This window comes from Emticicia sp. CRIBPO (assembly GCF_009905725.1).
In the GTDB taxonomy this organism is placed as follows: Bacteria; Bacteroidota; Bacteroidia; order Cytophagales; family Spirosomataceae; genus Leadbetterella.
Genome location: NZ_JAAAKV010000019.1, coordinates 1 through 50,968, shown reverse-complemented (window position 1 = coordinate 50,968; position 50,968 = coordinate 1). Strand labels below are relative to the sequence as shown.

At 44.0% G+C, this 50,968-nt stretch carries 43 protein-coding genes and 1 pseudogene; 21 read left to right on the top strand and 23 right to left on the bottom strand.

Features of this window, described 5'->3' with window-relative positions; all coding sequences use genetic code 11:
• The 3 genes and pseudogenes from GVN16_RS25485 to GVN16_RS25475 all read left to right on the top strand — a co-directional run.
• Positions 1 to 418, top strand: a pseudogene (locus GVN16_RS25485) (AMP nucleosidase); the annotation flags it as partial.
• Between the two features lie 319 nt (positions 419 to 737).
• Positions 738 to 1,004 carry a PqqD family protein gene (locus tag GVN16_RS25480; RefSeq protein ID WP_166566805.1) on the top strand — a complete coding sequence of 89 codons (267 nt, stop codon included), beginning with the start codon at positions 738 to 740 and terminating at the stop codon, positions 1,002 to 1,004.
• Positions 979 to 1,404 (top strand): lasso peptide biosynthesis B2 protein, encoded by a 426-nt coding sequence (locus GVN16_RS25475; RefSeq protein ID WP_166566804.1) that lies wholly within the window; start codon positions 979 to 981, stop codon positions 1,402 to 1,404. Before GVN16_RS25480 ends, GVN16_RS25475 begins: the two co-directional genes overlap by 26 nt.
• Before the next feature lie 46 nt (positions 1,405 to 1,450).
• On the opposite strand, the gene GVN16_RS25470 is transcribed toward GVN16_RS25475, so the two are convergent.
• From GVN16_RS25470 to GVN16_RS25455, 4 genes are all read right to left on the bottom strand, one after another.
• On the bottom strand, positions 1,451 to 2,794 hold the full coding sequence (locus tag GVN16_RS25470; RefSeq protein WP_166566803.1) for a tetratricopeptide repeat protein: 1,344 nt from the start codon (positions 2,792 to 2,794) through the stop codon (positions 1,451 to 1,453).
• A 167-nt stretch (positions 2,795 to 2,961) separates the two neighbouring features.
• The gene (locus tag GVN16_RS25465) at positions 2,962 to 3,840 is read right to left on the bottom strand and encodes a 1,4-dihydroxy-2-naphthoate polyprenyltransferase (protein WP_166566802.1); all 879 of its coding nucleotides are present in this window, start codon (positions 3,838 to 3,840) and stop codon (positions 2,962 to 2,964) included.
• Between the two features lie 86 nt (positions 3,841 to 3,926).
• On the bottom strand, positions 3,927 to 4,532 hold the full coding sequence (locus tag GVN16_RS25460) for a glutathione peroxidase (protein WP_229244368.1): 606 nt from the start codon (positions 4,530 to 4,532) through the stop codon (positions 3,927 to 3,929).
• Positions 4,533 to 4,621: 89 nt separating this feature from the next.
• On the bottom strand, positions 4,622 to 5,707 hold the full coding sequence (locus tag GVN16_RS25455) for an acyl-CoA desaturase (protein ID WP_166566801.1): 1,086 nt from the start codon (positions 5,705 to 5,707) through the stop codon (positions 4,622 to 4,624).
• A 379-nt stretch (positions 5,708 to 6,086) separates the two neighbouring features.
• Between GVN16_RS25455 and GVN16_RS25450 the strand changes: the two genes are divergently transcribed.
• From GVN16_RS25450 to GVN16_RS25405, 10 genes are all read left to right on the top strand, one after another.
• Positions 6,087 to 8,279: a S9 family peptidase gene (locus GVN16_RS25450; RefSeq protein ID WP_166566800.1), complete on the top strand. Its 2,193-nt coding sequence runs from the start codon at positions 6,087 to 6,089 to the stop codon at positions 8,277 to 8,279.
• A gap of 161 nt (positions 8,280 to 8,440) precedes the next feature.
• The gene (locus GVN16_RS25445; RefSeq protein WP_166566799.1) at positions 8,441 to 9,283 is read left to right on the top strand and encodes a hypothetical protein; all 843 of its coding nucleotides are present in this window, start codon (positions 8,441 to 8,443) and stop codon (positions 9,281 to 9,283) included.
• A complete protein-coding gene (locus GVN16_RS25440; RefSeq protein WP_166566798.1) occupies positions 9,258 to 11,294 on the top strand; it encodes a helix-hairpin-helix domain-containing protein in 2,037 nt (678 codons plus the stop codon). Before GVN16_RS25445 ends, GVN16_RS25440 begins: the two co-directional genes overlap by 26 nt.
• 40 nt (positions 11,295 to 11,334) lie before the next feature.
• Entirely contained in the window at positions 11,335 to 11,670 is a 336-nt protein-coding gene (locus GVN16_RS25435) for a HigA family addiction module antitoxin (protein WP_166566797.1), read from the top strand.
• A gap of 136 nt (positions 11,671 to 11,806) precedes the next feature.
• A complete protein-coding gene (locus GVN16_RS25430; RefSeq protein WP_166566796.1) occupies positions 11,807 to 15,061 on the top strand; it encodes a glycoside hydrolase family 3 N-terminal domain-containing protein in 3,255 nt (1,084 codons plus the stop codon).
• 76 nt (positions 15,062 to 15,137) lie between these two features.
• Positions 15,138 to 15,425, top strand: a complete 288-nt coding sequence (locus GVN16_RS25425) for a hypothetical protein (RefSeq protein WP_166566795.1) — start codon at positions 15,138 to 15,140, stop codon at positions 15,423 to 15,425.
• Positions 15,426 to 15,438: 13 nt separating this feature from the next.
• Positions 15,439 to 15,903, top strand: a complete 465-nt coding sequence (locus tag GVN16_RS25420) for an Lrp/AsnC family transcriptional regulator (protein ID WP_166566794.1) — start codon at positions 15,439 to 15,441, stop codon at positions 15,901 to 15,903.
• A gap of 4 nt (positions 15,904 to 15,907) precedes the next feature.
• Positions 15,908 to 16,069 (top strand): DUF5522 domain-containing protein, encoded by a 162-nt coding sequence (locus GVN16_RS25415; protein ID WP_166566793.1) that lies wholly within the window; start codon positions 15,908 to 15,910, stop codon positions 16,067 to 16,069.
• 98 nt (positions 16,070 to 16,167) lie between these two features.
• Positions 16,168 to 16,407, top strand: a complete 240-nt coding sequence (gene rpmB / locus GVN16_RS25410) for a 50S ribosomal protein L28 (protein ID WP_166566792.1) — start codon at positions 16,168 to 16,170, stop codon at positions 16,405 to 16,407.
• Between the two features lie 73 nt (positions 16,408 to 16,480).
• On the top strand, positions 16,481 to 17,296 hold the full coding sequence (locus tag GVN16_RS25405; protein WP_166566791.1) for a purine-nucleoside phosphorylase: 816 nt from the start codon (positions 16,481 to 16,483) through the stop codon (positions 17,294 to 17,296).
• On the opposite strand, the gene GVN16_RS25400 is transcribed toward GVN16_RS25405, so the two are convergent.
• Positions 17,293 to 20,085 carry a DNA gyrase/topoisomerase IV subunit A gene (locus GVN16_RS25400; RefSeq protein ID WP_166566790.1) on the bottom strand — a complete coding sequence of 931 codons (2,793 nt, stop codon included), beginning with the start codon at positions 20,083 to 20,085 and terminating at the stop codon, positions 17,293 to 17,295. The genes GVN16_RS25405 and GVN16_RS25400 overlap by 4 nt on opposite strands.
• A 494-nt stretch (positions 20,086 to 20,579) precedes the next feature.
• On the opposite strand from GVN16_RS25400, the gene pfkA reads away from it, so the two are divergent.
• Positions 20,580 to 21,554, top strand: a complete 975-nt coding sequence (gene pfkA / locus GVN16_RS25395; protein WP_166566789.1) for a 6-phosphofructokinase — start codon at positions 20,580 to 20,582, stop codon at positions 21,552 to 21,554.
• 56 nt (positions 21,555 to 21,610) lie between these two features.
• Here pfkA and GVN16_RS25390 read toward each other — a convergent pair whose 3' ends face one another.
• From GVN16_RS25390 to nudK, 4 genes are all read right to left on the bottom strand, one after another.
• The gene (locus GVN16_RS25390; protein WP_166566788.1) at positions 21,611 to 22,558 is read right to left on the bottom strand and encodes a hypothetical protein; all 948 of its coding nucleotides are present in this window, start codon (positions 22,556 to 22,558) and stop codon (positions 21,611 to 21,613) included.
• A gap of 54 nt (positions 22,559 to 22,612) precedes the next feature.
• Positions 22,613 to 24,082 carry an MBOAT family protein gene (locus GVN16_RS25385; protein ID WP_166566787.1) on the bottom strand — a complete coding sequence of 490 codons (1,470 nt, stop codon included), beginning with the start codon at positions 24,080 to 24,082 and terminating at the stop codon, positions 22,613 to 22,615.
• Positions 24,083 to 24,278: 196 nt separating this feature from the next.
• Positions 24,279 to 24,644, bottom strand: a complete 366-nt coding sequence (locus GVN16_RS25380; protein WP_166566786.1) for a DUF4406 domain-containing protein — start codon at positions 24,642 to 24,644, stop codon at positions 24,279 to 24,281.
• Positions 24,641 to 25,231 (bottom strand): GDP-mannose pyrophosphatase NudK, encoded by a 591-nt coding sequence (gene nudK, locus GVN16_RS25375; protein WP_166566785.1) that lies wholly within the window; start codon positions 25,229 to 25,231, stop codon positions 24,641 to 24,643. The genes GVN16_RS25380 and nudK overlap by 4 nt, the downstream gene beginning before the upstream one ends.
• Positions 25,232 to 25,277: 46 nt before the next feature.
• Here nudK and GVN16_RS25370 point away from each other — a divergent pair, with 46 nt between their 5' ends.
• Complete coding sequence (locus tag GVN16_RS25370) at positions 25,278 to 26,024, top strand: DeoR/GlpR family DNA-binding transcription regulator (RefSeq protein WP_166566784.1); 747 nt, start codon at positions 25,278 to 25,280, stop codon at positions 26,022 to 26,024.
• A 4-nt stretch (positions 26,025 to 26,028) separates the two neighbouring features.
• Here the strand turns inward: GVN16_RS25370 and GVN16_RS25365 are convergent, their stop codons facing one another.
• The 7 genes from GVN16_RS25365 to GVN16_RS25335 form a co-directional block, all read right to left on the bottom strand.
• Positions 26,029 to 26,481: a nuclear transport factor 2 family protein gene (locus tag GVN16_RS25365; protein WP_166566783.1), complete on the bottom strand. Its 453-nt coding sequence runs from the start codon at positions 26,479 to 26,481 to the stop codon at positions 26,029 to 26,031.
• A gap of 85 nt (positions 26,482 to 26,566) precedes the next feature.
• The gene (locus GVN16_RS25360) at positions 26,567 to 27,091 is read right to left on the bottom strand and encodes an NADPH-dependent FMN reductase (RefSeq protein ID WP_166566782.1); all 525 of its coding nucleotides are present in this window, start codon (positions 27,089 to 27,091) and stop codon (positions 26,567 to 26,569) included.
• Between the two features lie 85 nt (positions 27,092 to 27,176).
• A complete protein-coding gene (locus tag GVN16_RS25355) occupies positions 27,177 to 28,841 on the bottom strand; it encodes a glucoamylase family protein (protein WP_229244365.1) in 1,665 nt (554 codons plus the stop codon).
• Complete coding sequence (locus tag GVN16_RS25350) at positions 28,841 to 30,226, bottom strand: glucoamylase family protein (RefSeq protein WP_166566781.1); 1,386 nt, start codon at positions 30,224 to 30,226, stop codon at positions 28,841 to 28,843. The genes GVN16_RS25355 and GVN16_RS25350 overlap by 1 nt, the downstream gene beginning before the upstream one ends.
• 57 nt (positions 30,227 to 30,283) lie before the next feature.
• On the bottom strand, positions 30,284 to 31,114 hold the full coding sequence (locus GVN16_RS25345; protein ID WP_166566780.1) for a LamG domain-containing protein: 831 nt from the start codon (positions 31,112 to 31,114) through the stop codon (positions 30,284 to 30,286).
• A 40-nt stretch (positions 31,115 to 31,154) separates the two neighbouring features.
• A complete protein-coding gene (locus GVN16_RS25340; protein ID WP_166566779.1) occupies positions 31,155 to 32,618 on the bottom strand; it encodes a RagB/SusD family nutrient uptake outer membrane protein in 1,464 nt (487 codons plus the stop codon).
• A 45-nt stretch (positions 32,619 to 32,663) separates the two neighbouring features.
• Positions 32,664 to 35,693: a TonB-dependent receptor gene (locus tag GVN16_RS25335; protein WP_166566778.1), complete on the bottom strand. Its 3,030-nt coding sequence runs from the start codon at positions 35,691 to 35,693 to the stop codon at positions 32,664 to 32,666.
• A gap of 214 nt (positions 35,694 to 35,907) precedes the next feature.
• On the opposite strand from GVN16_RS25335, the gene GVN16_RS25330 reads away from it, so the two are divergent.
• Both GVN16_RS25330 and GVN16_RS25325 read left to right on the top strand, forming a co-directional pair.
• Positions 35,908 to 38,709, top strand: coding sequence for a two-component regulator propeller domain-containing protein (locus GVN16_RS25330; protein ID WP_166566777.1), 2,802 nt, complete (start codon positions 35,908 to 35,910; stop codon positions 38,707 to 38,709).
• A gap of 194 nt (positions 38,710 to 38,903) precedes the next feature.
• On the top strand, positions 38,904 to 40,331 hold the full coding sequence (locus tag GVN16_RS25325) for a TlpA family protein disulfide reductase (RefSeq protein ID WP_166566776.1): 1,428 nt from the start codon (positions 38,904 to 38,906) through the stop codon (positions 40,329 to 40,331).
• 120 nt (positions 40,332 to 40,451) lie between these two features.
• Here GVN16_RS25325 and GVN16_RS25320 read toward each other — a convergent pair whose 3' ends face one another.
• The 4 genes from GVN16_RS25320 to aroQ all read right to left on the bottom strand — a co-directional run bounded on the left by GVN16_RS25320 (position 40,452) and on the right by aroQ (position 44,860).
• A complete protein-coding gene (locus tag GVN16_RS25320; RefSeq protein WP_166566775.1) occupies positions 40,452 to 42,308 on the bottom strand; it encodes a hypothetical protein in 1,857 nt (618 codons plus the stop codon).
• A gap of 315 nt (positions 42,309 to 42,623) precedes the next feature.
• Positions 42,624 to 43,523 carry an alpha/beta hydrolase gene (locus tag GVN16_RS25315; RefSeq protein ID WP_166566774.1) on the bottom strand — a complete coding sequence of 300 codons (900 nt, stop codon included), beginning with the start codon at positions 43,521 to 43,523 and terminating at the stop codon, positions 42,624 to 42,626.
• Between the two features lie 227 nt (positions 43,524 to 43,750).
• Complete coding sequence (locus tag GVN16_RS25310; RefSeq protein ID WP_166566773.1) at positions 43,751 to 44,302, bottom strand: C40 family peptidase; 552 nt, start codon at positions 44,300 to 44,302, stop codon at positions 43,751 to 43,753.
• 141 nt (positions 44,303 to 44,443) lie between these two features.
• Positions 44,444 to 44,860 (bottom strand): type II 3-dehydroquinate dehydratase, encoded by a 417-nt coding sequence (aroQ, locus tag GVN16_RS25305; protein WP_166566772.1) that lies wholly within the window; start codon positions 44,858 to 44,860, stop codon positions 44,444 to 44,446.
• A gap of 117 nt (positions 44,861 to 44,977) precedes the next feature.
• Here aroQ and hemN point away from each other — a divergent pair, with 117 nt between their 5' ends.
• Positions 44,978 to 46,375 carry an oxygen-independent coproporphyrinogen III oxidase gene (hemN, locus tag GVN16_RS25300; RefSeq protein ID WP_166566771.1) on the top strand — a complete coding sequence of 466 codons (1,398 nt, stop codon included), beginning with the start codon at positions 44,978 to 44,980 and terminating at the stop codon, positions 46,373 to 46,375.
• Between the two features lie 62 nt (positions 46,376 to 46,437).
• On the opposite strand, the gene GVN16_RS25295 is transcribed toward hemN, so the two are convergent.
• Entirely contained in the window at positions 46,438 to 46,755 is a 318-nt protein-coding gene (locus tag GVN16_RS25295) for a hypothetical protein (RefSeq protein WP_166566770.1), read from the bottom strand.
• A 136-nt stretch (positions 46,756 to 46,891) separates the two neighbouring features.
• Between GVN16_RS25295 and GVN16_RS25290 the strand changes: the two genes are divergently transcribed.
• Together GVN16_RS25290 and GVN16_RS25285 are read left to right on the top strand one after the other, a co-directional pair.
• Positions 46,892 to 47,521: an ATP-binding cassette domain-containing protein gene (locus GVN16_RS25290; protein ID WP_166566769.1), complete on the top strand. Its 630-nt coding sequence runs from the start codon at positions 46,892 to 46,894 to the stop codon at positions 47,519 to 47,521.
• A complete protein-coding gene (locus tag GVN16_RS25285) occupies positions 47,518 to 48,621 on the top strand; it encodes a hypothetical protein (RefSeq protein WP_166566768.1) in 1,104 nt (367 codons plus the stop codon). Before GVN16_RS25290 ends, GVN16_RS25285 begins: the two co-directional genes overlap by 4 nt.
• 2 nt (positions 48,622 to 48,623) lie before the next feature.
• Here the strand turns inward: GVN16_RS25285 and GVN16_RS25280 are convergent, their stop codons facing one another.
• Positions 48,624 to 49,250 carry a porin family protein gene (locus GVN16_RS25280; RefSeq protein ID WP_166566767.1) on the bottom strand — a complete coding sequence of 209 codons (627 nt, stop codon included), beginning with the start codon at positions 49,248 to 49,250 and terminating at the stop codon, positions 48,624 to 48,626.
• Positions 49,251 to 49,352: 102 nt separating this feature from the next.
• On the opposite strand from GVN16_RS25280, the gene radA reads away from it, so the two are divergent.
• Positions 49,353 to 50,729, top strand: coding sequence for a DNA repair protein RadA (gene radA / locus GVN16_RS25275; RefSeq protein ID WP_166566766.1), 1,377 nt, complete (start codon positions 49,353 to 49,355; stop codon positions 50,727 to 50,729).
• Between the two features lie 116 nt (positions 50,730 to 50,845).
• Here radA and GVN16_RS26370 read toward each other — a convergent pair whose 3' ends face one another.
• Positions 50,846 to 50,959, bottom strand: coding sequence for a T9SS type A sorting domain-containing protein (locus GVN16_RS26370; protein ID WP_409013202.1), 114 nt, complete (start codon positions 50,957 to 50,959; stop codon positions 50,846 to 50,848).
• Positions 50,960 to 50,968 lie beyond the last annotated feature (9 nt).

The following is a 50,968-nucleotide window of genomic DNA, read 5'->3' as shown; positions in this document are numbered from 1 at the left end:
CCCCGAAATACCCGCCCTGCCGTCGTTCAGGCTTCAGAGGGCCGTTTCTGAGATGATCATCAAACATAAAATGGATTACTGGACCGGCACCGTCTATACCACCAACAGAAGGGTGTGGGAACATGACGAAACATTCAAGAACTATCTGAAAGAAATCAGGGCCCTGGGGGTAGACATGGAAACAGCCACCATATTTATCGTTGGGTTTATCAATTCAATACCACACGGAGCCCTGCTGCTTGTTTCTGACAACCCGATGCAGCCTGAAGGGGTTAAGACCGAGGAGAGTGACAGGAAGATCACGACAAATTTTGTCGAAAAACACCTTCAGATCGGTATAGAGTCATTAAACGAGCTGGCCAACTCAGGAGAATCGGTGAAACACCTTCGTTTTGAAGACCACAAACCTACCGCCTGATAATACAGCAGTGCCGGAGTAAGTCTCCGGGCAGAAATTGTAAGCCATTCATGCCTTTTGTCTACAGGCTATGAATAGCTTTACAATGTCCTGAGGCTTGTTTTTATGGAGTGAAAATCCCCTTTAGACGCAAAAAAATCAAAAAGTCACACAAAAAATACCTTTATTTTTTCTGGTAAAAATCTCCTGATTTATGCTGTTTCAGCTGAAATGTTTTTATCTATATTTGCGGAAAAATAAGGTAATTAACCATTCCGGCTGAAGCAAAATTGCTCATTTAATGGGTGTTAGGCCTATGCCGGATTAAGAAAACTAACGCATGTCACAGTACCGGCTTTCTCAAAACCATGTCTCTTCCAACCTCGAAGGGGAGAGTGTTATCCTCGACCACCAGGCAGGAACCTATTTCGGATTAAACAGCACGGGCACCGTCATCTGGGAATTGCTACAGAAGGCCCCTGCAGATTTTGAAACCCTGAAAAATGAAATCCTTTCAAAATATGCTATAGATGAACAAACCTGTTCAGCAGACCTGAAAAATATACTGACTGAGCTGATCAATGAAAAGCTTATTGAAGAGGTTTAAGAAATTCATAAAGCTGTCGCCCGCAGGGCAATGGCAAGTTCTCCGGGCATTTATGGTGACCGGTTTAATCAGTCTTGCACTCAGGCTCATGTCGTTTCAAAAGTTCAGGAACCTCTATGCCCGGGTGATCCATGTGGAAAAAGAGAAGGAATTTACCGGAGACAAGACTTTTCGGCTGGTTAAAAGCATCAGGCAGGTAAGTCCTGTCTTTTCTGCTTTATGTCTTCCGCAGGCTTTGACATTGAAATATTTTATGCGTCATGACAAATCAGCCGAACTGATCATCGGGGTGAAGACAGACGGCGGTTTTGAAGCCCATGCCTGGGTAGAAAAAGCCGGAAATATCCTGATCGGAGATCTGCCGGAGAAAGATTTCAAAGCCATATGGAAATGGAATTAAACAAAAAAAGCCATCCGGAGATGGCTTTTTGTATATCGTGCTGTTTTCAGTTACAGTATTCGCGAATGACGGTGTAGGCATTTGAATAGCCCAGTTCACCGGATTTGCTCAGGTCAAAACACCCGCCATTACCATCACCAAGTGCAATTTTGATCAACCCGCGAACATAATAAGCTTCTGCATACTTGTTATTGATCTTGATGGCGTTGCTCAGGTCAATGATCGCATCTCTTTGCAGTCCTTCAGAAGATCTTACAATACCTCTTGCAAAATGAGCCTCAGCATAGGTAGGGTTGAGGTCGATACACTTGTTAAGGTCAGCAATGGCATCCCTGGCACTGCCTGATTTGAAATTGGCCATGGCCCTGGCATAGTAAGCTTCAGAGCGTTCTTCTGAAAACTCGCTCACCTTGATTTTTTCCTGTACAGCTCCGCGAAGAGCATCCAGGGTATTCTTCGGCATAGACCCCAGGTAGGCTATTTTGCCACCATCAGCATTCAGATTATTCTGAGTGATGGCTTTGGTAAGGTCGTTTATGGCTGCTTTCTGGTTGTTTATTTTGCTGGTGACGAATCCGCGGCCATAATAAGCCTTGGCACTGGCCGGGTCCAGCTGAAGGGCTTTGTCGAAGTCTATTTTAGCTCCGTTAAACTCTTCCAGCTTAGCCTTGGCAAAGCCCCTGTAATAATATGATTCAGAATCCTGTGAATCCAGTTTAAGGGCTTCATCATAGTCAAGGATGGCATTGGTGAAATCTTCCACTTTAATTCTGCTCAAGCCCCTCCCTGCAAAGGTCTGGGCTCTTTTAGGGTTCAGTTCGATAGATTTGGTGTAATCCGTGATACTGCCTCTGTAGTCTTCAATTTTTGCTTTACAAAGCCCTCTCGAGAAAAACGCCTGGTATTTTTCAGAATCAGCCGGGTTGAGTTCGATCACCCTCGTAAAATCCTGGATGGCCCTGTTATAGTCGTTCAGCTTAGCCCTGGTAATCCCTCTCTGAAGAAACACATACGCATCGTCAGGGTTGATTTCGATGGCCCTGTTATAATCCTGCAAAGCTGCCTTGTAGTCTTCCTGCAAGCTCTTGGAAATACCCCTGTAAAGGAAAGACGATCCGTCTCTCGGACTCAGGTCAATGGTCTTGTCAAAATCAAGTATAGCACCGCGATGGTCTTTAAGAGCCTGTTTGGCCAGCCCTCTGTTAAAATAACTCTGAGGGTTATCAGGGTTCATGGTGATGGCCTGACTGAAGGAAGTTAAAGCTCCGATATAATCACCGGATTTGCTACGGGTAACGCCCAGGTCAAAATAATCAGCGGCGGTTTGTTGGGCATATATCTGTGGGGCTATGAAAACTAGGAACGAGAGAAGCGTAAAGGTTTTTTTCATAAAAATGGGTCTTTGAACTTTTTTTGATCATTCAAAAATAAACTATATGTTTCATTTTGAATAGATTTTTTTATTTTTTTAAAAGAATTCTATCTAATGGTATACCGATCTGACATGAAATCAGGAAATGATTGATTTTTAAGCAGGATTTTAGTTTTTAAGACCATTTATAAGATCCCTGACAAGCCGAAAAGGACAGCGAAAAGTAAAGTGGAAAGAGCCAGCTGCTTCAGCATAGGGTCAGGGTTTTCAAGCCTGGTAACCTTGACGCCGTTGAATACAAATAAAGGGAAAGTCAGCACATACCAGTAAGCATGGTCACCCGACACAACGTTATATGCCACTGCCGAAAACATGCCGCCAATGAGCAAAAGCCAGTGATAGGCGATCGCATTTTTCTTCCCGATTCTGCTCGGTACAGTTTTTTTGCCGGCTTTCGTATCCGACTCAATGTCCCTGATGTTGTTGACATTCAAAACGCCCGTTGCAAATAGTCCGCAGCTGAGTGCCGGCAGGATATTGACAGGATTGAAGGTCTTTGTAAAAAGGTAGTTGCTCCCTAAAACACCTACAAGTCCAAAAAAGATCAGTACGGAAACATCTCCCAAACCGGCATAGCCGTAAGGTTTCTTACCCGCAGTATAGGTGTAGGCTGCTACGATACAAAGAAGCCCGAGACCCAGGAAACCAAAGAACTCCTGTGAAGAAGCATTCCGGAAAGAAAAATAAAGCAATGAAATACCTGAAATGAGGGCTAGGGCACCGAACAGGAGAATGGCATTGAACATTTGCCCGGGAGTGATCAATCCGGCCTGAACGGCCCTGTCGGGGCCTTTCCTGTCGGCAGAGTCTGCCCCGTTCTGAGTGTCGCCATAGTCATTGGCAAAATTTGAAAGTACCTGCAAGAGAATGGTGGTGAGGCAGCAGAGACCAAATATCAGCCAGTCGGCTTTCCCGGCTTTCCATGACAGAAAACTACCTAAAAAAATACTGGACAAAGCCAGGGGCAGGGTACGGGGACGGGCGGCAGATAACCAGGGAGACATTCGGTATTGTTTTGATTCTGGGGCAAAAATAAAGAGTGAAATCTGATTTAGACTCCACTCTTCATAAAAATGTCTGATGTTTATTTTCAGATGCCTACAGCTGCTTTGAAATCTGCATCTTCAGGCTTGATTTTCGAAGCAAAGAAATGAGTCAGTTCACCTTTTTCATTTATCACATATTTGCAGAAATTCCAGGTAGGAGCTTTGTCGTTCCATCCGTTAAGGTCTTTGGTGCTCAGCCATTTGTATAAAGGGGCCTGGGCATCACCGGTTACGTCCACTTTATCGAACATCTGGAATGTAACGCCATAGTTTTTCTGACAGAAAGTAGCAATTTCTTCGTTAGTACCCGGTTCCTGGCTTCCGAAGTTGTTGGCCGGAAATCCTAAAACCACAATTTTATCACCGTATTTCTCATGGAATTTTTGCCAGTCGGCATACTGAGGGGTGTAACCACATTTGGAAGCCACGTTAAGGATAATTACTTTTTTGCCTTTGTATTTAGACAAATCAATCAGTTTACCATCCAGTGAATTCATTTTGAAATCATATAATGAACCCTTTGCTGCTACAGAAGCCGGCTTGATGTTAACTTCACTTTTGTCTGAAAATAATCCTTTGAGAATCTGGAAGTTCATAAATAATACGACGATTAAGAGGACTGACGCGATTGAAATGATTTTCTTTAACATAACTCTGAATATTTAATGTTTGTTTTAAGGCTAGTTTGAATATTAAACATAACAAAGAAAAATATTTTTTTGTTTAATAAATCCGAAAATTAATAAGATTCATTTCTGCCCAGGTTTTTCAGCATTCTGACATGCGAGACCAGGGCGTTGTTGAAGTTTCCTTTCGAGTTGTATTCCAGTCCGAATTCCCTGGCTGTTTCAGCTACAATCGGCGACAAATCTTTATAATAAACATGAGAAATGGTCGGAAACAGGTGATGTTCAATCTGGTAGTCAAGACCACCTACCATCCATGAGAACCAGCTGCCTGATCCTGAAAAATTGGAAGTGGTTTGTAACTGGTGAACAGCCCATGCGTTTTCGATAGTTCCCTGATCATCAGGAAGCGGCTGATGAGCCCCTTCAACCACGTGAGCCAGCTGGAAAATAGTACTCAGGATCAGACCGGCAGTACAGTGCATCAGCATAAAGCCTAAAAACCATTGTCCGAATGTAATATCCATTACAAAATACGGGATCACAAAGATAAATACGATATAAATAGTTTTCGTGATCAGCAATTTGAAGATTTCCTTTTTCGGGAACGGCTTCACGACGCCTGTTTTAGACATTTCGTTAAAGAGCCTGATTTCCTTAAAATCCTTCCACAGGAAAGAAAGGGTCATGAGACTATAAAGGAAAAAGGCATAAATGTGCTGAAAACGGTGAATCGCTTTTTTCTTGTCCTGGAAAGAAAGTCTCAGAAGGAATTTTCCGGTGATGTCTTCATCAACTTCATGAATGTTGGTATAAGTATGGTGCAGCTTATTGTGTTGTATCTCCCAGTTGTATACATTGCCCCCAAGAGCGTATAAGCTGCCTCCGAATATTTTATTGAAAAGATTGTTGTCAGAAAACGACCCGTGGATAGCGTCATGCATGACGGACATTCCCACACCGGCGACACCGAAACCCATCACAATGACGAGGATCAGGTTGACAGCAGGAGACAGACCTGCGGTGAGAATCGTTACATAGGGAATAAAATACAATGAAAGCATGAAAATGGCTTTGATCATGATTTTGTTTCCCCCGCATTTGGAAAGATTGTTTTCTTCGAAATAGTCTTCAACTTTAGATCTTAATGTAGAGAAAAATGCGGCCTGCTGTTTGTTTTGAAATTTTACCTTTTGCATAAATAAGAGAACTGATTATTTTATTTGGGTTTAGGGTTATATTGTTTTGAATTAAACGAGTTTATGTCCTTTTTTGTACAAAAATCCCCATTTATTTCTTGAAATCCTATTTTATGAATATTTTATGGAAATAGTCCAAATATTCTTCAAGGAATAATCCAAAATGCAAAATAAAATCCCGAAAACCACATAAATTGTGATACGGCAAAGATCATCAGGAAGGGAGGCTTTCCATGGAAAAATCATATTATCTTTCTATTAATTTACTGTGTCTTCTGCTTTAACCGGCATTTAGAATCTGAAAATATGGGGTTGATCTACTGAAACTCTGAAATTTCAATTTCATGGTGTAAATTGCAGGCAACTAAACTTTATTAAAATGCTAAAAACCTTTTACTTATTTCTCTTTGTTTCTTTGAGTGGTCTGGTGGCAACAGCTCAGCCCGGCAGAGGATCGAAGTGGACTGCCGACGGCAAAGGAATGTATTCCGTCGAGAGCAATTCCATAGTCAGAACCGACATTAAGTCTCAAACCAAGGAAACCTTCATTTCCGGTGAATCATTAAAGCCTTCCGGTGCTGATAAAGCATTGGTTATTAAAGATTTTTCCCTTTCTGCGGATGGAAATGCAGTCCTGATATTTACCAACACCAGGCAGGTGTGGAGATATGAAACCCGCGGCGATTACTGGATTCTTGACCTGAAAACCAAAGCCCTGAAACAGTTGGGTAAAAACCTTCCGGCATCGTCGTTGATGTTCGCCAAAATTTCACCGAACGGACTCAAAGCAGCTTATGTCAGTAAGAACAATGTCTATGTGGAAGACCTTAAGACAGGTGCCGTAAAAGTGCTGACCAGCACCAACGGGACCAAAAAACTGATCAACGGAACGTTTGACTGGGCTTATGAAGAAGAATTTGGCTGCAGAGACGGTTTCAGATGGAGTCCGGACAGCAAGAGCATTGCTTACTGGCAGATTGATGCCAATACGATCCGTGACTTTTACATGATCAATAATACAGACTCTATTTATTCATTTACAATTCCTGTGGAATATCCTAAAGTAGGCGAGTCGCCGTCTTCCTGCAAAGTGGGTGTGGTGGATATTGCTACTGCTAAAACCGTGTGGATGAAAGTGCCGGGGGATAACAGGCAACATTATATCCCGAGAATGGAATGGGCTGAAAATGCGAATGAACTGATATTGCAGCAACTGAACAGAAAACAAAACAGCAGTAAATTATTCTACGCCAACGCCAAAACTGGTGCCGCTACTGTTTTCTACGAAGAAACCGATAAAGCCTGGGTTGATATACGTTCAAGCTGGAACGGCGACAATCCGGCAGGTTGGGAGTGGCTTGAAGGCGGGAAATCCTTTTTGTGGATCAGTGAAAAAGATGGCTGGAGACATATCTATAAAGTATCAAGGGATGGAAAAAGCGAGGTATTGCTGACCAAAGGAGACTATGACGTCATCAGCCCGGACGGTGTCGATGAAGAGAGCGGGTATGTCTATTTTTCTGCTTCTCCGGCCAACGCTACCCAGAGGTACCTTTTCAGGGTGAAACTGGATGGTAAAGGAGAGCTTGAAAGAATGACCCCGGCTGCCCAGGAAGGCTCTCATAATTATACGCTCTCGCCTGATGCGAAATTTGCCAATCACACCTTCTCAAATTATTACACCAGCCCGATGAGAGAGTGGATCACACTTCCTGATCACAAGGCTATTAAAGAGCCGGAAAGTATTGCGAAGAAATTTGATCCTTCGAAGAAAGCCCAGTCGAATGTCGAGTTCTTCCAGGTAGTAACTGAAGACGGTGTAACCATGGACGGCTGGATGGCCAAACCTGCTAATTTTGATCCGAATAAGAAGTACCCGGTTTTATTTTCTGTCTATGCAGAGCCGGCGGGTCAGCAGGTGACTGACCGCTGGGGCATAGGTAAGAACGCTTTGTATGATGGTGATATGGCTAATGACGGGTACATTTACATGGCCATAGAAGGCCGTGGAGCACCCGCCCCGAAGGGAAGGGAATGGAGAAAGTCGATTTACAGGAAGATCGGGATCATCAACATCAGGGACCAGGCGATGGGATGTAAAAAAGTACTGGAGAAATACCCTTTTATTGATGCGTCACGCGTGGCTGTGCACGGATGGAGTGGTGGCGGTTCTACCACGCTCAATTTATTGTTTCAATATCCGGAGGTATATCAGACAGGTATATCGGTAGCAGCTGTGGCCAATCAGCTGAGTTATGACAACATCTACCAGGAAAGATACATGGGTATTCCGCAGGAAAACCTTGAGGATTTTGTGCAGGGTTCACCGATTACCCATGCTAAAAACCTGAAAGGGAATTTACTTTATATTCACGGTACCGGCGATGATAACGTGCATTATCAGAATGCCGAAATGCTCGTGAATGAATTGATCAAACACAATAAGCAGTTCCAGTTTATGGCTTATCCTAACCGCTCGCACGGTATCCGTGAGGGAGAAGGTACCCGAAAGCACCTGAACGGGTTGTTTACCAAATTCCTGAGGGATAATTGTCCTCCGGGTGGAAAATAAGACTTCGCTATTCTGATGATAAAAACAGCGTTCGGGCATTGACCGGTACGCTGTTTTTATTTAGAGGTGTGTTAAATCTGCCGTTTAATAAATACGTGCATACGTGTATTTGCTTTTTAAAATTCCTTTATTATTTTTGAGCAAAATTCACGTATACAACATTGAAACATCTGACACACTTTTGCCTGATTCTGCTTTGCAGTACCCGCCTTCTGGCTTCCGGAGAACCTTTCCCGATCGGGGCCCGGTCATGGGCAATGGCCAACACCCTGGTGGCGGTTTCGCATCCTCAGTCTTTTTTTAATAATCCTGCCGGTTTAGGGTTTATGAAAGGGAGTTATCTCAGCACGAGTTATTTTTCGAGATTTGAGATCAGCGGGCTCGGATATTACGGAGCCGCAGGGAGTTTTGAGTTCAGCGAATTCAACTTCGGGGTAGGGGCAGAAAAGTTTGGCGATAAGCTTTACCATGAAAGTAAGCTGGGGCTGGCTATCGCCAAGAACACCGGTAGGGTATCTTTGGGCTTAAAGTTTAATTATCTCAACTCGGGCGTGGCCCAGATTTCTTCCAGGAGCAGTTTTCTGGCCGAATTCGGCGTCATGGCTAAAGTACATCCCAAGGTCAGCATGGGTTTTCATGCTTACAATATTACTTCGGCTAAATTGTATGAATCACAGAAGATTCCTGTGTTATTAAGCCTAGGATTTGCTTTCCTGGTTTCTGAAAAAGTGTTTGTAGCCACACAGTCAGACTATTATGTGGGCTTAAAGCCCACATTCAGAGCAGGGCTTCAATATGAATTTTACAGGAATTTCTTTGCTGCTGCAGGTGTCAATCCTCAGATGAAAGCCTTTCATTTTGGTTTGGGCTGGCAATACCGGAAATTCAGCTTTGATTATGCCGCTTCCACCGACACGTATTTTGGTATGTCTAACCAGTTCACACTTTCTATGACCCTTAAATCCCCGCAAAAAGAGAATGAAAAGAATCTTTACACACAATAGACATGGCCTGATTTTTCTTTTTCTTGTTCTTCTCGCTATTGTTTCAAAGGCCCAGCAGGTCAGGAGACCGGAAATAAACCCTGACGAGTTTATTCAGCGACTGGTGCCTGCACAGCAGGAAGACGTGAACTATGAAGAGTTTTATGAGGCCCTTTTCCAGTTTTACCAGGAGCCCCTCGATCTGAACAATGCCACAGCAGATGAATTGAGGAGCCTGTTTCTGCTTTCCGAATTGCAGATCAACAACCTCATCAGGCACCGGGAGTCCACGGGCGATTTTCTGACTTTATATGAGCTACAGACAGTTGCAGGCTTTGACCTGGGCGTGATCAGGAGCATTTTGCCGTTTGTTGAGGTCAGAGATCATATCCGGAAAGAAGATTTTAAAGGTATCTGGAGAAATGCTGTGGAGAATTACCTGCTGATCAGGGCTGACCGGACCCTTGAATCTGCCAAAGGTTTTACGGATGAGAAATATGCAGGTTCCAGGACCCGGATTTATACCAGGTACCGCTTAAGCAAACCGAAGGATTACAGTCTTGGGTTTATTTCAGAAAAAGACCAGGGAGAGAAGAGTTTGCTGGATTATTACAGTTTTCATTTACAGGTCCAGAATAAAGGAATTCTGAAAAATCTGGTGCTGGGGGATTACCTGGTCCAGTTTGGGCAGGGCCTGGTCTTTTCAGCAGGATTTGCTGCCGGAAAAGGCGGTGAGCCGGTTTATACCACCCGGCGGAGCAACCTGGGCATCCGGCCTTATAATTCGCTGGTCGAAAACGGCAGCTTCAGAGGAGCCGCTGCTACTCTCAAAAGTGGAAAGACAGAATGGACGCTGATGTTTTCAAACCGGAAGAAAGATGCGAGTATAACCGAATTTGAAGATGACGGAGCCGCCGCCGTTTTCAGTTCTATGCTGATGTCGGGTTTACACAGAACTGAGACCGAAATTGCAAACAAGAACATTATTCATGAGCAGAATTACGGAGCAAATATGGTGTACAGGAGTCAGCGGACCCAGATAGGGCTCAGTCTTATTTACACCCACCTGGGCTCTGAATATGTCAAAAGGGATTTGCCCTATAACCGGTTTGAGTTTGCCGGAACGGCCAACCTGGTGGCCGGGTCAAACATTTCTTATTCCTGGCAGAATTTTAACTTTTTCGGTGAAATAGCCCGGTCCTCATCCGGCGGGATCGGTGCCACAGGCGGTTTTGTGGCTTCATTGCACCCGAAACTGGAATGGGCATTCAACCTGAGGTCTTATGATAAGGACTTTCATTCTTTTTACGGAGCGGCTTTCGGAGAGAACAGCCGTAACATTAATGAGAAGGGAATTTATAACGGCTTAAAATACACCCCGAAGAAGGGACTGGTACTGAGTGCTTTTTATGATAATTTCAGATTTCCATGGCTAAAATACCTGGTAGATGCTCCTTCGTCAGGGCATGATTATTTATTCAGAATCGGCTATCAGCCCAATAAAAAAGTGAATACTTATGCCCAGTATCATTTTGAGCAGAAACAGAAAAATCTGCCGGATAACCAGACCCATTCGGATGTTCCGGTCAATATTTACAGAGAAACCTGGATGTGCACCTATGAAAATGTCGTGAAGCGGACGCTGAAATTTCAGAGCAGGATACAATACAATACTTCCAGGTATGAAAATACTACGAAGTCTGGCGGTCTGGCTTTTATCCAGGATATAGAGAGTACTTTCCGGAGGATACAGCTTCGTTCCAGAATTGCATTTTTTAAGACGGATAGTTATGATTCAAGGGTATATGCCTATGAAAATGATGTGTTATACTCCGTTTCTTTTCCGGCTTACTACGGCAAAGGTATAAGGCTGTATCTGATCGGGAAGGTGGCCGTCAGCCGCCGGATTGATTTCTGGCTGAGGGTATCCCAAACCCGTGTTTCCGACCGTGAAAGCATCGGTTCAGGAACTGACGCCCTGAATAAACCTCAGAAGACTGATGTCAAAGTTCAGTTGAGGTATAAATTATAAAGAACATTAGAAATTATTTATCATTTAAATTAAACAGATTATGGCATTATTTGATACTGCCCATCCCGGAGAACTTATCCGGGAGACTATTGAGGGAATAAGAGAAGAAACCGGAGAGAAACTGACCATCGCAGAAGTGGCAGAAGGTTTGGGAACAACCCGGAAAATTTTGTCGGCAATCATCAATGGGAAACAAAGTCATACCCCTGAAATGGCCGTCAGACTTGAAAAAGCGTTTGCCAATACCACGGCAGAATTCTGGTTGAAAGTACAGGAAAACTATGATTTAGCTAAGGCTCGTAAGAAAGTAAATACCGACAAAATCCGTTCTTTCTGGGTTCCGTTGAGTCAGGGTCCCCAACCTGGTTTGCAGTAATTCCTATTGATATAAACTTGTTGCTAAAATGTTCATTGGCTTTGCCGATGGAGAGCTTTTTTGCAATAAATGCCCGCCTGCTTGTATTTTATCCCGATCATTTTACTAATTTCAAAGCTTCATTAAAAATCTTAAGATGAAAAAATCTGTATATCTTTTTTGTTTGTTCCTATTATGGGCTTCCGGCCAGGTATTTGCCCAGACCAAGCCCGAGTTTTTAACTAAAAATAACCGCAACTGGGTTGAGAATACCTTGAATTCGATGACCCTCGAGGAAAAAATCGGCCAGTTGCTGATGCCACGGGGAAATACCTCCGGTAAGGGATATGATCCCGAGAAATTATTAAAATGGGTAGAAGAATATAAAGTAGGAGGGATTGTGTTTTTTGCAGGACAACCTACCATACAATCTAAAATCATTAATAAACTGCAGGCAAAATCAAAGGTGCCGCTCCTGATCGGGATGGACCTGGAGTGGGGGCTGGCCATGAGACTGGACAGTACAGTCAGGTTTCCATACCAGATGAGCCTCGGGGCTATGCAGGGCAATGATGACCTGATCCGCCAGATGGGTGAAGAGATCGGTAAACAATGTAAGCGGATGGGTGTGCATGTGAATTATGCCCCGGTGGTAGACGTGAACAACAATCCCAATAACCCGGTAATCAACTTCAGGTCTTTCGGAGAAGATAAAACGCAGGTGGCTGCCAAAGCCCTGGCTTATATGAAAGGTATGCAAAGCCAGCGGATTCTGACTTCTGCCAAGCATTTTCCAGGTCACGGAGATACCGGAGTAGATTCACACTATGATCTGCCGGTCATCAGTCACAATAAAGAACATTTGAAAGGAACAGAGCTTTTTCCGTTTCAGGCACTGATTGATAACGGGATTTCGGGTATTATGACAGCTCATTTGAGCATTCCTGAGCTGGATTCCACTAAAAATCTGGCTTCTACACTTTCGCCCAAAATCGTTACGGATCTGCTGAGAAAAGAAATGAATTTTGAAGGACTGGTTTTTACGGATGCTATGGATATGCAGGGTGCGGTGAAGTATTTTCCGAACGGACAGGCCCTGGTAAAAGCCATCCTGGCCGGAAACGATATCCTGGAGACTTTCGAAGATGTGCCGCAGGCGGTGGCAGCGATCAAAGAAGCTGTCAATACCGGGCAACTGACCGTTGAGATATTGAATGAAAGAGTAAGGAAAATATTGATGGCTAAATCGTGGGTGGGTCTGGATAACTATTTCCCGGTCAAAATAGAAGGGCTGGTGGAAGATCTGAATACCATTCAGTCGGATTATCTCAACCGTGTTTTTGCTGAAAAAACATTGACTGTAATTAAGAATTCCGGGGAGGCTGTTCCTGTAAAAGACCTGACGCAAACCATTGCCGTGGTATCTGTTGATGCGGCAGCAACTACCCCTTTTCAGAACATGTCAGCCAATTATACGAAAGTCGATTTGCTGAGCATCCCTGTCAATGCCAACGACTCATTGCGGAACAAAGTCGTTGAAGCTGCCGGTAAGTCGGATCTTATCATCGTCGGATTACACCTGGCTAATATCCGTCCCGGAGCTAAATACGGCATTACGGACGCCAACCAAAAAGCACTGAAGGCTTTGACCGAAACAGGGAAAGCCATTGTCGTTATTTTCGGTAATCCTTATACTCTATCCAAACTCGAAGGGCTGGACAATGCCAAAGCGGTGATCCTGGCCAATCAACTTACCAATTATTCTGAAGAGGCTGCAGCCCAGGGTGTTTTCGGTGCCATCCCGATGGAAGGGCGTTTGCCGGTGACTGTCTCTGAAAAGTATCCGATCAACCTCGGGAGCGACACCAAATCAATCGGAAGGCTGGCTTACGGGATACCGGAAATGGTGGGTCTGGACAGTAAGGTGCTGAACGCCAGGATTGACTCGGTGATTAACCTCGGTATCAGGGAAAAAGCTTATCCTGGAGCGGTGATGGAAGTGGCCAAAGACGGCAGGGTGATTTACAGCAAAACATTCGGATTCCATACCTATGAGCAGGCTGATGCTGCAGGGGCTGTGGTTTCAGGTGATAAGAAATTTGAAACCGGTACCAAAGCCGATGTGATGGATGGCGGAAAGCAGGTTAGGACCAATTATGATGAAGGATTCAATAAAATCGTAAATACCGGTGCTTTTGCGACGGGTAAAGTGAAAGCAACCGATTTGTATGATTTTGCTTCGGTGACAAAGGTCAGCACCTCGCTTCTGGCGGTGATGCAGCTGATGAGTGAAAACAAATTCAGCCTGGATCAGACCTACGGCAATTATTATCCGCCGTTCAGAAACACCAATAAAGAAAAGCTGACCTTCAGGAATATGCTGACGCACCGTTCAGGTCTCAAAGCCTGGATACCTTTCTGGATGGATTGTATTGATACAGTGGCTACGCTTAAAAAAGCGATTCTCCTGAAACCTGAGCTGGAAAATGCTTTCATAAAGACGTATCGTAAAAAGACGGTTATTCACAAGATCTTTAATATGACCCCGAAATACAAGCTGGATTACCTGGCCTCTATTAAGAAGGATGATAAACTCTGGCTGAAGTGCCTCTCAACCCAGACCATCACCTGGAAACCCGGTATTTTTGCTTCTGCTCCTTCTGATAAGTACACCGTTCAGGTGGCGGATACCCTGTGGCTTGACAAGAACTATAAAGAGGTGATTTTCGGGCAGATAGCCAGTTCGGCCGTCAAACCTGAACAGGGGTATGTGTACAGCGATTTACATTATTATGCTTACCCGGATTTTGTGCCGCTGATTACCGGAACAGACTGGGAAACATATCTGAAAAAGACTTACCAGGCCATCGGGGCTCATACGCTCACTTATAACCCGAGAAGGTTCTATGGCCTGTCGGAAATAGTACCGACAGAGAAAGATACCTTGTTCAGGAAGACGCTCATTCACGGCAGGGTGCATGATGAAGGAGCCGGTTTGTTGAACGGCATTTCAGGCCACGCCGGATTGTTCGGAACAGCCAATGATCTGACCAAGCTGATGCAGATGTACCTGCAGAAAGGAAGTTTCGGAGGGCAGCAGTTTATCAAACCATCTGTGGTGGATGAATGCACTTCTTATCAGTTTGCCAAAGAAGGGAATCGCAGGGCGATTGCTTTTGATAAACTGGACTTTAATAAAAAGATCAGCAATGGTCCTCAGATGGCATCTCCTGAAAGCTACGGGCACTCGGGCTATACCGGAACATTTACCTGGATTGATCCTGCATATAACCTGGTGTACGTGTTTCTTTCCAACCGCGTTTACCCGACGCGTGATAATGTGAAGATCAGTACGCTCAATATTCGTACAGAAGTTGGAAATGAGATTTATAAGACGATAAAAGGGGAATAAGTTGGAGTAAGGAGAACGGAAAAAGGAGAATAATGTAGTTTGGTAATTTTATTATTTATCCCTAAATAAACAAATCATGATAAAAGAAATTCTTAAGTCTTTAGTTGCAGATGAGGGGTTGGGTCGTTATCGCTTCTCACATTTGATAAGAGGATTTGATTTAAGATATAAAATAGAGTCAAGACCATGGTACAAAACATTACCTTTCGAGACAATAGATGCTGCATATAAAGCTTATTTAAAGGGGGATATTATTGACAGAAAATGGTATAATAAATTTTGTAAGAAAGAATCTGATTCTCGACCATGTAATTTAGGTGTTCTTAAAGCTTTACTTGGGAGGCTTGATAAAAAAAATAATTAAAGATTATTTGCACATGGAAGACCTGGACGAACTGGACAAGAAAATTCTCGATGCCCTGCAGAAGAATGCGAGGGTAACCACCAAAGAGCTTTCTTTTGATCTGAAGCTGTCTCAGACGCCTATTTATGAAAGGATCAAGCGGCTGGAGCGTGACGGGTACATAGACAAATATGTCGCCCTGCTAAGCAAAAACAAGCTGGGCAAAAGCATGGTGTCGTTCTGCAGTGTTCAATTGAAAGAACATGCCAAGCCTTTTCTGCAGAAGTTTGAGAAAGAGGTGATGTCACTGTCTGAAGTGATTGAGTGTTATTATATAGCCGGCAATTTTGATTATTTGCTGAAGGTGGTGATTAAGGACATGGGAGAGTACCAGAATTTCCTGGTCAACAAGCTGGCTTCGCTCGATAATATTGTGAACGCACAGTCCATGTTTGTGATGACAGAGATCAAATGGTCGACAGAATTGCCTGTGGAATAAGCAGATGAAGAAAAAAAATAAAGAACCTGAAGAAATAAAAGAAGAACTTTTTTACTTCAACGAAGAGGGTTTGATGGTGTTTACGAGGGATTTTCACCTCAAAAGAGGGTATTGTTGTAAAAATGGTTGTTTACATTGCCCGTATGGTTATCAAAAAACTAAATAGAGTTTTGATAATTAATATTTATTTCGGATATTTGCAGCCCGATATAGGTGAATCGTTTCGTGAAAACGAATTTTGAAAAATATTAACAGTAAGCAATCATGTCAAAGGTTTGTCAAATAACAGGTAAAAGAACGAGAACAGGTAACAATGTTTCTCACGCTAACAATAAGACCAAGCGTAAATTTTATCCAAACATCAAGACCAAGAAATTCTTCCTTGAGTCTGAAGGTGTATGGGTTGAGCTTAAGGTTGCAACCAGTGCTATCAGAACGATCAATAAAAAAGGCCTTGAAGCTACTCTTGTTCAGGCAGCTCGTAAAGGTACTTTAGCTCTATAATAAGACTTTTTTTATTTTTAAGGATTGAATTAATGGTTATCTTTAACCGGAAAATTCAATCCTTTCTTTGTTTATGCTTCATCAGATAGAATCAGCTGTTTCTTTTCTTCAATCACGCATCGGAGACTTCAAACCACGTTTCGGGATCATTCTCGGCACAGGCCTGGGCAAGCTCGTCAGCGAAATCGAGGTTTTATATGAAATATCGTATGAAGACATTCCTCACTTTGTCAGATCGACCATAGAATCTCATTCCGGTAAGCTTATTTTCGGTTACCTTTCAGGCAAACCCGTCATGTGTATGCAGGGCAGGTTTCACTATTACGAGGGTTACAGCATGACCGAAGTCACTTTCCCGGTCAGGGTGATGAAAAGCCTGGGAGTAGAAAGGCTTTTTATTTCCAATGCTTCCGGCGGGATGAATCCTGCGTTCAGGGAAAGCGACCTGATGATTATCAATGACCATATTTCCTTGTTCCTGCCTGCCAATCCGCTGACAGGTGAAAACATCATGGGAGACCGTTTTCCGGATATGAGTGAGCCTTATGATCAGACAATGGTAAAAAGAGCCCTGGAAATAGCCTTGGAAAATAACCTGGGCGGAGTGCACCAAGGTGTGTATGTCAGTGTCAGCGGGCCGAACCTTGAAACAAAGGCAGAATACCGTTTGTTAAGAATGGTGGGAGCCGACGCGGTAGGCATGAGCACTGTTCCGGAAGTAATAGTGGCCCGTCAGATGGGTATGCCGGTTTTTGGTATATCTGTCATTACCGACATGTGTATTCCTGAAACTCTGCAGGTAGCAGAAATAAGCAGGATACTGGCCGCAGCCTATAAAGCTGAGCCTGGTATGACGCTCATCATCAAAGAATTGATCAGGGGGCTTTAAAATAAGCCCAGTTGGCCATCTTCATCCGGCCCTTTAGGTTTTTTTACCTTAGGTTTCGGAGTATTTTCTTCCTGGGGTTCCTCAGGTTTCGTCTCAATTTCACCTAAGTCAATCAACAGTTGCTCTTCCTGAGTTTCTTCTTCTGTCACTTCAGGCTCGTCATCGTCGGCAACCTCAATCTCTTCTGTTACTTCTTCCATAAATTCGGCTGCGTTGTCAACAACCTCTTCTCCTTCTCCTCCTTCTACGGCATCTGTGATCACAGTATCGTCGTCTTCATCCTCTTCTTCCGCTTCCTCAGGTTTTTCTGACGGCAGGACTTTGATTTCCACAATTTTTTCAAAAGTAAGCTTATTGCCCAGGGCCTTCCAGCCTTTTACTTCGATCATCTCATCTACTTTAAAGAGCTGCGAATCCACAGGCGATTTGCGGTCTTTTTTGAAATGTATCTGGATTCTCGGGTGGGCATCATATGAAACCATGAGTAACTCGGTCCTGTTGTGGTCGGTCAGGAACAGGAATTTCTTGTCCATGGTCGAGGTCTCAATCTTGAATCTTTTGATATGGTAGTTTCGCTGATCTCCATCATAATAGATGGCTGAGATCACCCCTTTTTCATTAAACTTGGCAATGATCTGAACCTGGCGGGGTTCGTAATGGTTGGTAAGCTCAAAATTGGTAAGCTCATATTCTCCGGTTTTATAGATCACCAGGATCTTGTCATCTGCTCCGAAATTGCCGAGGTAATCTCCGTGTTCGTCTTTGTTCAGGCGGCCCAGTACGGAAGTGTACCAGATGTTTACGCCGCCTAGGGTAGATTTTCCTGCCGTTTTGAAAGAGATTTTACGGACAGCATATTTGGTGACCAGGTTTCCCATCGCAGACCTGTTTTTGATCAGAAGGTCTGAGAAATCAAAGTCGAATTGTTTTTTCTTGGCTGTAGAGCTGGCTGTGAGGTTAATGGTCACCGTTTCAGCTTCTCCGTTTTCATTGGCTGTAAAGTACAATATTTTAGACCTCGGGGTGCCTTTGGTGATGTCGTATTCCTTGTCTCTCGTAACACCTGTTACCGCAAATCTTTTGGCGAAAGTCCTCCCGGTTTTGCCGTCGAGGTAAATGACGTTGTAGATTCTTCTTTCGTCGTTTTTCCGGAAAACAGAGCAATGGATGATGTTTTTACCTACGAAACCTTTTTCCTGGATTTTGCTGACGGTCACTTTACCGTCGGCCCTGAATACTATGATATCGTCAATGTCGGAGCACTCCATCACGAACTCGTCCTTCTTTAATCCATATCCCACAAATCCGCCTTCGCGGTCAACGTAAAGTTTCTGGTTGTTGGCAGCAACCACAGAGGCCTGCACTTCGCCGAACTGGACGATTTCGGTGCGTCTTTCTCTTCCTTTACCGTATTTCTTCAACAGGTCCTGGAAAAACTCAATGGTATAGCGTATAATATTGGCCAGGTTGTCTTCTACCTGTACGAGTTCTTCCTCCAGTTTTTTCATCAGTTCATCCGCTTTAAAAGCATCGAACTTTGAAATTCTTTTGATCCTGATTTCGGTCAGTCTCAGGATATCTTCACGGGTGATTTCCCTGTAAAAATCTGCTTTGTAAGGGTCAAGGCCCTTGTCAATGGTGTCAATAACCGCCTCGAAGGTTTCGCATTCTTCTATATCGCGGTAAATCCTGTTTTCAATAAAGATTTTTTCCAGTGAGCTGTAGAGCAATTTCTCCATCAGCTCCGACTTTCTGATTTCCAGCTCTCTTTTGAGCATGTGAACGGTCTGGTCGGCAGAAGTCTTCAGGATGTCGCTGACTCCGATAAAATGCGGTTTGTTATCAATGATGATAACGGCATTCGGTGAAACGGACAATTCGCAGCTCGTGAAAGCATAGAGGGCATCAATGGTAATGTCGGTTGAAGTGTTGGGAGCCAGGTGGATAAGGATTTCCACATCCTTGGCTGTATTGTCTTCTACCTTTTTAACTTTGATCTTCCCGCTGTCATTGGCTTTGATAATCGATTCGATCAGGGCCCCGGTGGTGGTGGAGAAAGGTATTTCAGAAATTTTCAGGGTCTTTTTGTCAACCTCGCTGATTTTCGCCCTGACTTTTACTTTTCCTCCGCGGTTTCCGTCGTTATAGTTGGTTACATCAATAGAGCCGCCGGTAAGAAAATCGGGATATAATATAAACTCTTCCTTTCTCAGGTATTTGATGGAAGCGTTACAGATTTCAATAAAATTATGGGGGAGGATCTTGGTGGATAAACCTACGGCAATACCTTCCACACCCATTTCCAGTACGAGCGGAAACTTGGCCGGTAAGGTAACCGGCTCTCTTTTACGGCCGTCATAGGACATCTGCCATTCGGTGATGTCTTCATTAAAAAGGACATCATTGGCAAACTTGGACAGCCTCGTCTCGATATACCTCGGAGCGGCAGCACTGTCTCCTGTCCTGATATCTCCCCAGTTTCCCTGGATGTCTAGCAGGAGTTCCTTCTGCCCTATGGTGACGATTGCATCGCCGATAGAGGCATCCCCGTGCGGGTGGTACTGCATGGTGGCCCCAATGACATTGGCGACTTTGTTAAACCTGCCGTCATCCATTTCTTTCAGGGCGTGAAGAAGTCTTCTCTGTACGGGTTTCAGTCCATCTTCAGAGGCAGGTACGGCTCTTTCAAGAATTACATAAGAAGCATATTCAAGAAAGTACTTCTCAAACATGTCATCAATAATATCATTTTGTTGGGTAGGGTCGTAATTACTGTTCTCTTCGCTCATTCGGAGTGCTGTTTTTTCAGGTCTTTGCAAAGATAATAAAAATGGGCAAAAAGGGAAAGCTAAAAAAATGAGCAAAAAAAGCGTTGAAGAGGGCTGTAAAACAAAAATACACCCGTGAAAGGGTGTATTTGAAAGGTAAATTTTTAACTCTGTTTAGTAATTTATTTCACTTGCTACTAGAGCGTTCAATTTCTTTGATGTGAGAGTGTTAGCAACGTAAATCCGGGGAATTAATAATCAAAATTTGTGCCAGAACGGGTCTTTCGGATTTTTATAAATTAAGAGATTAATTTTTTGTTAAAAAGGGGTTCAGAAAGGGGGCGTTTTAGAGGGTAAATCTTTGGTTTGTCAAAAAATATGTATTGATTTCAGCCTTATTTGCAAAATGATCTTTAAAAAGTGCTGCAAACAATGAAATTTAGTTTGCCAAAAGTGATAAAACTCCTTACTTTTGCCAAGTCAAAAATTTGACAAAAAATGATTTTATTGAAAGGATGAAAAAAATAGCAATTTTTACATCAGGGGGTGATGCCCCTGGTATGAATGCATGTATCAGAGCGGTGGTCAGAGGAGCAATTTACTATGGCATTGAGGTGTATGGTATAAGAAGAGGATATAACGGAATGATTTCGGGAGATATTATCCCTATGAATTCTCAGTCAGTAAGCAATATTGTACAAAGAGGCGGAACCATTCTGAAGTCGGCCCGCAGCAAGGAATTCATGACCCCGGAAGGTCGTAAGAAAGCTTACGAAAACCTGATGCAGCATGGTATCGAAGGTTTGGTAGCTATCGGAGGTAACGGAACATTTACAGGAGCTGAAGTATTTTGTAATGAGTACCAGATCCCGACGATCGGTTGTCCGGGTACCATCGATAATGATTTATACGGAACGGATTATACCATTGGTTTTGATACGGCGGTGAATACCTCACTAGAGGCGATTGACAAAATCAGGGATACGGCTGACTCTCATGACCGGGTATTCTTTATTGAAGTAATGGGAAGAGACTCAGGATATATCGCTATTCAGTCGGGTATCGGCGGAGGAGCGGAGATCGTCATGGTTCCTGAAACCCACACGCCCTTGAAAAAGGTGATTTCTACCCTGAAAGACGGTTGGAGCAGGTCTAAATCTTCTTCGATCGTAGTGGTAGCTGAAGGTGATGAAGAAGGTCATGCAGCCGAGATCGCTGAAAAGATCAAAGATCAGGTAGGAGATAAGCTGGATATCAGGGTAACTACCCTGGGTCACATCCAGAGGGGTGGCGGACCAACTGCCTATGACAGGATACTGGCCAGCAGACTGGGTCTCGGTGCGGTTGAAGGTCTGATGAAAGGATATAAAAATATGATGGCGGGTATTGTCAACAACGAGCTGGTGTATACTCCGTTTATCGATACAATCAAAAAACAAAAGCCTATTCATGATGACTTGCTGAGAATGGTTCACATTCTGAGTATCTGATCAGGTTCTTTTTTATCATGACATCTGTCTCCTGTCTGCAGGGGGCAGATGTTTTTTTATTTCGGGCCGGATTGCCTGGGCGTACTATAAATTTCCGACATGATCTGCCGGGCTACCACCGGCCTGAAGTGGGAATCTTCATAATAATTGCGATAGTCTTCTGTAAACTTATTGATGCCTGAGTAATCGGATACGTTCTCCTCTCCGAAAGTTCTTTTTATAAAATCCAGGTCTTTACGGCTGATTTTTACCTGGTTGTACAGTGGATTAATGATGATTTTGTATTGGGTCTTGTGCTTTTTTAAAATTGCCGCCATTTCAGTTAAAAATCTGGTCTGACTGGCTTTGATGGCTGGTGGGGAATAAGCCGGAATTTTAGCTCTTTTATAAAAAACAGACATTCTTTCAGGGGTATAGTATTTATTTTCCTTAATCAGTCTTTCGTTTTCGAAGAAATAGAACTCATTGGTAATCAAATCGTGGGTTCTGTATAATGTATACCTGTCTGAGAATTTTGATTCAATAAACGTCGCTATAAATTTGAGAGAAAACACCGCTTTCATGAAAGTAGCCTGGAAGTCAAGCCAGTTGCTGTAATCTACCAGTTGAGGCGAAATGATGAATAATGAACCCGGCTTGGATCTGTCATAGGAAAGAAGGCTGTTGTCCAGGACAATAATGGCATTTTTCATGATTACCCCTTTTTTATCAACGTACTGGAATTTTTTGTACATCCCGAACAAGGTTTCACCCGCAGCTACAAAATGGTAACAGCTGCTTTGCCTGGGGATGTGTTGTTTCCAGTCTGAAATTTCGAAAAATTCTGAACGGGAATTGCCGAATATAAAGGAATCGTATTTTTCAGTTTTATACCTGTTGTCAAAAATCGTAGTGCTGATGTAATCCCTGTTGAGCGGGTTTGGAAGCCTTGAGTGTGTCGGGTAGAATGCTTCGTAATGATACATAACCTTAAAAGGGTCCAGGATTAAATATAGCACTGCCATCAGGATAAATGGTATCAGAAAAAGCAGGACTGAACGTATAAATGTCTTCATAGCCTAAAACTGGAAATAAATAAATTGCTGATTCTTTGTGCTGAAATTGATAATCGCAAGAATGATCAGGTAATATAAAGCATAGCGGTAATACCATTTCCATTGTTTTGCCGCGAGAGCAAACGGATAAGGTTGTTTTCTGCCGGCCCATTCTGTCAGAATGAGCACGGAAACAGCTATAAAAATCACAGACAATTCAGACCAGTAGGCCCCGCGGGGAAGGGTGAGCGGGAAATAAGGCCTTGAAAACAATGAGCGGGAAAATATTTCCCCGAATATATCGAATGCCTGCTGAATGTCCGTTGACCTGAAAAATATCCAGGCGAAAGTCACCAGCATAAAAGTGGAGAAGATTTTCAAAAACTCTCTTAAAGTGGGTATTTTTCTGTCTTTCCCGGCTATTTCAAGGTGATTCCGGTTGGTCCCTGATAAAAGCAGGGGTAGAAAGTAAACAGCGTGTAACGTTCCCCAGGCAAGAAATGTCCAGTTGGCCCCATGCCAGAAGCCACTTATCCAGAAGACTATGAAGGTATTCCGGATTTTTTGCCAGGTCCTGCCCCGGCTGCCTCCCAGCGGGATATAGAGGTAATCTCTGAACCACGAGGTAAGCGAAATATGCCAGCGACGCCAGAACTCGGCAATGTCTCTTGAAAAATAGGGCAGGGAGAAGTTTTTCAGCAATTCTATACCAAAAAGCTTCGCAGTGCCGATGGCCATGTCGGAATAACCCGAAAAATCACCGTAAATCTGGAAAGCAAAGAGGAACGCACCGAACAGGAGTGTACTTCCTGAATACTGGTCTGAATAATTGAAAATAAGGTTGGCGTATTCTGCACATTGATCAGCAACGACAATTTTTTTGAATAGCCCCCAGAGTATTTGTTTTAACCCGTCTATTCCTGTAGCATAGTCAAAAGCCCTTTTTTTCTGAATTTGCGGCAGTAAATGGGTGGCCCTTTCAATGGGCCCCGCCACCAACAGTGGAAAAAAACTTACGAAAAGGGCGTAGGTACTGAAGTCTTTTTCCGGTCTTATTTTATTGTGATAAATGTCAATGACATAGGAAAGCCCATGGAAAGTATAGAACGATATCCCGACCGGGAGGATCACTTTAAGGCTGAAGGCGTTGGCCTGGAGCCCGAAAGAAGAGATAAGAGAGGCGAAGGATTCAGAGAAAAAGTTAAAGTATTTAAATAGCCCCAGGAATCCGAGATTAATGACAATGCTTGTCCAAAACCATCTTTTCTTTACATTCTGACGGGTTGCTTCTGATATTTTAATCCCTGTGAAATAATCGAGGAGAGTAGAAAATAAAAGAAGAAAAGTAAAACGCCAGTCCCAGGAGGCGTAAAAAAAGTAACTGGCCATCAGCAGCAACCTGTTTTGGTTCCGGAGGTTTTTACCGGCTGCAAACCAGTAAAGAAGAAAAACGACCGGAAGAAAAAGGGCAAAAGGAACAGAATCGAAAAACATAAGCTTAATCTATTTTATGTTTTTCTGACGGATAACCAGCCGGGCTCGTTTGGTTAACTGAATACATACGGATCGGTGCTTTCATGGGTTCCGGGATTTAAAGCAGAACAGGGCTTAAATCAACCACAATTTAGCGACCATATTTTGAAATATAGTTTGTTCAGGTGTTTTTTTTAAGAAATACAGGGTTTAAAGCTCAGGGGATGTTATGAATTTCACTTATGTTGTAGAAGATGGTCTTCCCTTTTGCTTTTCCTTCCCTGACCATTTCATCCGCCCCTGACGAGGGGCCGCCGATTCTCATCACCGCATCACAGTGATTTATCAGCCGGACTGCTATAGGATGGAAGATTTCGTTGAAAACAGCGTCCCCGATTTCTTTGGAACCCGCCGCTTCAATCATAGGGAGGGCAAACCACTCGCCGAGCACCGGCATATGACCCATGCGATAGACCTCGAGGGCGGTGTCTGTCATGGCTTTGACATTGAGGGCAATCAGGGCAGGGTCATCTTTCGTGCCTGACCTGTAAGGCCCCGCAATAAGTATCATCAGGGATTTCATAGTATGTTATTGATTTGAAGGTGCTGAAGGAGCATGATGGTTTTTCCGTCTTTTATTTCTCCCGTTCTGATCATTTCGAGTGCTTTTGTGAAGGGTATTTCCAGTACTTCAATGTTTTCCTGTTCGTCTTCATGGCCACCGCCTTCACTGACTTTCATGTCTTTTGAGTATTCTGCGGTGAAAAAGTAGAGAATTTCTGTAACCGAACCCGGCGACATATAAGCTTCAAACACTTTTTTTACCTCCCTGATTTTGTAACCCGTTTCTTCCTCGGTTTCGCGTCTGATACAATCTTCGGCGTTGTCTTTGTCCAGAAGTCCAGCACAGGCTTCGATAAGCATGCCTGTGGCGTTTCCGTTGACGTAGGTAGGTATTCTGAATTGTCTTGTCAGGATCACGGTCTTTAAATCCGTATTATAAAGCAATATGACGGCCCCGTTTCCCCTGTCGTAAGCTTCCCTCGACTGCCTTTGCCACTCACCTGATCTGGTTTTGAGATCGAAGGTGATTTTTTTTAGTACGTACCAATTGTCAGAAAGTACTTTTTCTTCAATTATTTTTACTTCAGGAATGAAAGAATTGATCATATTTGATTTATTTTGATTATTTTTGAGCAAAAGTAGAAAATAAAGCATGAGTTTTCAAAGCAGGAAGCAGAAAATATTAAAAATTGTTGATGAATCAGGAGAAGTGGATGTCAAAGAACTGGCATTGAGGGTGGAAACATCCGAGATAACCATCCGCCGGGATCTGACCCTGATGGCCGCTGACGGGCTGATTTTCAGGACCCACGGCGGAGCGATGAAAGTGGGCCTGGCCAATTCCCCGGTGTCTTTTGCCAACAAATCTGCCGTCAATGCAGAGAAGAAAGACTATATATGCCGCCTGGCGGCCGGTGAGATTTTTGACGGGGAAGTGATCTTCATGGACTGTGGCAGTACGACATTCAGGTTATGTCAGTTCATCAAAAACAAGAGGATAAAGGTCATTACCAATTCACTGCCGGTGGTTTATGAATTGCTCAATTCTGAAGTTTCAGTGAACCTGGCCGGCGGGGAAATTGACCAGGCCCGTCTGGCTGCCCACGGGAGCATGGCGGTGGAGCATATCAAGAGATACAAAGCTGATAAGGCTTTTTTAGGGGTAGATGGTATTTCTGCTGAAAACGGTTTAAGTGCCTTGAGTGAAAAAGAGGCAGAGATCACCCTGGCTATGGCCGGGCAGGCTGCCAGAACGTATCTGCTTTGCGACTCAGGGAAAGTAGGAAACGACAAATACCTTCATTTTGCTGATCTTGATCTTGTGGATGTGATCATTACGGAAAGCGATACCCCCCAGGTAAAACTGCTGGGGGATAAAGGTGTTCAGATCATTTGCTGATTTTTTACTGATGTTCCGATACGTCGTTGTACTGCCAGAGTACGTTGATGATTTTCCATTCGCCGTTCACTTTGACGATGTGCATGTAATCGATCCAGGTGTCCGCTATGAGTTTAACTGAGGCGGTTTTTGCGGAAATGTCCAGCAGTTTCACTTCTTTTCTCGGGTTTTTCGGGAATTTATCACCTTTAACATTATAGCTTTCTGCGAGTATCACCATATTTTCTGTGAAGAATTCAGATACGTAATCCTTTTTGGTGGCCTTGTTCTTAAACACAGACCTTTTTACCATTCGCGGGTGGAGGGCACCTTCCATAAGTTTGGGGTCGGGATTATGCTGGGCCTCGATATAGGCCAGGGCCACGCGTTTGATGTCAAGCGTATCCTGTGCGGTCTGAGCCTGCAGTTTAAAAACAGAAATAAAGAGGAAAGTAATGATAAGGGAATACTTTTTCATAAAATGTTAAGAATGGGATGAAATGTAAAACTGTATTTTTCAGTAAACGTAGGTAGTCTGTGAAAATGTATCCGCGGAAATATTTTTATGTTGACGGACCGGTCTGCTTTTCAAATGCTTTGATGAAATTCCGGATTTTCTGAAATGTTTCCGGGTCGGTAATTTCTCCTTCCGCATCTATTTTTCCTTTAATGCCCCTGATGAGGAGGGTGGTTTCCTGATCAAATGTTGCTTCCAGGGTAGACATGATCAACTGTAAGGATTCATGCCCTTTTTCGCCGGATGCAGAAGCTGTGATCAGCCCAACGGATTTATTTGAAAAGACTGTAGTAGACACACACCATTCGATAGCGTTTTTCAGACTGCCCGGTAAACTGAAAACATACTCAGGAGTACAGATAATAACGCCGTCTGCTGCTTCAATCTGGTTTCGGAGTTCGATGATCTCTGCAGGAGCCTCAAGGTCCGGGTTGAAATGAGGCAATTGATCAAGTTTCTCAAAAATAGTTACTTCAAAGATCTCTGTGCTCAGGGCGGCTATCTTTTTTAGAAGCCTGAAATTGGAAGAATTTTTACGTGTGCTTCCTGAAATAGCCAGTATTTTTTTCATGCGGGTCGGATTCATTGGGTTACAGATACAATGAATGCTAATTACCGGGAAAAAGTTTCTTTGAAGACTTTTGTTTCAGTTAATTTCAGTATGCGGACTTAAAATTCAGGTTTTTCAGGCCGGTTTTCACTTCCGGAACAGCCATGAAATGTTTCCAGAGCAATTGACTGCGGTGGTTTTCTATCATGACAATAACAGGACCCTGATCAATAGCCAGGAATGATTCCGCAAACCAGATGCTGGTCAGGTTAAAGGCATCTTTGAATCCGTATCTGCCCCATAATTTATCGCCCATTTTATAATAGAAAAACCGGAGGGCCCTCATGGATTCTTCAGGGGTATAGGGCATGGAAGAGAGGGCGGCAGTCGGCGAAATAACCCCCAGGTCATTGTTGGGTTCATGGGCAGCATAGCCGTTGTTCGAATCGCTCGCTGTCAGACCCCAGCAGTCTTTGCTGTACCCGTTATAGCTTTTTGGGTTGGTGACGCAGTATTGATAATTGATCTTTGAATGATTAACGACCTGCTCTCCAAAATCGGCGTAAGCATCGCTCAGCCCCCTCGGATCAAGCCCCAGGAAAGAGTAATGTTCAAAAAACAAGGGTCCTCCGTAAGCTCCTCCCAGCGGCAGTTTGTAATTGTAATAACTGTTGCCGTTTTTCATGGAGCCGTTACGGGCAAATCCCTGGTTGTAGACCTCATAAGATATCGGATGAGTAGGAGAGGAGGCGGCCAGTACATAGGTGATCAGGCATTCATTCCAGCCGCGGATGGCGTGGTTCATATCCCAGCCGTAATTGGGCGACCAGTGCCAGTAAAGTACGTTTTCCTTGTTTTTGGTAAACCAGTCCCATTCTACCGCTTCCCATAAGGCTGTGATGCCGGTTTTCAGAGAGGCGTCTTCCGGTTGGTTGAAATATTGCCTTGCCGTGAGTAAACCTTCCATCAAAAAGGAGGTTTCGACAAGGTCGGCCCCATCGTCTTTCTGACTGAAAGGGATGGTCTTTCCGGTGCCTCCATTGAGCCAGTGGGGGAAAGCCCCGTGGTATTTGTCGGCTTTATTTCTTAAAAACTCAGTGATTTTCTCGATCCTGGCTTTTCCCTGTTCACGGGTAATAAAGCCTCTTTCTATGGCCACGAGAATAGACATGATGCCGAAACCGGTACCGCCTGAGGTTACGATGTCTCCCGAAGTGTTTCTTTCACGGGCCATGCCGGATTCGGGATGGGCAAAATCCCAGAAGTAGGCAAAGGTTTGTTTTTGTACAAGTGTCAGTAACTCTTCATCAGGAATCCGGGCGAATTTATCTGTTGAGTCAATGGCTGTAAACAGGCTGACCAGCACTGTGGTATTCAGCGGGGTGCCTTTGGCAGATTTTAAAGCGGGTAAAATGCTGAAAGTGTATTTACTCAGATAAGGCAGCGGAGCTGCAGGAGATATCACCAGGCTGCTGTCGTGGTTGGCCAGGGTGATCGTCAGCGGAATGTTCTCATTTGGTGAACTCAGGCTGATAAAATTCGAAATTTGTTGTGCTTGCAGCGGGGCCGAGAAACTGACTTTGATCTGTGGTTTCTGATTGATGTTGGTGTAAGTCAGCTGGTTATTTTCACCATTGACGGAAATCTGTTTGTAATAAAAGCTTTCTACAGGTTCAGGAAGGGGTTCGGCCTGCTCCGTTTTTTTACACGAAACAAGCCAGACCATTCCTAAGAAAAGCAGATTCAGCAGGTTTATTTTCTTTTTAAGCATCAGTTTGTTGAAGGGCTTTGAAAGCCAAGTTTCTTTAATCCGTCTTTTATTTCAGGGCAACCCATAAAGAGTTTCCAGAACAATCCGCTTCTGTAATTTTCGATCATGACCGCTGCAGGACCCTGGTCAATGGCCAGGTAATGAGGCGGATACCAGTTGGCACTTTCAGAGAAGGCGTCATAGAATCCGTATTCTCCCCACAGTTTGTCTTTCTTTTGAGTGTACCAGTATCTCATAGCTGCCAGTGACTCACGCGGAGTATAAGGCAAAGATGATATGGCTGCCGTAGGCGAAATAACCCCCAGGTCGTTTCTCAGGTCAGGAGCATGACCGGCGTAACCGGCTACGGAATAGCTTGAGGTAAGTCCCCAGCTGTTCGGGCCGTATCCCTTGTATTTCAACGGATTCTGCACACACCAGTTGTAATTGATTCTTGACTGGTTAACATTTTCTTTCCAGTAATCAATGTATTTGTCTTTCAGCCCACGCGGATCAAGGCCCAGGTATGAATAATGAGCCCAGAACAAAGGACCACCGTTAAAGGCATTTCCCTGGTGGCTGGCTTGCAACTCAATGCCCGAAACTTTATGAGGGGCTTTTATTTTACCGTTTTCATTCCATCCTTCTTCATACACTTGAGCAGGAATACCGTAAGTTGGAGAAGAGGCTGCCAGTACATACATGATGAGGCATTCGTTGTAGCCATGTACCGGAAAATTCATTTGCCACGCATACTCAGGGCTCCAGTGCCAGTACAAGGAATTGGTACCGTTGCGATACCAGCTGAACTCGACTTCTTTCCAGAGTTTGTCTACACGCCCGGCCAGGGCTTTTTCTTCCGCAGAGCCGTCTTTGAAATATTCTCTGACACAAAGCAAGCCTTGTATCATGAAGGAAGATTCCACCAGGTCGCCGCCGTTGTCTTTTGTACCGAAAGGTTTTACTTTACCCGTTTCTCCGTACAGCCAGTGTGGCCAGGCACCGTGAAAACGATCAGCTTTTTCAAGAAAACCTACAATTTTGGTAAGTCCTTTTACCCCTTCCTGCCGGGTGATATAACCCCTGTGGATACCGGCAATGATGGCCATGACACCGAATCCTCCGCCACCGACGGTGACCACATTGGCGTCATTCTGAGGGTAATTGCCGTCTGTATGAAGGCGTTCACGGGCCATTCCGCTGACAGGTTCGGCTCCTTTCCAGAAATATTGAAAGGTTTGTTTTTCTACGATATCCAGTAATTCTTCATCAGAAATGCCTGTAGAAGCAGAAGTTTTGCTGGTTTGCTTGTGTGGGGTGTAAGTTTTTTTAGTCTGGGTCTTCTGAGCAAAATCCGGTATAAGAATAAAACAGAAAAGACCCGCCAGAATCAGTTTTTTAAACATAAGTTTTTTATTTAACCGGGAAAGGCTTTGCGGGCCTCTCCCGGTTTTTGATCGAAATTATTTTCCTCTTCCTTCCAGTTTTACCAATGAATTGATATCACTTTCACTCAGGGCTTTGTTATAAATCCTTACCTCATCAAGCTGCCCGGTCAGATAACTGGCCCAGCTTTGTTTTTCACCGCCGTTCAGGCTGGGTGTGGTCTGGAATTGTACGGTACCAAAAGCGATTTTGCCCACATCTGTAAACTTCAGTTCACCAAATTTATCGATGGTTTGGGTAGCAATTTTAGATCCGTTGACAAAGACTTTGAAAGTAGAAGTCGGGGCATCGTAACTTACTGCGATGTTGGCCCAGGTATTCCAGATGTTTTTGACGGTATAATTACCCAGCCAGGCGTCTTTGCCGTCGTTATTGACGTGAATCTTAAGAATAGCATCAGTGGCTGTAGCCCCGTTTTCAAAGAAAACAGTCAGGTTACCCCAGAATGCTTTGGTGTTCGAAAGATCAAGTACTCCCACGATACCATTGGCATTCATCGGGCTGTTTACCCAACTCGTAACCGTAAAACTTTTCAGGTTTTTGATGGCATCGCTGGCGTTGCTGGTGACATACTTGTTGATGCCGCCCTGCATAGCCTGTCCTTTGATACCTCCGGTAAAAGCCGTCCCCGTGTTTTCGCCTTCAGCTTTGGAGATGCTTTCGGTCAGGTTGTTGTCAAATGACCAGTAACCTACGAGGTTGGAAGGAGATATCTCAGCTGTGCTGGTAAAACCTCCGATAGAAAGATTGGGAGCGTAACTTTCGGGATCAAATTTTTCATAACATGAAGAAACAAGAACCGAGCCCGACAGGATACCTGCCACGAATAGATATTTAGTATTTTTCATTTTTCTTATCAATTTAAAATAATGCCTTTCCGGCTGGCTTTTAGTAACCCTGATTCTGAGTCAGAACTCCTCCGCTCAGGTCGATTTCGTTCTGAGGAATCGGCCATACTTCATTTTTACCGGCCTTAAATCCTTTGGAACCAAATACCTCAGCTCCTCTGCCTTGTCTTATCACATCAAAATAACGGTCAAATTCCATGGCCAGCTCCACTCTTCTTTCGTGGTAGATGGCTTTGCGTAGGGTGGCCTGGTCGGTAGTGGTCACGTTAGGTAAGATGTTTATTTTAGCACCCCTTGCCCTGGCTCTGACGGCGTTAAGTGAAGTAAGAGCGGCGGCAGCATTGTTAAGCTCCATGTTGGCTTCAGCATTCATCAGCAGGACTTCAGCATAGCGTATCACCCTGATATTCTGATCGGCCCCTTCATTGTACCCTGAAATGTAGGTAGTGAAAGGCACATAAGATTTCTGGTTGTACATCGGGTTGTCGCCGGCGGCAGGAATGATGTCACCGTCAGGAGTGGTTTCACCTCTGAAAATGATCGTAGCGTCTTTACGCGGATCATCCGTTTCAAATTCTGCCACAAGGCTGGCCGTAGGGATATTGAATCCCCAACCTCCGCCAACTGATCCGCGAACACCCTGAACCTGGGAGTATTGCGAGTTGGAGGCTGCGGCATTACCCAGGATTCTCTGACACTGTATTTCAAATATCGATTCAGAATTATTCTCATTTTTTACTCTGAAGCCTTGCTCGTAGTCAGGGAAAAGCTTGTAGCCCATACCCATCACCTGGTCAGTAAGCGATTTTACGTCTGCCCATTTTTTCTGATACATGGCTACTTTGGCATGAAGCGAAAGGGCCGCTCCTTTGGTCACACGACCCAGGTCTCCTGAACCGTAATTCTGAGGCAAAACACCGGCGGCTTCCGATAAATCTTTTTCGATAGCGGCCCAGACTTCTGCCTTAGGTGATCTGGCAATGTTGTATTCCGAAGCATCTTTAGCCAGGCTTAGACGCAAAGGCACGTCTCCGAAAGCCCTTACCAGTCTGAAGTAGGCATAGGCCCTGATGAACTTGGCCTCAGCCAGGTAGCGGCTTTTAAGTGCCTCATCCATCGTAATCGCCGGAATGTTGGCCAGCACCTGGTTGGCCAGGTTAATGGTCTGGTACTGACCCGACCAGAAACCTCCCAGTTGCCCGTCTGTTGAAGTCACCGTGAAATTGTCGTAAGTATTGAAGAAAGTAGCATCGCTGGGGCTGCTGCCTTTCTCTGCATCATCAGAAGCCATGCTTTCAAGGGCGATAGGAGCAAACGCCGCGTTGTTCCACTCTCTCAGGTTGGCATACATCGCATTGACGGCCTTACCGGCATCATCTGCACTGATCCAAAACTGCTGGCTGGGTTGTTGTCCTTGTGGCGGGACATCCAGAAAGCTGTTCTGACAACCTGCCAAGATTAAAAGTGCAGCGAAGCTACCTACTTTTTTTGCTAATGTTTTCATTGTCTTATATTTCAAGTAATTGTCTCTTGTTTAATTTTAATTTTATCAGAAAGTCACGTTAAGACCAACATTATACGTGGCCGAAAGCGGGTAAATACTGTTGTCAATTCCCGAGTTGATCGGTGAACTTGCCGGAATTTCAGGAGAGAACCCGCTGTATTTAAACAATGTCAGAGGGTTTTGAGCATTGGCAAATACCCTGAGTTTCTGCATTTTCCATTTGCTCATTACGTCGCCCGGAACAGTATAGCCCAGCTGTACATTTCTGATTCTGAAATAACTGCCGCTTTCTACAAAGAATGAGTTAGGCAGGTAGTTCTGGCTGCCACCGATATTGGCTGAAGGATAGGTATTTGAAGTACCCGCTCCGTGCCAGCGGTTGTCATAGAAAGCTTTGGTGAAGTTCTCGTTACCGTAACGTTTTCCTATGTTACCGTTAAAAATGTCGACACCCGCCACTCCCTGGAAGTCAAGAGCCAGGTCAAAACTTTTGTAATTGAAGCTGGTGTTGATACCGTAAGTGTATTTCGGATTTGGATTGCCTAAGGCCACCCTGTCCAATCCGCTGATGACACCGTCACCGTTGGTATCTCTGTATTTGAAATCACCCGGCTTGGCGGTCTTCTGGACCGACGCAGCCACTTCATCGGCCGTCTGGAAAACACCTGTTACCTCATAACCATAGAACTCTCCGATCGGATGTCCCACCATGGTACGTGTAGCCAGTGCACCGCCTGTAGAACCGCCACCACCACCGTAGATCGGGTTGTTTCCGGTAATTACAGAAAGCACTTTGTTGTTGTTGATGCCGATGTTCCCGCTGATGGAGTAAGAGAAACCATCATTTAAGTTATCTCTCCAGGTAGCTGCGAATTCGAATCCTTTGTTTTCAAAATCAGCCTGGTTACCCAGGATACTTCCCGAGCTTGTACCTACTGAAGAAAGGATAGGGATATCAAAAATGGCCTGTTCTGTTCTTTTGATGTAATAATCAGCTTCGACTGTCAGGTGGTTGCCTAAAAGAGCGGCTTCAAGACCTACGTTGGCTCCTACACCACGCTCCCAGACGGTTGCCGGAGGTACCACCGAGTTAATGCTGGCTCCGGTATTGGCTACACCGCCGAATATGGCTGTAAAACCTGCTTTCTGATCCACTCTCAACACAGAAATGTTGTTGGGCACGGAAGCATTACCGATTTTACCCCAGCTGGCACGAAGTTTCAAGAGGTCGAAGATGTTGGCGTCTTTCAGGAATGATTCTTCACTGATCACCCAGCCCAGACCTACTGAAGGGAAATACCCCCAGGCATTGTTGCCCGTAAAGAATTTCGACGAACCGTCGGCACGTAATGAGGCTGTCAGCAAATATTTGCTTTTGTAATCATAGTTAACACGGCCGAAATAAGATGCTACCGTCGACAAGTCACCTTCATCGCTGATGTTGGCACTGGTAACATCTCCTAATTTAATGTACAGGTCGCCGTCTGTTGAGTTAGGCACATTCTGGGCAGAACCTGTCAGTTTGTAATATTTGTATCTCTGGGCACCTTGTCCTACCAAAACCTTGATATTATGATCGTTGTTGATGGTTTTGTCGTAGGTCAGGGTGTTTTCCACAATCCAGTTGCGGTTTTCTACTCTTTCCAGGCTCAGTTTGCTGAGTGTATTCCTTTGTTTCAGGGTTGCGGCATACACAGGATTGTACTCCTGTTGCTCGTTCTGACCGTAGTCTCCACCAAAACTGGTACGGAAAGTGAAGTTTTTGGCAAATTTATATTCACCGTAAACGCTTCCGTTAATCCTGTTACGTTTGATGTCCTTGTTATAATAATCCAGGGTCACCTGCGGGTTATAGTTGGCTCCGTCACCCAGGTTGTAATCACTCGGATCACCATAAGAACCGTCTCCGTAATAAACCGGTACCACAGGTGAGGCTCCGTAAATCTGGGTGAAAATACCACCCGGAATATCATTGGTTCTGGCTGCAGAACCGATCAGGGAGAAGCCTACTTTCAGATTTTTGAAGATCTGATAGTCATTCTGGATACGGGCGGTATATCTTTTGTAATTGTTGTTCTCAACGATACCGTTCTGATCCAGGTAACCCAGTGAGAATGCATAGGTTGATTTCTCCGTTCCGCCGCTCAGGGTCAGCTGGTGGTTATGGATCAGGGCACTGCGTAATACCTGGCGTGCCCAGTCGGTACCTTCTGAAAACTTGGATGGGTCAAGCAACTGGTTGGTATTGCCGTTTGCCGCCGCCAATTCGTTGACCAAAGTAGCAAATTCGTTGGCATTGGCCATTTTTACCTGGTTGGTCACCACCTGGGAGCCCACAAAGCCATTGTAGCTTACCTGCGATTTTTCAGGACGGCCTTTCTTGGTCGTCACCAAAACCACCCCGTTGGCTGCCCTGATACCATAGATGGATTGTGCCGAGGCGTCTTTCAGGATACTTACGTTTTCGATATCCTGCGGGTTAAGGAAGTTGATGTCGTCAAACCATACGCCGTCCACGATATACAGCGGATTCGGATTCCCATAAACAGTACCCGTACCCCTGATCCTGATTTGCGGAGATTCGCCGGGTTTACCGGTGTTGGTGATATTTACCCCGGCCACTTTTCCCTGTAATGCACTGATGGCATTCGGGGAAGACTGCTTAGAGATTTCTTCGCCTTTCACATTGACGATGGCCCCGGTAACTTCAGCTTTTTTCTGTGAACCGTAACCCACTACCACTACCTGCTGAAGCTCTGTAACACTACCATCCATTTGTACATTAATAACACTTTGTCCGTTGATGGCTACCTCCTTGCTGGTGTAGCCGATGAATGAGAAAACAAGTGTGCCGTTTTCGGGAGCCGTGATGGTGTAATTTCCACTGGCGTCTGTCAGTGCCCCGATGTCCAGACCTTTTACTTTGATAGTTACCCCGGGCAAATCCCCGCTACTATCAGTTACCTTTCCTGATATTTTTATATCAGCGGCAAAGGTCACGTGCCACGCGAGAAACAAAAAGAGAGAGGTAAGTCCTCGCTGCAAAGAATACAACCTGTAAAGATTTTTTTTCATGTGATAATTTTTTTAAACCTTTTGAACATCTGAAACGCGGATTGAATCCGAAGCACAAAGTTGACTTATTTTATCACCAATCTCCTAATTTAGGACTACATCATAACCACATCATTATGTTGTTTTTTCAAGAAAAATATGTACATTTGCCTCAAAAAAGGCTGCCTATTTACAAAAAAGCAGTATCCTTGCATCTTTTTTAATACATCATCGCTTGAAAATCAGAATTCTAAAATTATCCTTATTTGTATGGTTTTTCGGACCATATTTTTGCAGCTCCGGACAAAGTAATATCATATTGGGGCAAGTCAATATCCAGCATTTCAGTAACGAAAATTACAACGCGAGCCGCCAGAACTGGGGAATAGCCCAGTCACCGGTGACCGGCATCATGTACTTTGCCAATTCCAAGGGATTGCTGGAATATGACGGGAGTGTCTGGAAACTTTATGAGAGTCCGTCGGCCATCCGGTCTATCTTTATTGATGACCAGGGGAAGATTTTTACGGGAGCTTTGGGCGAGTTCGGTTACTGGCAGCAGGATTCTTTCGGCAGGTTGATTTATCATTCTTTGAAAACACTGGTGCCCGGAAAAGATTTTGCACAGGAGGCTGTCTGGAACATTATCAGTACTGAGGAAGGGGTGCTTTTTCAATCTTTTGCGTATGTATATCTTTACAGGAACAACCAGGTAAAGAAACTCACGACTCCGGGTAACGTGCTTTTTGTACACCAGGTAGACAACAGGCTGTATGTCGAAGGGTTGAACAAAGGGATTTTTGAGTTGAAAAATGAAAAATTCACCCTGGTGGAAGGAAGCGAGTTTTTGGGCAAAACCTCCGTCCATGCTTTTCTGCCCGGAAGCAAACCGGGGGAAATACTGGTGTGTACTGACAAGGGCGTATTTGTCTATAATGAGAAAGGCTTCAGTCCGTTTGGCGGGGTGATTAATTCATTTTTTCAGCATAACCAGTTGAACAGGGCCATCGTACTGGATAAGGACAGGTATGCTTTCGGGACTATCCTGGACGGCGTAGTGATCACGAACGGTAAAGGGGAAATTCTGAATCATTATAATAAAAAGAACGGACTGCAGAATAATACGGTGCTGTCTCTGAAAAAAGACCGTTCCGGCGATCTGTGGATCGGGCTGGACAATGGTATTGACCTGATCAACCTGAATCTGCCTGTCAAATACTATTCCGACGCTGAAGGAAGCATCGGGACAGTTTTTGATGCGGCCCTGCATGAGGGTAAATTATACATTGGCACCAATCATGGTGTTTTTGTGGCTACACCGGGCAGTGCCAAACCTGATTTTAAGCTGATTCCCCAGACACAGGGGCAGGTGTGGGACCTGGAGGTGATTGACGGGCAATTGTTGTGCGGGCATAATAACGGCACTTTCAGGATCAGTAATCTGAAAGCTGAGCTTGTTTCGACCATTACAGGGGGCTGGGTAATCAAGAAACTGAAAAAACATCCGGATTTTTTAATTCAGGGGACTTACACCAAACTGTGTCTTTATCAGAAAGATGCCGGAGGCAAATGGAGGTTTTTAAAAGATCTGGCCGGTTTGTCAGCTCCTGTCAATCAGCTGGAAGAAGACAGTGAAGGGAATATCTGGGTTAATTTTGCGAATAAGGGCATAGCCAGTTATAAATTGAACCTGGCTACCGGAAAAGTGGAAAGGCTGCAGGTTTTTGAAGAAGAGGCTTTCAGGACCAGCACGACGAACCTGGGCCAGATCGGAAACAAAATCATAGTGACAACACCTATCGGGATTTACAGTTACGATTCCGGTAAGAAAACCCTGACGCAGGATAAACAACTCAATCAGCAGAGGAATCTACGACAGATAGTGAAACTTTTTGTTGTTTCGCCTAAAGTTTTGCTGGCTATTGATAAGAACAAGGCCCTGGGTCTGATCGAAAACGACAGTCCTTTTAAAGAGATACCCATCAGGAAAAACAAATGGGTGGACGGTTCAGAGAATATTGTTATTCTGGATGCTCAGCACCTGTTGTTTTGTGCGGAAGACGGCTTTGCGGTCATGCCTGAATCTATCCTGTCGGGACTGCTCAATGAGAAAATCGAAGAGCCGATGATCAGGGCGGCTCTTTTTCCTGACAATCCGTCTCTGAACAGGTATTTCTATCATCAGAAAAATGAGAAATACTATTATGACTATGATCAGAACAGCCTGATGATTTGCTTTTCTTCGCCGGTGTATGATAAAGCCATCCAGTACAGTTTCTGGCTGGAAGGCTATTCCAATATCTGGTCTGATTATGCGGGGATAAATAAAAAAGAGTACAGCAACCTGCCGCCGGGGACTTATACTTTTCATGTCAGGTCGAACCTGAGTGACCTGGAAAGTACTTTTTCTTTTGAGATTTCTTCGCCCTGGTACTGGAATATGTGGAGTAAAACCATCTATTTGTTTTTACTGGCGGGCTTGTTTTTCTGGCTTTACCAGCTTCACCTCAAAAGGCTCAAAACCCAGAAAGATCATCTGAGAGAAAGTCTAGAGCAAAAGCACAAAGAGCAGGAAGAGAAAAATCAGCAGGAAATCATCAGGCTCAGAAACGAGCAGCTGGAGTCTGATATCATCCGGAAGTCGGAAGAACTGGCTAATTCTATGATGACGCTGATCAAGAAGAATGAGCTGCTGGGAAAAATAAAAGAGGAAGTGGAACATACGACGAAATCGCCCAAACAAATCCTGAGCCTGATCGAAAAAAACATCAGCACGGAGCATGACTGGAAGGTTTTCGAAAGTAATTTCAATAAAGTCCACGAGGCTTTTCTGAAACGGCTGGTAGAGGAATATCCTGACCTGACCCATGGCGACCTCAAGCTGGCGGCATACCTGAGAATGAATTTATCGACCAAAGAAATAGCCCAGTTGCTCAACATCACCATGCGGAGTGTGGAACTGAAACGTTACAGGCTGCGGCAGAAGCTCAATCTGAATACCGAGGAAAACCTTGCTGATTTTATTCTGAAGTTTTAAGTAAAAGAATAATCCGGTACGTCAGTTGAATAGATGTGTCAGAAGGGTTGTTTTGGTATGATTTTTATGTGATCATATCCATAAGAGGGTTACCTGTTGTGGGCTTGTTTATCAGCCGGGAAATTTAATGATTTGTAAAAAATAATATTTGTATCCGAATTGAGTTAAATTTGTAAAAAAAACTAAAATTGAAAATGAAAAAAAGCACTCTTTTTTTTACGCTTTTGTTTTTTAATTGCTTCCATTTTGCCTTTTCACAAGGAAGCAATTACAGCATCAAAGTAAAAATTAACGGGCCTAAGGATAAATACGTGCACCTGGCACATTTTTTCGGTTACAACCAGTATATCAAGGTAGATTCAGCTAAACTTACGGATGGATATTATCATTTTAAGGGCTCGGAGCCGCTTAAAGGAGGGATTTACCTGATCGTACTGAAAGCCAACCAATATTATGATTTTGTGGTGAGCGGAACGGAAAAGGACATCGAAATAGAAGCAGATACGGTTGATTTTGTCAAATCCGTAAAATTCAAAGGCTCGAAAGAAAACGATATTTTGTTTGGATACCGTAAATACCTGGCTGAAAAAAGTGCTGAGGCAGGCCAGCTGTCGAGGACCATGCAGACGGCCACTGACCCGACCGCGATGGAAGCCGCAAGGAATAAAATGAACGGGCTTCAGAAAGAAGTGACGGACTATATGCAGGCTACTGTCAAAAACAATCCCGGAACATTTGCCGCCAAAGTTATCAAGGCCAATATGGAACCTGAAATGCCCAAGGAAGTGCCTAAAAAAGCCGACGGGAAAACGGATTCTACGGCACTGTTCAATAATTACAAAGCCCATTATTTTGATAACCTTGACTTTACAGATGAAAGAATGCTGAGAACACCTTTTCTGCAGTCAAAAATTGAAAAATATTTTAAAGAACTGGTCTACCAGGTGAAAGATTCTGTAATTCACGATGCAGACAGGGTAATCATGCGATCGAAAAAGAACCAGGAAGTTTACCGGTATGTGCTTTGGATGATCACCAATAAATATGAAAATACAGAGATCGTAGGGCTGGATGGGGTATTTGTTCACCTGGCCGAAAATTATTATATGAAAGATGCCACCTGGCTTGATTCTACCCAGAGAGCCAAATTTGTGGAGCGTGTGACCATCCTGAAGCCTTTGCAAACGGGTGTGGTGTTTCCGAGTCTTGTGTTGTCTGATACACTGGGCAAAGAATTCAATGTCCTGAACTCAACGGCCAAATACACGGTGGTCTATTTCTACAGCCCCGATTGCGGACATTGTAAAGACAATGCTCCGAAACTGGTGAAGACCTACGATGAACTGAAGTTAAAAGGCGTAGAGATATATAACATCAGTATCGATTATGAGCCGGAGAAAATGCTGAAGTTTATCAATACCTACAAAACCGGGAAAATGAAAAACCTCTGGGACGCTAAACAGAAATATTATTTCAGGAATAATTTTGATGTTTATTCTACTCCGACCAGTTATATCCTTGACAGCAAAAAGAGGATCATTGCCAAAAGGATCCCGATAGAAGAGATTGACGGCTTCCTGCAATTCTACGAAAAGCAGCAGGCAGCACAGAATAAGATGTAACAGGTAAAAATAATGATTTTAAACAGGGAAAGCACTTTGCGGTGCTTTCCCTGTTTTTGTTGTGGGTGCTATAAGCCCCGAAAAACAGATACTCTGTGAGTATATTTTCCAGGTTTTAAGTCAATCCACCTTACAAAACGAAACAAAATCCTGGTGAGCCGGGAGGTTTGACTCTCCGTCTGTGATTTTGGCGGTGGCAGAAATGTGGACAGTGTACGCACATGGAAGCATGTCCTGTACCGTCTGAGTTGGTGGGTTAAAGACCAGCTGCGTGGTCCCGAAAGTTTCAGGAGCAGGCATCAAAGCTATCGGAGGAAAGTCGAAACTCTGACCTGGTTTTCTCGGGCCGGTGATAGACAGGCTGACAGAGTCCAGGTTTTCGTTTCGGGCTTCGTATTTTACATGCAAAGCATTAGTTATTTTGCTGCATCCTACAGCTCCTGCTACGATCTCCTGTATGTCGACAGAGACGGCAATGCCTTGCCCACCTTCTGAAGTAGGTGCCCAGGAGCCGTGTTTGTTGACGTTATCATAAGAAACGTTGAAAATGGCAATCGGTTTCGAGGTGCCGGCAATGGCTATGGTGGCATTGTTTCCAGCTTCTCTGACCTTCATTCTTAAAGCAAAATATTTGTTTTTAGTATGAGGTCTTCCGGCATTTACGGTAGCTGATCCTATCTGTGAGGTCGGCATTGCCATGTTCAGCTGAGTGAGTTCGCCACCGTTGATTTTTGTCGTATTAAGTCGAAGTATGGCATTGTCATTTCCCGCCGCAAAATTGACATCCTGAGGGACCTTAATCCAGTTTCCGTTAAAAGCTGCTATGGTATCCGGGGCGATGCCGTTGACATACACATATTCTTTATCTATCGGATTATTGATATCCATGGAAGGAGTATAAAGATAACCTATTCGTGTCCTTTCTATCATATTGGGCACAACGGGCAACCAGGAACCTGGTAACGGGCTTGCTGAAGGATTTGTTACCTGCTGATATTCAAACATGTATTCCATGGGTTGGTTATTCAGTTTTTGACTGATGGCCCCGACCAGGTTCAGGCTGCCCTGATGAGCAAATCCATCCAGTGTTTTGCCTGTGGCTGAGTTGATGCCGGACTGGATAGGGGTAAAGCGTGCAATGCCGATGTGCGTAAATGAAGGAGGCACTGAATTGTCGGAAGGGATTAACTCCTTGACGCAAAGTTTTACACACAAACAATACCCGACATTATTTCTGCGGTCGGCTTTGGTTTCCAGGTCAAATTGCTGACCGTCATATTCCAGTTTAAAGTAAACGTCCGGCCCGCTGGCGAACGGCCCGCTGATGTCTGTTTCGATGTTGATCAGCGGAGACAGGAAGGTCTTTTTGAAGTCTTTGGAAGAATAATAGATGGTAAACTTCCCGTTCAAATCCGTAATGTCATCTCCGAGGCGGTCGTCTGTGATGAAGTCGGCGTCCATTGCGATCACTTTTACACCACGCAAAGGTTTTCCTGTTTCACAGTTGGTGAGTCTTCCGCAGATGGTCCAGACATCAAAAAAGTAGCCTTTGATAAAGCACCAGAATGAATAAGGCAGTTTAATCCTCAGTTCATGATAGGCGTTCTTTTCCTCTCTGAGATCCCATTTGGGTTGAAAAGAAAACAGGTGAAACTGAAGAAGTTCACCGTTTTTTGGAGGAAACGGTTTACGCGGAACGGAGCCACATTCAAAATCCACCTCGATATAAGACTGGCTGTATTTTTCATCCACTTTAATTTCAAAGTTTCCGGCTTCATCAGAAAGGGCTTCGCCTACGAGCCTTTTAGCCTTTTTTTCGATTTCTTCTTCAGACAGAGGCCTTATTTTTCCTCTTTCTGTAATTTCTGTGACGGACTGCCTCTCAGCGGCGTAGAGCTTTACTTTGGTGGCGGACAGGATTTCAAAACATTCCTCGCAGTTGAATCCCAGAATGTTTCCCTTGATGATCGTTGACATGTTTTTAATGATTTAAATTGTTTAATATTTCCCCTGGTCCGAAAGCAGCATTTTCAATATGAAGTATTATTGAAAGTGAACCACTTCAGAACCTCTAATGATGGTAACACGATACAAAGATGGGAATCTGAATGCAGTAAAAACAGGTTTGAAAAACCCGAATAAGCGAGGTAATAGGCTGATTTTCAGTATCGTTTAAAAGCGAAGGGGAGAGGTTTTAGACCGGGTTTTTAAGGGTGTTTACACCTTTTTGAAAAAAAAGGCCGTTGCAATACTGCAACAGCCTCTGGTCATTAAACGTGGTTTTCAGGGGTATTAAATACCTTTTAAGAAATCAAAAATACGGTCAAAACTCTCGTCCATACTTTCAATATTGTGTGTGTCTTTTTCAAACTTTACAAATGATACCTTGTTCTTTTCTTTGTTCAGCTGATCGGCCAGCAGTTCTCCGTGAAACCACGGGACGATCTCGTCATTTGCGGCATAAAACAGCATAGTGGGTGTTACATTCCGTTTTACATAATAATAAGGGCTTGCTTTTGCAAAGGATGCGGGGTCTTCCTGGTAAGTGCGTCCGACCACAAGCTCCGTCAGATTTTCATTGTAGACACTGTAAAGCCTGTTTCTGATGGATTCATCCCGCAGGTCTGTTGGCCCGGCTACAGAAACCACGGCCTTGATCTGCCTGTTTTTTGAATTCATATAGCTGTAGGTCAGGGCGAGGTGGCCGCCGGAACTGTATCCCCACAAAATATAATCTCCGGACAAATTATACACCTTTTTGTTTCTTTCGAGGAAGCTGATAAACTGCCCGATGTCCTCCAGCTGATTCTGATAGGTAATGCCCTTCATCTGGGTCAGGCGGAGGTTAATATTAAAAACAGTAATGTTCTTTTTCTTGTTTTTCAACAGCCGGATAGAACCATCGTTGAAGCCTTTGTCAAGGAAATACCAGTTTCCCCCATGGATCATGATCATGGCTACGGAAGGTTCAGGATTACCTTCAAATGTGGGTTTGTGCATGTCGAATCTGTGAAACCTCTCATCTGTACCGTAACTGAGATCCCTGGTTTCGGTATATCCCGTCACCACGCCGCTTGAAATTTTGTCGGCCATGCTGTTCCTGTTGAATTGTAAAAAAACCGGCAGGACGCCATCCCCCTGGCAGGAGCTAAGACAGACCGTAAGAAAAAACAGAAGGGTAAAAGTCCTCATGGCTATTTCAGTTAAATTTTGAAAAGCTATGAAATCTCAGTTCCATCAGGACGGAGGAATAATAGTTTTTGTTAATTTGTTGAAATACAGTTAATTATTGTCGCTTCTCCGGAGTACTTTTTATTCCAGGTAGAAAATCAGTGGATTTATTTCTACGTTTTGTATAAAAAATACCTCATTTTTCCTCGCTATTTATGAGAAATTGCGAAAAGACCGGCAGGGCTATGTTAATTTTTCGTTTCTTCTTCTTTCAGGAAACTGTTATAGTAAGGGAAGTGGAAATTGTCAACGATGGCGTTCATCCTGCGGATGCCTTTGAACCGGGTGGTGTAGTATTTTTCAGAAAGATCACTGATCAGGACCCCGTTTCTGGTTGATGAATGAATAAATTTTAACTGTTCGTTTTCTGATTTGATCACAATACCGACATGGGAGATGGTGCTGCCGGATTTCGAACTTCTGCTGAAAAAGATGAGGTCACCGGGAAGACATTTGTGAATATCTACGGTCAATCCCTTGGTAAACATATCTCTTGATGATCTTTCCAGGCTGATATCGAATTTTTTGTATACATAAGACACGAACCCCGAGCAATCAAAACCTGAAGGTTTGCTGCCGCCTGAACGGTACCTGATACCTCTGAATTTCTTAGCATATTTGATTAATTCATCGATATAGTACTTGCACGGTTCGTCTGAAGGGAGTTCTGAATGGGGTGTTGCAAAACTCTGAAATTGAACAAAAGAGATCAGTAAAAACGCAAGAAAAAATTTTGTCATAGCCATAAATTTGTACAAAGGTAACCTAAAACGGGCTTAAATGCCAGTTTAGAGTAGTCTTTGTCATTTTTGAAAGCGATATCGGATCAATAAGCAGCTGGTTTTCAGAACGAAAACAGGGGTAAAAAAGATCAGGTTAATTTAATCCGCAAACCATTTTACGGCCAGTTCGTAGCCTTTCAGACCCAGTCCGCAAATCATTCCTTTGCATCTGCTGGTCAGATAAGAATGGTGTCTGAACGATTCCCTGGCGTGTATATTGGATATATGTACTTCTACGGCAGGTGTTTTAACAGCGGAAAGGGCATCGGCCAAAGCCACCGAAGTATGGGTCAGGCCCCCGGCGTTGATGATAATGCCGTCAAATTCAAATCCGATCTCATGTATTTTGTCGATAATCGCACCTTCGTGATTCGACTGGAAATAGTGGAGTTCAACCGAAGTAAATTTCTCTTTCAGCATTTCGAAATATTGTTCAAAAGTCTGATTTCCATAAATTTCGGGTTCCCTTTTTCCCAAAAGATTCAGGTTCGGGCCATTAATGATAATGATTTTCATGATGTAATGATAAAATGAATTTAACGCGTATATCTCTTAACTCTCATATTAAACACTGACAAATATCATAAATATAGGTTGAAAGGGCACATAATTTTGTAAAAAATACTACTCAGGATGACAAAAGGGCTTTACGAAATCAAAAACAGGCAGCAGGCTGACAGGGAAATTATAAAAAAATATACCACGCAAGGACCAAGATATACCAGTTATCCGCCGGTCCCTTTCTGGAATACTGAGGCTTTTGATACCGCTATCTGGCAGGATGAGATTCGTAAATCGGCTGGAAAAATAGCCGGAGGCATCAGCGTCTACATTCATTTACCCTACTGCGAAAGTCTGTGTACTTTTTGTGCCTGCCACAAACGGATCACAAAAAATCATGAGGTAGAAAATTCCTATATTGACGCCGTATTAAAAGAATGGCAGCTGTATCTCCATATGATGCCCGTCATGCCGGTCATCCGGGAGTTGCACCTGGGAGGGGGCACACCCAGTTTCTTTGCTCCCGCCAATCTTGAGAGGCTGTTGCAAGGGATTATAAATACTTCTGAAATTGCTCCGGATCATGAGTTCAGTTTTGAAGGACATCCCAATAATACTTCTGCAGATCATCTCCAGACTTTATACGATCTGGGTTTCAGGAGAGTGAGTTTCGGGGTGCAGGATTATGATGCCAGGGTGCAGGAAGCCATTCACAGGATTCAGCCGTTTGAAAATGTGAAGTATGTGACGGAAAAAGCCCGTGAGATAGGTTACACTTCAATCAGCCATGATCTGGTTTTCGGTCTGCCTTTTCAGAGTTTAAACGCTATAGATCAAACTATCAGTAGGACATTGAAGTTGAATCCGGACAGGATTGCTTTTTACTCTTATGCTCATGTGCCATGGCTGAAAGGCAATGGACAGCGGGGATTTGACGAAAATGACCTGCCTTCAGGAGCAAATAAGAGGGTTTTATATGAATATGGCTTGACCAGTCTCGAAGAAGGCGGATATGTTGAAGTGGGTATGGACCATTTTGCGTTGCCGCACGACGAACTTTTCAGAGCCATGAATGAGGGGACACTCAACAGGAATTTTATGGGTTACACCACTTCGGATTCAAAAATACTGATCGGACTGGGTGTTTCTTCGATTTCGGATTCCGGAGGAGCTTTTGCTCAGAATATCAAGGACATTGATACGTATAAAAAATGTGTGGAAGAAGGGGTTTTACCTTTAGGAAAAGGGCACCTTTTAACTACTGAGGACCTTTTTGTGAGAGAACAGATTACGAATATCATGTGCCGGTTTGAGACCTCCTGGCCTGACGAAACCTGGACGGCAGAAGAAAGAACACAAATCTTTGATAAACTGGAAGGCCTGGCTGAAGACGGATTAATTGTCTATCATGCAGAAGGTCTGAGAGTTACAGAAAAAGGCAGGCCTTTTATCAGGAATATCAGCATGGTTTTCGATCAATACCTTAACAGGGCGGATTTACGGAAGAAGATGTTTTCCGAGACGGTTTAATGAATGAAGAACAGACAGTTTTGAATGATTCAATAGATGATTGACGGAGGCTCTGGGTCAGCTCACCGTATATATTTCACAAAACTCCATAACTTTCTGTTTTTCAGGTAATCCAGGTTGGTTTCGTTGCGATAGGCTTCTTTTTCGAAGCTGATCTGATGATAGGCCGCCCACCAGTTTCTCAGCCTGACGAAGTGCCAGAGCCATTCTGTAACGTACCAGAAGTAGAATAAAATAATGCCCGTTTCGGCTTGTTGACGAAGGTGGATACGTTCATGATTGATGAGGATCTGACCTGGGTTTTTGGTTTGTACCAACACAAATGGCCAGAGGGCTATGCCTCTGATTTTGGTGAATTTTATGCCGGTCAGTAATATCATATCATCTGAAAAGTATACGGCAAAGTTAATCATTTTGAAATGCCATACCAGTTAAACCATTTATTTGCCATCTGAATAAATCAGGGTTTTGATTTTGTCAAAAAACACTTAATTCGCTTCAAAATCTAAACCGGGTATGCTTAAAATCAGGAATTTCTCCAAAAGCTTTAATAACCATAAAATAATCGGGGTCGAAAAACTGGATATTCCTGAAGGGATTCACTGGATAAAAGGTGTCAACAGCTCGGGAAAATCTACTTTTTTCAGATCTCTGGCCGGGATAATTCCTTTTGACGGAGAAGTTGAACTTGCCGGAACCGACATCAGGAAAGACCCGGTGGCCTACAGGTTTCTGATTAATATGAGTGAGGCTGAACCGCTTTATCCTGACTATCTGAAAGCATTTGACCTCATTACGTTCATTGCAGAAGCCAAAAAAGCTGAGGCCGGACAGCTGGATCAGTTGGCCGAAGCCCTCGGTGTGAGTTTATACTGGAAGAAGCCCATGGGTACTTACTCAAGCGGGATGCTGAAGAAAGTGTCTTTGCTTACGGCTTTTTTAGGCAAACCCCATCTTATTTTACTGGATGAACCCCTCATTACCATTGACGAGCAGTCTGCCGGAGTAGTGTATGAACTGATCAAAGACTATCACGAAAATAAGGCTGTGAATTTTCTGCTGTCGTCGCATCAGGATTTCCGGCTGGAGCGGCTGAGTCTGGGACACACTTACCTGGTACAAAATCAGACCATCGCTGTTATATGAAGAGCCTCCTGAATATATTTAACAAGAGCATTGTGGCGGAATATTATCGACAGAATATGGTCTTTATTTTTGTGCTGATGTTGTTCTGTTTCGGCTTCCTGAGAGCTATTGAGCACATTACCATCATCAAACTTATTCTCAGATTACCGGCACTGATGCTGCTCACTTTTATCGTTTGGGCAGTGTATGCTTTAAAAGTAAGTTTGTTTAATCTCAGACTTCTGGAGTCCAGGCAATATGAGTTTTTATACCAGGCCAGGTTATTTCCGTTGGCTAAAAGACTGGCCGTTTTTTGCCTGGTGATGTTCAATCTTCTTCAGCTTACTTTTTTGTATTCGCTGGCGATGATCAAAATCGGCATAGATGAAAAAAGATATGGCCCTGCCGGTCTCATCGTGCTGATTAACCTGGTTCTGATCATTTCCGGGGCTCTGGTGATGGAATACCGGATCCGTATGCCCAATCCCGAAAAATTACTTCCGAGGACTTTTCAAAGCGTTTTTTCAAAGTTCAGGACACCTTCTTACCTGTTTTTTGTCAGGTATTTGTCTGCCAGACAACCGGTTTTATTACTGATTACCAAGCTTTTCAGTATGGCCGTTCTGTTGGGTTTTTGTTATTTGTATCCTACGGATGATTACGACGAGCGTTTCCTCGCCATCGCAGGACTTCTGGTTGGGGCTTCCCATATTGTTTTCAATCAGAAATATTTTCAGTTTGAACACCTGCACCTGGGTTTGCTGAGAAACCTGCCTTTGGGTTTTGGAAAGCGGTATTCAGGTTATCTGATCACTTATGCTGTGCTGCTGATTCCGGAGTTGCTGGTGCTGATAAAAAATCTGCCCGGTGAAGTCAGTTATGTGTTTATGATACAGCTTTTGATATTTATTATGAGCATTATCCTTTTAATGCATCATCTGCATTATGTCAACGGCATTTCCAAAGATGCTTTTATGCAGAGGCTTTTCTTTGGCGGAATAGGCTTGTTTTTGCTGATTATGTTTAAAATTCCGTTGCTGGTTTTATCAGGGGTTTTACTTCTGGCAGGAGGCATGGTATTCAGAAAGCATTTCTACTTATCTGAATACCATGAAGAATAGTCTTACAATATTTTAAAACCAACGGTAAACTGCCAGCCGTTTAGTTTCTGACTGAACTTTTCATTATTTGAGAATTTAATGGCGGATACATCCGACAGGCTCCCTTCTTTTCTGAGGTCAAGCTCAAGGCCGAGTAATTTGATGCCGACACCCAGTTGATAACCATAACTCATTTTTTCAAACGCCTGGTCGGTATCGTTGGAATAGGTTTTAATGGCTTCAAGCAATTTTTCGTCTTCCCTGAGTTTGATCGAAGCCACAGGGCCGGCCATCAGGCGGATAAATTTGACAGGTTTGAACCCGACCAGCAGCGGGACATCAAGATAAGTGGTTTTGACATCGACAATGGTAGGGGAGGCTCCGCTGCCCGAAGGTGTGAATTCAACCTTCCCGCCTTTGGTAGAAGCCAGTAATTCGGGTTGCAGGTAAAATCTGTTGCCCAGGCGACCCCAGACCCCGAAAACCCAACCGGTTTTGGTATCCAGGCTTTGGTTGATGTTGTTTTTGAAAGAACCGGCGTCGGTGTACACATTGGACAGGTTGACCCCGCCTTTGATGCCGATGCCCGACTGAGCATAAGTAAAATGAGCCGTTAACAAGGCCGCGAATGCTAAAAACACTTTTTTCATATTTGTCAAGTTTACAGGTTCTGATGGAAAAACTATTTTCCGGAATTGTCAATTAAACGTATCTTGCGGGCTGATCGTACATCATTAACGAGGGCTTAACAAATGGCTAAATTAAAATCCGCTTATTTCTGTCAAAAATGTGGTTATAACTCCCCCAAATGGTTGGGCCGGTGTCCCTCATGTGGGGAATGGAACACCCTCGTGGAAGAATTAATAGCCAAAGACGAGCCGGAAAAAGGAAACTGGAGGTTCGGGTCAAACGCTACCCGTCCTGTATCAAAGCCCAAGCTGATTGATGAAATTACGGCGGCAGAGAAATACAGGATCATCACTGAAGATGAAGAACTCAACAGGGTGTTGGGAGGAGGGTTGGTGCCGGGCTCACTGGTACTGATCGGAGGAGAACCGGGTATTGGAAAATCAACCCTGATGCTGCAGATTGCCCTTAGTCTGACGGATTATACAATTTTATATGTTTCAGGAGAAGAGAGTGAGCAGCAAATCAAAATGCGGGCCGAGCGTCTGGCTTTTTCAAATCCCCGTTGTTATGTACTCACAGAAACGGCTACCGACCAGATTTTTAAGCAGATAGAACTGGTAGAACCTGATGTCGTAATCATCGATTCCATTCAGACCCTCGTGTCTCCACTGATTGAAAGCGGGGCAGGCAGTGTTTCGCAGGTCAAAGAATGTGCTGCCGAAATCATGAAATTTGCCAAAGAATCAGACATTCCGGTAATCATGATCGGGCATATCACCAAAGACGGCTCCATTGCCGGGCCCAAAATACTGGAACACATGGTCGATACGGTTCTGCAGTTTGAAGGAGACCAGTATATGACCTACAGGATATTGCGAACTACCAAAAACCGTTTCGGAAGTTCTTCAGAATTAGGTATTTATGAGATGTTGGGCACTGGCTTAAGGCAAGTGAGCAATCCTTCGGAAATCTTAATTTCGGAAAGGCCCGTGCAGCTGAGTGGTATTACAATAGCGGCCATGATTGAAGGCAACCGGCCTTTGCAGATCGAGATACAGTCACTGGTCAGTACAGCTAATTATGGTACGCCACAACGCAGCAGTAATGGTTTTGATCCCCGAAGACTTCAGATGCTGCTGGCCGTGCTCGAAAAACGCGGAGGTTTCAGACTGGGCACCCAGGATGTGTTCCTGAACATTGCCGGAGGATTGAAAGTGGAAGACCCTGCCATTGACCTGGCTGTCTGCGTTTCCATAGCATCTTCTTATGAGGACATCGCTGTGCCGCAGGGCATTTGTTTTGCTGCAGAATGTGGTTTAGGTGGAGAAGTAAGAGCAGTCAACAGGATAGAAAGCAGGATAGCCGAAGCTGCCAAGCTGGGTTTCTCTAAAATCTTCATCGCCAGGAACAACCTCAAAGGTTTAAACATCAATGATTTTCAGATCAAAATCAGTGCGGTCGATAAGCTGGAGGATGTGTTTTCGGAATTGTTTGGGTGATTCAAGTAGTGATGTAAAAGGTGAATTAATAAATTAACCAGAGATACTAAAACATAAAGGTCTCGTTTATTTGGATAAACGAGACCTTTAATAATTTAATAACACTACCTTGCCACTTATTCAATGACAATTTTCTTAGACTCAATCTTTCCTTTCGATTTGACCCTCAGGAGATACACTCCGGCCGGAAGATTGGAAGCTTTGAAGTCAAACGAGTTGTTCCCTTTTATCCCCTGATA

Bases quoted from the DNA above. Each gene is read 5' to 3' on its own strand.
- GVN16_RS25430 (WP_166566796.1), top strand. From the start codon at position 11,807: ATGAAAAAATCTGTATATCTTTTTTGTTTGTTCCTATTATGGGCTTCC.
- GVN16_RS25435 (WP_166566797.1), top strand. From the start codon at position 11,335: ATGGCATTATTTGATACTGCCCATCCCGGAGAACTTATCCGGGAGACT.
- GVN16_RS25480 (WP_166566805.1), top strand. From the start codon at position 738: ATGTCACAGTACCGGCTTTCTCAAAACCATGTCTCTTCCAACCTCGAA.
- GVN16_RS25360 (WP_166566782.1), bottom strand. From the start codon at position 27,091: ATGAAAAAAATACTGGCTATTTCAGGAAGCACACGTAAAAATTCTTCC.
- GVN16_RS25335 (WP_166566778.1), bottom strand. From the start codon at position 35,693: ATGAAAAAAAATCTTTACAGGTTGTATTCTTTGCAGCGAGGACTTACC.
- GVN16_RS25390 (WP_166566788.1), bottom strand. From the start codon at position 22,558: ATGGCAGTGCTATATTTAATCCTGGACCCTTTTAAGGTTATGTATCAT.
- GVN16_RS25475 (WP_166566804.1), top strand. From the start codon at position 979: ATGAAAAGCTTATTGAAGAGGTTTAAGAAATTCATAAAGCTGTCGCCC.
- aroQ (WP_166566772.1), bottom strand. From the start codon at position 44,860: ATGAAAATCATTATCATTAATGGCCCGAACCTGAATCTTTTGGGAAAA.
- GVN16_RS25455 (WP_166566801.1), bottom strand. From the start codon at position 5,707: ATGCAAAAGGTAAAATTTCAAAACAAACAGCAGGCCGCATTTTTCTCT.
- GVN16_RS25285 (WP_166566768.1), top strand. From the start codon at position 47,518: ATGAAGAGCCTCCTGAATATATTTAACAAGAGCATTGTGGCGGAATAT.
- hemN (WP_166566771.1), top strand. From the start codon at position 44,978: ATGACAAAAGGGCTTTACGAAATCAAAAACAGGCAGCAGGCTGACAGG.
- rpmB (WP_166566792.1), top strand. From the start codon at position 16,168: ATGTCAAAGGTTTGTCAAATAACAGGTAAAAGAACGAGAACAGGTAAC.
- GVN16_RS25310 (WP_166566773.1), bottom strand. From the start codon at position 44,302: ATGACAAAATTTTTTCTTGCGTTTTTACTGATCTCTTTTGTTCAATTT.
- GVN16_RS25325 (WP_166566776.1), top strand. From the start codon at position 38,904: ATGAAAAAAAGCACTCTTTTTTTTACGCTTTTGTTTTTTAATTGCTTC.
- GVN16_RS25365 (WP_166566783.1), bottom strand. From the start codon at position 26,481: ATGAAAAAGTATTCCCTTATCATTACTTTCCTCTTTATTTCTGTTTTT.
- nudK (WP_166566785.1), bottom strand. From the start codon at position 25,231: ATGATCAATTCTTTCATTCCTGAAGTAAAAATAATTGAAGAAAAAGTA.
- GVN16_RS25400 (WP_166566790.1), bottom strand. From the start codon at position 20,085: ATGAGCGAAGAGAACAGTAATTACGACCCTACCCAACAAAATGATATT.
- GVN16_RS25415 (WP_166566793.1), top strand. From the start codon at position 15,908: ATGAAGAAAAAAAATAAAGAACCTGAAGAAATAAAAGAAGAACTTTTT.
- GVN16_RS25295 (WP_166566770.1), bottom strand. From the start codon at position 46,755: ATGATATTACTGACCGGCATAAAATTCACCAAAATCAGAGGCATAGCC.
- GVN16_RS25290 (WP_166566769.1), top strand. From the start codon at position 46,892: ATGCTTAAAATCAGGAATTTCTCCAAAAGCTTTAATAACCATAAAATA.
- GVN16_RS25420 (WP_166566794.1), top strand. From the start codon at position 15,439: ATGGAAGACCTGGACGAACTGGACAAGAAAATTCTCGATGCCCTGCAG.
- GVN16_RS25440 (WP_166566798.1), top strand. From the start codon at position 9,258: ATGAAAAGAATCTTTACACACAATAGACATGGCCTGATTTTTCTTTTT.
- GVN16_RS25355 (WP_229244365.1), bottom strand. From the start codon at position 28,841: ATGCTTAAAAAGAAAATAAACCTGCTGAATCTGCTTTTCTTAGGAATG.
- GVN16_RS25280 (WP_166566767.1), bottom strand. From the start codon at position 49,250: ATGAAAAAAGTGTTTTTAGCATTCGCGGCCTTGTTAACGGCTCATTTT.
- pfkA (WP_166566789.1), top strand. From the start codon at position 20,580: ATGAAAAAAATAGCAATTTTTACATCAGGGGGTGATGCCCCTGGTATG.
- GVN16_RS25460 (WP_229244368.1), bottom strand. From the start codon at position 4,532: ATGTTAAAGAAAATCATTTCAATCGCGTCAGTCCTCTTAATCGTCGTA.
- GVN16_RS25370 (WP_166566784.1), top strand. From the start codon at position 25,278: ATGAGTTTTCAAAGCAGGAAGCAGAAAATATTAAAAATTGTTGATGAA.
- GVN16_RS25350 (WP_166566781.1), bottom strand. From the start codon at position 30,226: ATGTTTAAAAAACTGATTCTGGCGGGTCTTTTCTGTTTTATTCTTATA.
- GVN16_RS25320 (WP_166566775.1), bottom strand. From the start codon at position 42,308: ATGTCAACGATCATCAAGGGAAACATTCTGGGATTCAACTGCGAGGAA.
- GVN16_RS25465 (WP_166566802.1), bottom strand. From the start codon at position 3,840: ATGTCTCCCTGGTTATCTGCCGCCCGTCCCCGTACCCTGCCCCTGGCT.
- GVN16_RS25315 (WP_166566774.1), bottom strand. From the start codon at position 43,523: ATGAGGACTTTTACCCTTCTGTTTTTTCTTACGGTCTGTCTTAGCTCC.
- GVN16_RS25385 (WP_166566787.1), bottom strand. From the start codon at position 24,082: ATGTTTTTCGATTCTGTTCCTTTTGCCCTTTTTCTTCCGGTCGTTTTT.
- radA (WP_166566766.1), top strand. From the start codon at position 49,353: ATGGCTAAATTAAAATCCGCTTATTTCTGTCAAAAATGTGGTTATAAC.
- GVN16_RS25340 (WP_166566779.1), bottom strand. From the start codon at position 32,618: ATGAAAACATTAGCAAAAAAAGTAGGTAGCTTCGCTGCACTTTTAATC.
- GVN16_RS25345 (WP_166566780.1), bottom strand. From the start codon at position 31,114: ATGAAAAATACTAAATATCTATTCGTGGCAGGTATCCTGTCGGGCTCG.
- GVN16_RS25425 (WP_166566795.1), top strand. From the start codon at position 15,138: ATGATAAAAGAAATTCTTAAGTCTTTAGTTGCAGATGAGGGGTTGGGT.
- GVN16_RS25380 (WP_166566786.1), bottom strand. From the start codon at position 24,644: ATGAAATCCCTGATGATACTTATTGCGGGGCCTTACAGGTCAGGCACG.
- GVN16_RS25470 (WP_166566803.1), bottom strand. From the start codon at position 2,794: ATGAAAAAAACCTTTACGCTTCTCTCGTTCCTAGTTTTCATAGCCCCA.
- GVN16_RS25405 (WP_166566791.1), top strand. From the start codon at position 16,481: ATGCTTCATCAGATAGAATCAGCTGTTTCTTTTCTTCAATCACGCATC.
- GVN16_RS25450 (WP_166566800.1), top strand. From the start codon at position 6,087: ATGCTAAAAACCTTTTACTTATTTCTCTTTGTTTCTTTGAGTGGTCTG.